This window comes from Palleronia caenipelagi, assembly GCF_007004065.1.
Lineage (GTDB): Bacteria > Pseudomonadota > Alphaproteobacteria > Rhodobacterales > Rhodobacteraceae > Palleronia > Palleronia caenipelagi.
On the sequence record NZ_VFSV01000011.1, the window covers coordinates 56,476 to 112,972 of the forward strand.

The window sequence follows — 56,497 nt, forward strand, 5'->3', positions numbered from 1 at the left end:
CGGTGTTCGACTCTGAGGCCATCGCCGCCATCATGCCGACGAGATAGGAGCCCTCATGCTCCGAGAAGACCACCGACTGCACGTTCGGCTGGTCCACCACCATGTCCACGATCACAAAGTTCGTCTCGGGGTAGTCCGGGGCGACTTTCTCCAGCGTCGAGGCGTTGGCAAAGCCCAGCACCACGACCGGGTTCGCGCCCCGCTCGGCCATGCGACGCATGGTCTGCTCGCGCTGCGCCTCGGAGGCCAGCTCGGTTTCCAGATACTTGCCGCCGGTCTCTTCGACCCAGCGCTGGGCACCATTATAGGCGCTCTCGTTGAAGGACTTGTCGAATTTGCCGCCCAGGTCGATGATCAGACCGGGTTCAGCCATCGCAGCGCCGGCCATCAGCCCAAGCGTGGCGGTGGCGGTCAGAAACGATTTCATGACGCTCATTCTACGGGGTCTCCCAATTGGTTGGGCCAGAATCGGCCAGCGCACGGATAAGCTCCGCGTTCCATCCGACGATAAGGCCGGAGCCCGGGCAGGGGGTCAAGGGGATCCGGCGGTTTTTCGAAGGGTCATGCAGGCAGAGGGCGTCTCAAAACCAGCGCATCAACGGGAGGTTGCACATCGGTATAGTAGCCCTTGCGTAAGCCGCATTGGATATACTCTGCGGCGTAGTACAATGCTCGGGCCGGGACGTTGGTTTCAGCAACTTCCAGGAACGACACGGTCGCCCCGTTGGCATGGGCGCGGCGATGATAGGCGTCGAGCAATTCCCGCCCGATGCCTTTTCCCTGATGATCCGGGTCCACAGCGATGGTCAGGAGTTCCGCCTCATCCAGTACGACACGACCCATTGCAAAGCTGCGGCCTGCGGTCAGGCAGAGGATCCCAGGCGCCGCGCGGAGGCTGGCAATCTCCGCCTCGGACCAAGGTTTCGGCACGCGCATCGCCCGCGCATGAATTGCGGCAAGCTCGGCGTTGCTGAGGGCCTCCGGCGTCATGCCACGGGGGGTGCTGGTTTCGCCGGTGCGGCGTCGGGTGCGCGGATGTAAAGGGGTCTCGGTCGGCTCACAGCCTCTCCGCGTCCATCGCGCGCGATCTGCGCAATGGCGACGGCGAGGGGCAGGGCGGGTTCGGCGACGGTACCGCCACACAACTCGGCGAGTCGTTCAGCCTCGTGGCCAATGCAAAGCGCTTCCCAAGGCAGGTCGGGCAGGGCGTCCAGAGCGCACAACTCAGGTCCGCTGGGCAGACCCAGATAGAGCTTGCCGCCGCGCGCGTCGATCGAGGGCAATACAGTCGCCTCATGCCCCTCGCGCAGAGCGTCGAGAGTGGAGACGCCAACGGACCGGATGCCCAGCCCAAGCGCCAGTCCGCGCGCCGTTGCCACGGAAATGCGGATGCCGGTGAAATTACCGGGGCCGACACCCGTCGTAATCAGCGCCAGATCAGACCAGTCGAGACCGGCCTCATCCAGAAGCTCAGCCAGCAGCGGCAACAGACGTTCGGCCTGCCCAAGGGCCATCTCTTCGTGGCGGTGTGCCAAGACTCGGTCGCCCTGAACGAGAGCGGCCGCGCAATGCGCGGCCGACGTGTCAAATGCGAGGACGGGGCCCTGCTCAGGCAACGGGGCGCACCTCGACCACCTCTGGAATATAGTGACGCAGCAGGTTCTCGATGCCCATCTTCAGCGTCAGCGTCGAAGAAGGGCAGCCGGAGCACGCGCCCTGCATTTGCAGATAGACGACACCCTTGTCGAAGCCGTAAAAAGTGATGTCACCGCCGTCCTGTGCCACTGCGGGTCGGACGCGGGTGTCAAGCAGTTCCTTGATTTGCGTAACAATTTCGCCGTCCGGGCCATCCTGATCCGCGTGACCGCCAGCCGCCTCGGCGCCCGCGCCCATGACCGGTTGGCCTGACTGGAAGTGCTCCATGATCGCGCCGAGCAGAGAGGGTTTGATATGGTCCCAATCCACAGCATCCGCCTTTGTAACCGTCACGAAGTCGCTGCCAAAAAATACGCCCGTCGTACCCTCGATCCCGAACAGACGCTGAGCCAGCGGCGAGGTTTGCGCAGCGTCGGCGTTTGGGAAGTCGGCTGTCCCGGTCTCCAGCACCGTTTGACCGGGCAGGAATTTCAGCGTGGCCGGGTTGGGTGTGGACTCGGTCTGGATGAACATGGGGACGCTCCTGTGGCTTCCGCTTGGATATGCGGATGGAGGCGGGCGCTGTCAAGGTTTGGAATGGTTCTAAACTAGCCCGAGCTGCCGCAGTCCAAGCAATACAACCAGCAGGATCGGCTGATGTGCGAGATAGATGAGGAGGGAGTGCCGACCGGCCCTGGCCAGCAGGTCCGTCGCCGGGGCGGTTCGCGGCATCTGTAAATACCGGGCGACTGCAATTCCGACGAGCATCGGGGCGAACCACGGAAAGATCGGCTCATAATCCATGGAGGGTGGCGTATTTGGCGACAGGCCCAGCGGGTAGAGCAACGGGTGGGCGAAGATCTCGCTGGTCAGGACGATTGGTGCGATGAGAACGGCCACCGCTGAAACGAGAGTGACAGCCGGATGCAGGCGCAGAAATGGCAGCGCCAGCACAGAGAAGAGCGCGATGGCGTGCAGGATTCCGAACCATATCGGGTAGGGCATGGTGAGGGATGTGGCGACGGTCACCCCCAGCGCCGCCGCTGCCAGGATCGCGAGGCGTCGCAGGTAGGACCGCCAGCGCAGACCGCCCCGGGCCGCGAGGCTGAGCGACACGCCAGCAAGCGCAATGAAGCTGCCCGCAATCGCGATGGCAAAACTCCGCCAGAATGTCCCGTGGGAGACATTCCAGTCAACGAGCCCAAGGAGTGCGAGGTCGAAGCTGAAGTGATACACGACCATCGCACCGAGGGCGATACCGCGCGCGTGGTCGATCCATGCGACCCGCGTGGCAGCTTCGGCAGTCATGTCAGGTGATGGCCTCCAGCCGGTCCTTCGAGAGATTGCCGGGCACGATCGTGAGCGGAACCGGCAAACCGCCAGCGGCTTTCGAAAGTTGTGTGACGAGCGGGCCGGGACCGGCCTTGTCTTCGCCCGCGCCAAGCACGAGCACGCCGATTTCCTTATCTTCTCGAATCTGGGCCAAAAGCTGCGGCACAGCTTCACCCTCGCGGATCACCAGCGTCGGATCGATATTCTGACGGTCGCGCATCCATTTCGCAAAGACCTCGAAATGGGCTTCGATCCGTTCCCGCGCTTCTTCCTTCATCAGCGATCCAACACCGAGCCAGTGATTGAAATCATCGGGAGGAATGATCGACAGAATCGTCACGCCCGAAGAGGTTTTCGCCGCACGCATCGCGGCATAACGCATGGCGTTCAGACATTCGCGGCTGTCATCGAGCACGACCAGAAACTTGCGCATCCCCTGTCCCTCCTCAAGAGGGTACGATGGGCGATCCCGATCCCCCTGTCTAGCGCAAAGGCGAGGTGCCCAGCGTCTCGACCCAATTCGGAACGGTCTCTGACGCAGGGCCGTAGACCCCGTCATCGAAGGCGCCGCCTGACGGTTCGAGATTGATCTCCAGCGTCGGAATGCCGAGCGTCCGCGCCATGTCCACATAGCCGGCTGCCGGGTAAACGGTGCCGCTGGTGCCGATGGCCACGAACAGAGATGCTGTGGCGAGCCAGGTCTCGATCTGATCCAACCCATAGGGGATCTCGCCAAACCAGACCACATCGGGCCGGACAGCAAGGGCACCGCAGGTGGGGCAGGCGTCGTCAGCAGAGGTCTCCAACGGCGCGTCCCATCGTACGTCGCAGTTCGCGCATTTTACCCGGTCGAGTTGCCCATGCATGTGCAGAACGCTGCTCGCGCCCGCCGCCTCCAGCAGAGAGTCCACATTCTGGGTGATCAGCCGTGCCACGCCCCGCTTTTCCAGATTGGCCAGTGCGTAATGCGCCGGGTTCGGAGTCGCCGCCGCTGCGTTCCGCCGTCTGACATTATAGAACTCGTGCACCCGTGCAGGATTGCGCGCATAGCCTTCGGGTGTGGCAACTTCGGTGAGGTCATATTTCGACCAGATGCCACCCGTGTCGCGAAAGGTGCCGAGACCGCTTTCTGCGGACAGTCCCGCGCCGGTGAGGATGAAGATCATCTGCCGCTCCGGTTTAAGTCCTGTGCAGACTGGAAGAGAGTGGCGTGCAGCGCTAGGCTGATTTCATGGCTTATCGCATTCTTGTCGTCTGTCTCGGAAATATCTGTCGCTCTCCCACTGCTGAGGTGGTTCTGCGGGACCGTGCGCGTGCGGCCGGTCTGGACGTTGAGGTCGATTCGGCCGGGACCAGCGGATGGCATCTGGGAGAGCCGCCGCACCGGCCGATGATCGCAACCGCCCGGCAGAGCGGATACGATCTGTCGCCGCTGCGGGCGCGGCAGGTCTCGGAACAAGATTTTTTCGCCTTCGACCTTATCCTCGTCGCCGACCGGAACAACCTCAGGGACGTCGAGCTCCGCAGGCCGGCGGGGAATAACACGCCGGTGCGTCTTTTGGCTGACGATGCGGATGTGCCGGATCCCTATTATACCGGTGACTACATCGGAGCTCTTCAGATAATCGAAGAGGCGGCAGACAAGCTGATCGCTCAGCTGCAATAGCTCTGCGCGGCGCTGCCGAATTTCTTGTATTTTTTCCAGAAAACCTCGTGGCGGCGGTTATCCGACTGCCGGACTTCCTGAGCCTTGTGAGGATCTTTGAAGAACGTCGCAGCGAGTTTCTGATCTTTGCGCGACAGCGTGGCGTCCGCCACTTGCTGAATACAGTCGCACAGCCGCGGCGATGCGCTGCCGCGCTCGGATTTCTCGCAGGCGCGTTCAATCGTCCCTGCATGTGCCGCGCCGGTCGTCAGCATCAGCACGGCTGCAATTCCAAACAGTTTTTTCATGGTGTTTTGCCTCGTTATGTACTGCTCGTGTCTTTGCGGCGCCGGATCCTTCCGGTTCTTCCGCAATTCCGCCGATCTGACATTATCACGTCTGTCCTGAGTCGCAAAACCCGTTACAACCGGGTCGGCTCGTCACCGCGCAGGCGCAACCAGATCAGCGCGCCGCCAGCGAGTGCGAGAAACGGGAGCATGGCCATATTAACGGCGCTCCAGCCTTCTTGCGGCGAGCCGCCCGCGCAGTTCATCAATGTGCCTGAGGCGAGCGAGGCGAGGGTGACGCAGCCGAAAACGGCAAAGTCGTTCATGCCCTGGACGCGACCGCGCTCTTCGGGCGTGTGGGCTGTCGAGAGCATCGTCGTTGCGCCAATAAAGGCAAAATTCCATCCGAGCCCCAGCAGGATCAGCGCTCCATAGAAATTGGTGATCTCAACGCCAGCGAGGCCGACCAGGCCGGCGATGGCGAGAAACACCAGCCCCAGCGAGGTGACCATGCGCACCCCGAACCGCGCGATCACGTGACCCGTAAAGAACGACGGCGCATACATGGCCAGAACGTGAGCTGAGACGATATCGGCAGCGTCATCGGGGGCAAAGCCGCACCCAACCACGGCCAGAGGGGTGGAGGTCATGACGAGGTTCATCAACGCATAGGTGACCATGGCGCAGATGATCGCCACGAGGATCACCGGGCTGGCCAAAAGCTGCGCCCGGCTGCGTCCCGCGTCGCTGCCCGCCGCTGGTGCGGGGGGGCGCGGAATGTCGAGGCCGAGAAACAGAGCAACGCCTGTCAGGTTCAGCACGACGACCGCGAGATACGTTCCGAGAAATGGGATGACAGTGAGATCCGACGTCAGCTTGACCAGCTGCGGGCCAATGATCGCGGAGGCCAGCCCCCCGGCCATCACGTAGGAAATCGCTTTGGGCCGGAATGTCTCGGACGCGGTGTCAGCCGCGGCAAACCGGTAGAACCCCAGAGAGGACATGTACCCTCCCGCCAGCAGGGATCCGGCGAGGAAGATCGCAAAGCTACCGCTATAGAGACCAAACGCCCCCAACAGCGCCCCGCCGCCTCCGCAGATGGCGCCCAGCACGAAGCCGGCCCGCCGCCCGCGACGCTGCATCAGCCCGGAAAGAGGCTGTGCTGCCAGCATGGAGCCAAACACGATCAGGGAAATCGGGAGGGTCGCGAAACACGGATTGGGCGACAGCATCTGCCCCGCCAGACCACCAACGATGAACAGCATGGACATCTGCGCACCCAAGTAGGCCTGTGCGGCAGCGAGGACAATAACGTTCCTCTTCTCACGGGAGATTTTGGCGGTCATCATGCTTCCATCTAAGATCTGGGTACCAAGGCGGCTATGCCGGTCTAGATGATGTCTAGGCGACGCCGGAAACGATGAACAGGTGAAAGCGTGACAACCAGAGTTCTCCTTCTCGCGGGCACCTCAGAGGCCCGCGATCTGGCCGCGTCGCTGGCGCTGATGAGCGGTGTCACCGCGACCGCTTCGCTGTCCCGCCCCTCTCGTGTGCCGCAACCGCTGGGGATTCCGTCGCGGATCGGCGGGTTTGGGGGCGATGAAGGCTTCCGCGCCTACCTGCGGGATGAACGGGTCGGCGCGGTTCTGGATGCCACCCATCCGTTTGCCACGCGGATCTCGTTCCGTTCGGCGCGAATATGCGCCGAGGAGGGGTTGCCCTATGGTCAGTTCCTGCGTCCGGCCTGGACTCCGCTGGACGGGGATCGGTGGCATTTTGCCGCAGATGAGGCCGAGGCGGCCGCGCTTGTGCCGCCAGGGGCACGAATTTTCCTCACAACCGGGCGGGCGGGCATCGATCGCTATGGCCGTCTCGAAGGCCGAGAGGTCGTTGTTCGCCAATTGGGCGAGGTGCCGTCGGAGCCGCCACCCTTTGAGACCGGGCGCTGGCTTTTTGGCAGGCCACCCTTCTCCGTCGATGAGGAGGTGGAGCTGTTTCGGAAACTGGGTATTGACTGGATGATCGTCCGCAATTCGGGCGGTACGTCCAGCCGGTCGAAACTCGATGCGGCCCGACGGCTGGGGATCAACGTGGCTATGATCCGCAGGCCGATGCAGCCCGATGCCATCCGCTTTGAGTCGCTTGCGTATGCGGTCAGCTGGCTGCGCCGCGTGGCGCTCCGGGACCGGGTGGAATGACCCTCCACAGCGAGAGGATTATCCGGGGCGCAGACTGTATCGAGGAGGGGACCCATTGGCTCATCATGCGGGACCCACGGCTGGCCATGGCGCGGGCGGAGACGGGGCCGTGGCCGCTGCGCCTGCGGCCGGGGGGATTTGGGGCGCTATTGCAGGCAATTGTCGGTCAGCAGGTCTCGGTGGCTTCGGCGCGAGCGATCGGCGGGCGGCTGGAGGCAGCGGGCTTCACCGATGCAGACGCGATCCGCAAGGCCGGGGACGACGCTCTGCGGGCCTGCGGGTTGTCGCGGCCCAAGCTGCGCTATCTGCGAGCGCTCTCCGAGGCTGACATCGACTTCGACGCGCTTGGAGATTTGCCGTCCGGAGAGGTCGTGGACTCTCTGGTGGCGTTGCCGGGGATCGGGCGCTGGACGGCAGAGATCTACGCATTGTTTGCGCTGGGTCGGGCGGATGTTTTTCCGGCAGGGGATCTCGCCTTGCAAGAAGCGGCAAGGATGCTTTGGTGCCGGACCGACCGCCCAACAGAGGCCGAGTTGCGCGCCGAGGCGCAGCGCTGGAGCCCGTGGCGTGGGGTGGCGGCGCGGGGGCTTTGGGCGTGGTATGCGGTGGCCAAGGGGCGCGAGGGCGTCGGCTAGGCCCGTTGCCTCTGCCGGACAGAGCGCGTAGGTCAGCGGGAAACGCAGGAGGTGCCCCATGGTCCGTGTTCTCGACAGCAAACGCCGCCCATCCCAATCCGGCAAGACCGGCTCGGTCGTGGTGTTCCTGCATGGCTATGGGGCCGATGGCGCGGATCTGCTGGGCCTCGCCGATCCGCTGGCCCCTCATCTGCCGGACACGGTGTTCCTCGCGCCTGATGCGCCTGAGCGCTCGGTCGTGAACCCCATGGGCTACCAGTGGTTTCCGATCCCGTGGATTGACGGTTCTGATCCGGCAGAGGCCGAGGCGGGCATGGACCGCGCGACCGAAGACCTCCGTGCCTATCTGGCCTCTGTGCTGGAGCAGGAGGGGATAACCGAAAAGCAATTGGTGCTCGTCGGCTTTAGCCAGGGCACGATGATGATGCTCCATGTGGCGCTGCGGGCGGAGAAGCCTTGTGCCGCACTCGTTGGGTTTTCCGGACGACTGCTGCGACCGGAAAGCCTCGAAGACGAGATCACGGCTCGCCCGCCGGTTCTGCTGATCCATGGCGATCAGGACGATGTTGTGCCCCCTCAATCCCTGCCCGCTGCCGCCGAAGCGTTGCAGGCCGCCGGGCTCGATGTGTACGCACATATTTCTAAAGGCACGGGGCATGGAATCGCGCCCGACGGGTTGTCCATCGCACTCGCATTTATCCGCGACCGTCTGGGCCTCGACCACGCGGAGTGACCGCACAGACCGAGCCTTTCTGCGCCGGATCGGGATTCTAGGCTTGTGAATTAGTCTGAATGGGTTAGAGCGGCAGCGAATGGCTGACTGCTAACGCTAACTATACGCACGAGAGAGACCCGAATATGCAAGAAGCGCCCGTGCATCTGCCGTCGGAAAACCTGTCCGACGCGATTTTGCAACAACTGAAATATGGTCTGGGCAAGGACGCGGCCCATGCGACCCGCACCGACTGGCGGCTTGCCCTGAGCCTCGCGATCCGTGACCGGATCGTGGATCCGTGGTTCGCCTCGACCCGCACGACCTACGCCAAACAGGGTAAGCGCGTCTATTATCTGTCGATGGAGTTTCTCATCGGGCGCCTGCTCGAAGATGCGGCGGTGAACCTTGGCCTAATGGACGAAGTCACGGCGTTTTTCGATGAGCGGGGCCTTGATGCGAAGGCCGTCATCGCGGACGAACCGGACGCGGCATTGGGGAATGGTGGCCTAGGGCGGCTTGCGGCCTGTTTTCTCGAATCCATGTCGAGCCTCGGCTGTCCCGCCCATGGTTACGGAATTCGCTACGAGCACGGTCTGTTCCGTCAGAGCTTTGATGATGGCCGTCAGGTCGAAGCACCAGAGGACTGGTTGAGCGAGCCCCACGCCTGGGAATTCGAGCGCGCCGAGGTGGAATATCGCATCGGCTTTGGCGGCCATGTGGCAGAGGAAAATGGCCAGACCCGCTGGTATCCGGGCGAAGCTGTTCTGGCCCGCGCCTATGACACGCCGGTGATCGGCTGGAAGGGCGCCTGGGCAAACACTCTGCGTCTGTGGTCGGCGCGGCCTGAACAGATCTTTGACCTGTCGCGGTTTAACGCGGGCGATTACTACGGTGCCGCCCATCAGGAAGCGCTGGCGCGGACTATCAGCCGGGTGCTGTATCCCGACGACACCACCGATGAGGGCAAGCGGCTGCGACTGAAGCAGGAATACTTCTTCACGGCCGCGTCGCTGCATGACATCCTGCGCCGCTTTGACAGCGAATATGACGACCTGTCGCTGCTGCCGGAGAAGGTGGCGATTCAGCTCAACGACACGCACCCGGCGATCGCCGGGCCGGAGCTGATCCGCATCCTCCATGACGAGCGCGGGCTATCCTTTGAGCAGGCGGTCGAGATCGCGCGGGGCTGTCTGGCCTACACGAACCACACGCTTCTACCTGAGGCGCTGGAGCGCTGGTCGGTGGGGCTCATGGCGCATCTCTTGCCGCGGCACATGCAGATCATCGAGCGGATGGATGCGCTCCACGCAGAGGCCCATCCCGACCGCCACGTGCGCCTCATCGACCATGGCGACGTGCATATGGGGCCGCTGGCCTTTACCACGGCGCATCGGGTCAATGGCGTCTCTGCGCTCCATTCGGAACTGATGAAAGACACCGTATTTGCCGAGCTGAACCGTCTGCATCCCGGGCGGATCGTGAACCAGACCAACGGCGTGACCCCGCGCCGCTGGATGTTGTCCGCGAACCCACGCCTTTCGGCGCTGATCACCGAGGCCATCGGCGACGGCTGGGTCGGCGATCTGGAGCAGCTGCAACAGCTTGAGCCACTCGCCGAGGATGCGGGGTTTGTGGAGGCCTTTGCCAAGGCCAAGCGTGCAAACAAGGCCGATCTGGCCGCCTATCTGGGCAAAGAAGGCACCGGCGTTGACCCCGACGCCATGTTCGATGTCCAGATCAAGCGGATCCACGAATATAAGCGCCAGCACCTGAACATCCTGCAGACCATCGCACTCTGGCAGGAGATGAAGGACGACCCCAAAGGCGACTGGGTCCCGACGCTGAAGATCTTTGGCGGCAAGGCCGCGCCGGGGTATTTCTTTGCCAAGGACATCATCCGCCTGATCAATAAGGTGGCTGAGGTCGTGAACCGCGACCCCGATACGCGTCACCTGCTGCGGGTGGCCTACCCGGCGAATTACAATGTCAGTCTGGCCGAGCGCCTGATCCCTGCCGCCGAGGTTTCTCAGCAGATCTCGACCGCCGGCAAGGAAGCCTCCGGCACCGGCAATATGAAATTCGCCCTGAACGGCGCGCTGACGATCGGCACGCTGGATGGCGCGAATGTGGAGATTCGCGAGCTGGTGGGGGCGGAGAACTTCTTCCTCTTCGGTATGACAGCCGAGGAAGTGGTCGCCCGTCGTCAGGTGGAAGGCCACGCCTGGCAGGCCATTTCTGCGGATCCGCGTCTGGCGCGGGCGCTGGAGGCGATCCGGCACGGGACCTTTGGCCACGGCTTCGGCGGGATCGTCGATAATGTGAGCGGGCCGGATTACTTCCTCGTGTCGTCCGATTTCACTGATTACTGGCGTGCCAGCCGGGAGCTGGATGCGGCCTATCGAGACCCCAAAGCCTGGACGCGCAAGGCGATCCTGAACGTGGCGCGCTCGGGCTGGTTCTCATCGGACCGCACGATCCGGGGCTACATGGCCGATATCTGGGATGCCAAAGCCCTGAGCGTCGACTGATCCAAACAGGGGGGAGGGGCACGAAACCCCTGCCTCTCTGTACCCAAACACAACCCGAAGTGGTTGCGAAATCTGATGAGCAGCCTAGCGTGACAGAATGACCAAACCAAAGCACATCCCCGCCAAGCCCATCGACCACGCTTCTGCCGAAGCGCTCCATCAGGGGCGGCACGGTGATCCCTTTGCGGTTCTCGGGCCGCATCTGGTCAACGGTGTCCGCACGGTCCGCGCCATCGATCCCGGCGCCGATCGCATGTGGGGGGTGACTGAAGACGGCACTGCTCATGAGCTGATCCGCGCGGGCGAGGGGCTGTCGGTCTTTGCCGGGGAGGTTCCGGGGGACGGCCATTACTGGTTGCGCGGCGAGCTCCACGGCACGACTTGGGAAGTTGAGGACCCCTATCGCTTCGGCCCCGTGATCGGCGAGATGGACGAATATCTGCTGGGCGAGGGCACGCATCAGAAAATCTGGCGGGTGCTGGGCGCTCATGTGATCGCGCATGAGAGCCAGAACGGCACCCATTTCGCCGTCTGGGCTCCGAATGCAGAAAGAGTCTCGGTGGTTGGCGGTTTCAACGCCTGGGACGGGCGTCGCCACCCCATGCGCCGACGCGGCTCCACCGGCGTCTGGGAAATTTTCATCCCCAATATCGGCGAGGGTGAGAGTTACAAATACGAGATCCTTGGCGCGGGGGGGCAGCGACAGCCACTGAAAGCCGACCCGGTTGGTTTCGGCTCTGAACACGCGCCGCAGAATGCCAGCGTGGTTCGTCATATTGACGGCTATGGCTGGAAAGACGGCAAATGGATGGAGACACGTGCCGCGCAGAATGATCGCACCGCGCCCATCTCCATCTACGAAGTCCACCTCGAATCGTGGAAGCGCGTGGTGGAGGAGGGCAATCGCTCGCTCTCTTATCGCGAGGCCGCCGAGGAGCTGGTGGATTATGCCGCTGACATGGGATTCACCCATATCGAGCTGTTGCCGATCAGCGAATATCCGTTTGACGGGTCCTGGGGTTACCAGCCGGTGGGGCTGTTCGCGCCGACCGTCCGCTTTGGTCCGCCGCATGAGTTCCGCGATCTGGTGGAGGCGGCCCATAACAAAGGGCTGGGCGTGCTTCTCGACTGGGTGCCGGGGCATTTCCCGACCGACGCCCACGGGCTGGGGCTGTTCGACGGCACGCATCTCTACGAGCATTCCGACCCCCGAGAGGGGTTCCATCAGGACTGGAACACCCTGATCTATAATTATGGCCGCACCGAGGTGCGCAATTTCCTCGTCTCCAACGCGCTCTACTGGCTCGACGAGTATCACGTGGACGGGCTGCGCGTGGATGCGGTGGCGTCGATGCTTTACCGCGACTATTCGCGCGACGACGGGCAGTGGGTGCCGAACAAGGATGGCGGGCGCGAGAATTACGAGGCCATCGACTTCCTGCGCGAGGTGAACAAGATCGCCTATGGCCAGCATCCGGGCATCATGACCGTGGCCGAAGAAAGCACGTCTTTCCCGCAGGTCTCGCGGCCCGTCGATGGTGGCGGCCTGGGCTTTGGGTTCAAGTGGAACATGGGGTGGATGAACGACACCCTGCGCTACATCGAAAAAGATCCGATCTATCGCAGCTACGATCACCATCTTATGACCTTTGGCCTGCATTACGCGTTCTCGGAGAATTTCATCCTGCCGATCAGCCATGACGAGGTCGTCCATGGCAAAGGCTCGATGCTGCAAAAGATGCCCGGCAATGATTGGGAGAAATTTGCCAATCTCCGGGCCTATTACGGGTTTATGTGGGGGCATCCGGGCAAGAAGCTCTTGTTTATGGGGCAGGAGATGGCCCAGCGCTCGGAATGGCGCCATGACGAGCAACTGCCCTGGGGCATTCTGGACGATCCGATGCATCGCGGCGTCCAGAGCTTTGTGCGGGATCTGAACACGCTCTACCGTGCCGAGCCTGCGCTCCATGCGCTTGATTGCGACCCCGAAGGGTTCCAGTGGATCGAGTCGAATGATGCCTCGGCCTCGACCTATGCGTGGATCCGACGCTCGGGCGGCGATGCGCCTGAGGCGGTGGTGATCTGCAACTTCACCCCGGTTGAGCGCCGCTACACGCTCGGGATGCCGCAGGTGGGCCGCTGGCGGGAGGCGATCAACAGCGACGCCGACATCTATGGCGGCGGGGGTCGGGGCAATCTGGGCGGCGTCGACGCCGTGGCCGAGCCCCTGAACGGCCAGCCGGCCCGGGCGGAGGTGACGCTGCCGCCGCTCTCGACGCTCATTTTCATCAAGGAGGCGGGCTGATGGGCCCGCAGGGAGGAGACCATATGCAACCGAACAACCGTCGTCTGTCGTCGCGGACCATGGCGTTCGTGCTGGCCGGGGGGCGCGGCAGCCGCCTGAAACAGCTCACCGATAACCGCGCCAAACCGGCTGTCTATTTTGGCGGCAAAACCCGCATCATCGACTTTGCCCTGTCCAACGCGCTGAACTCGGGCATCCGCAAGATGGCCATCGCCACCCAGTACAAGGCACACTCCCTGATCCGCCATTGCCAACGCGGCTGGTCGTTCTTCCGCGCCGAGCGGAACGAATATCTTGACATCCTGCCCGCCTCCCAGCGCGTGGCCGAGGATAAATGGTATGTGGGTACTGCCGATGCGGTAACCCAGAATATCGACATCATCGACAGCTACGGCATCGAATACATCCTGATCCTCGCCGGTGATCACATCTACAAGATGGATTACGAGCTCATGCTTCAAGAGCATGTGGAGACCAATGCCGATGTGACGGTGGGCTGTCTCACCGTGCCGCGCGATGAGGCCAAAGCGTTCGGTGTCATGCATGTGAACGAGACTGGTCGCATCACCTCCTTCCTTGAAAAGCCCGCCGACCCGCCCTCGATCCCTGGCGATCCCGAGCATTCGCTGGCTTCCATGGGGATTTATGTCTTCAAATGGAGCTACCTGCGGGATCTTCTGCTGAGCGATCAGGACCGCGAGAGCTCCAGCCATGATTTCGGCGGCGATATCGTGCCACGCATCGTGGAGACAGGCCACGCCCAATCCCATCGCTTTACCGAGAGCTGCGTGCGCCACAGCGCCGATGCTCCCGCTTATTGGAAGGACGTGGGCACCCTCGACGCCTATTGGCAGGCCAATATCGACCTGACCGATTTCGAGCCCGAGCTGGATCTGTGGGATGAGAATTGGCCGATCTGGACCTATTCCGAAAGCACGCCTCCGGCGAAATTCGTCCATGATGAGGGCAACCGCCGCGGTCATGCGATCTCGTCCATGGTGGCGGGCGGCTGCATCATTTCGGGCACCGAGATCCGCAACTCGCTATTATTCAGCCAGGTGCACACGAACAGCTACGCGTCTCTCGATCAGTCGGTGCTGATGCCCCGGGTCAACGTGGCGCGCCATGCGAAACTGAATCGCTGCGTCGTCGATCGCGGGGTGCAGATCCCCGAAGGTCTCGTGGTGGGCGAGGATCGCGCCACGGACGAGCAGTTCTTCGAAGTGTCGCCGGGCGGCGTCACCCTGATTACCAAGCCGATGGTGGATGCATGGCTCAAGGCACAGTAACCCGGGTTCTCTCGGTTGCTTCGGAATGCGCGCCGCTGGTGAAAACCGGCGGCCTCGCTGATGTGGTGGGTGCGCTGCCGGAAGCGCTCGCGGCTTCGGGGGTGGAGATGCGGGTGCTGCTGCCCGGCTATCCGGCGGTTGTCGCTGCCCTCGGCGCGTCGAAAACGGTTCTGACCTTCGCCGACCTCATGGGCGGCGAGGCACGGGTGGAGATGGGAGAGAGTGGCGGCGTGCCGCTCCTCGTCCTGGTCGCGCCCCATCTCTATGACCGGTCGGGCAGCATCTACATGGACGATCATGGTCGTGACTGGGACGACAACCCCGAGCGGTTTGCCGCCCTGTGCCTCGCGGCTGCCGAGATCGCGGCGGGGGGCACCGACTGGCAGCCGGATATTGTCCACGCCCATGACTGGCAGGGCGGGCTCGCGCCCTATTACATTCGCAAGCGCGGCCTGGACGTCGGTACCATCGTCACGATCCACAACATCGCTTTTGCCGGCGGATTTGATGCGGGGCGGATGGTGCGGCTGGAGATCGACCCGGCGGATTATCACGCCGACGGGATCGAGTTCTACGGTCGCGGCTCGGCGCTGAAGGCGGGTCTGGCCTACGCGGACCGGATCACCACTGTCTCGCCGCGCTATGCTTCCGAGCTGATGACGCCTGAATTCGGCATGGGCTTTGACGGGCTGATCCGGGCCCGTGCAGACGCGCTCTCGGGCATTCTGAACGGGATAGACATGACCGTCTGGAACCCTGCGGCGGAGCCCGCACCCTTCGCCTACCGGATGCCGCGCGGCAAGCCCAAGGCGACCGCTGCGCTGCGCGAGGAATTCGGCCTGCCTCAGAGCAGCGGGCCTCTGGCCGTCGTCATCTCGCGCCTGTCGCATCAGAAGGGGCTCGACCTCTTGCTGGAGGCGTTGCCGTCCTATCTGGAGGCGGGCGGGCAACTGGCGCTGTTGGGCTCCGGTGATCCGGGGCTGGAGCAGGGCTGGCGTGAGGCCGCTGATCGCCATGAGGGTGTCGCGGTCCATATCGGCTATGACGAGGCGCTGAGCCATCGGATGATGGCCGGCGGCGAAGCGGTGCTGGTGCCGTCGCGCTTTGAGCCTTGCGGGCTGACGCAGCTTTATGGTCTGCGCTACGGGGCTATCCCAGTGGTCGCGCGCACGGGAGGTCTGGCCGATACCGTGATTGACGCCAATGACGCGGCGCTTAAGGCGCAGGTGGCTACGGGGGTCATTCATGACGCAAACAGCCCCGATGCTTTGGCGGCTGCGCTTGTGCAGCTCTGCGATCTTCATGGGCGTCCTGCGATCTGGCGGCAGATAATGCGCAATGCCATGCGCCATCCGGTGGGATGGGATGCTTCGGCGGCGCAATATGCCCGGCTTTATGCCGATATCGTGGAGCACGCGTGATCGATCATTCCCCTATCTCTGCCGGGCGCGCCCAGCCTCTCGGGGCGACCTTTGACGGGGACGGCGTGAACTTTGCCGTCTTCTCGCAAAACGCCACCCGGATGGAGCTGTGCCTCTTCGACAGTGAGACGGGCCGTGAAAAGCGGATCGATCTGCCCGAGCGGACGGGGGATGTGTGGCACGGCTATCTCAGCGGTATCACCCCCGGCTGCCTCTATGGCTACCGGGCGCATGGTCCTTATGCGCCCCATGAGGGACACCGGTTCAACCCGCACAAGCTTCTGATGGACCCCTATGCCAAACGCCTGACCGCTCACCCGGTCTGGAATGACGCGCTGATGGGCTATCGGGTCGGCGATCCAAATGCGGATCTGAGTTTCGACACCCGCGACTCGGCACCTTATATGCCGCGCTCCGTTGTGGTCGATCCGAGCTTTAGCTGGGGGCGGGACACCCATCCAGACATCCCGCTGGAGCGCTCGGTAATCTACGAGGCCCATGTCAAAGGTCTCACGCGATTGCGCCCCGATGTACCAAAGCCCGGCAGTTTTCTGGCCATGTCGGCGGACCCGATGCTGGACTACCTGACCGATCTCGGGATCACCGCGGTCGAACTGCTGCCCGCACAGGCGTTCCTGACGGACCATTTCCTGCACGAAAAGAACAAGACGAATTACTGGGGCTACCAGACGCTGGGCTTTTTCGCGCCCGAGCCGCGCTATCTCGGAACGGGCCAGATCGCCGAGTTCCAGCAGATGGTCGCCCGGTTTCATTCGGCGGGGATCGAGGTGATCCTCGACGTGGTCTATAATCACACCTGCGAAGGCAATGAGCTGGGGCCGACCCTATCCTTCCGGGGCCTCGACAACGCCAGCTATTATCGCCTCGCCAATGATCGGCGTCTCTACATTAACGACACGGGCTGCGGAAACACGGTGAACGTGGATCATCCCATGGTGCTGCGGATGATCATGGATTCCCTGCGCTACTGGGTCGAGGTGATGCATGTGGACGGGTTCCGCTTTGACCTTTGCTCGACGCTGGGGCGCGTGGGCAATGGCGGCTTTGATCAGGGGGCGGCGTTTTTCGACGCCATCCGTCAGGACCCCGTCATGTCCCGGGTCAAGCTCATCGCCGAGCCCTGGGATGTGGGGCCGGGTGGCTACCAGCTGGGCGCTTTCCCGCCGCCCTTTGTCGAATGGAATGATAAATACCGCGACCGCGTGCGGCGCTACTGGCGCGGGGATGAGGGCTGCGTGCCGGGCCTGGCCGACCGGCTCACGGGCTCGGCGCGTCAGTTCGACCATTCCGGACGGCTGGCGACCTCCAGCGTGAATTTTCTGTCGAGCCATGACGGCTTCACGCTCGAAGACGTGGTCAGCTACGTGGCCAAGCACAATCACGCCAATGGCGAGGAGAACCGCGACGGCCATAACGAGAATTACTCGGATAATCTGGGGGTCGAGGGACCGACCGACAAAGCCGCGATCAATGCGGCCCGGACCCGGCGCAAGCGCAACATGCTGGCCACTCTGATGCTCTCGCAAGGGACGCCGATGCTGCTGGCGGGGGATGAACTGGGAAATTCCCAGGGCGGCAATAACAACGCCTATGCGCAGGACAATGAGACGAGCTGGATCGACTGGGAAGACGCCGATCTGGAACTGCGCGACTTCGTCAAGGGGCTGATCGCCTTTCGCGCCGCGCATCCGCTCCTGCGGCAAAAGCGGTTTCTCCACGCCCGCGAGCGCACCCATGACGGGCTCGAAGACCTGTTCTGGTGGCGTGCTGACGGGGCGAAGATGGAGCAGGAGGACTGGTCCAACCGCAACCTCAAGGCGCTCGGGATGGAGCTGCGGATGGCCTCGGGGACTCCGGCCTATGCCGAGACCGAGGATGCGCTCTTGGTGCTCTTCAACGCGGGTGGGGATCTCGACTGGGTGTTGCCCCGCTGCGCCGAAGGTCAGGTCTGGGTCCGCCATATCGACACGGCCCGCCCCGGTGCGGGGTCCGAGGCGATGCAGGGAGAGATTGCCTTGCGCGCGGAATCGGTGATGGTCTTTGCTCTGGAGGCGGAGGCCTGTGAGACGCCCGGACGGGCATGACAGACATTTCGCGGACCCCGCTTTGACCGCAGAGCGACCGGGGCCCGCACATTCGGGAGATGATGAGACACATGGAACGGCTGACCATAGCGACCCAACCGATCGAGGGGCAAAAGCCCGGCACCAGTGGCCTGCGCAAGAAGACGCGTGTCTTCATGGAGCACCATTATGTGGAGAATTTCGTCCAGAGCATCTGGAACGGGATTGGCGGCGTCGAGGGCAAGACCCTCGTGCTGGGCGGTGACGGGCGTTATTTTTCCCAGCCCGCCTCGCAGGTGATCCTGCGCATGGCAGCGGCGTCCGGCGCCGCGAAGGTCATCGTCGGGCAGAACGCCATTCTCTCGACCCCCGCCGCCTCCAACCTGATCCGCAAGCGTGGCACCGATGGCGGTATCATCCTCTCAGCCAGCCATAACCCGGGCGGCATCGACGAGGATTTCGGCATCAAGTTCAACACGCCCAATGGCGGTCCTGCGCCGGAGGAGATCACCGAGCGGATCTTTGCCGCGACGAAGACCCTGACCGAATACCATATCCTTGAGGCGCAGGACGTGGATCTGACGACCATTGGCACGACGACGCTGGGCGACATGGAGGTTGAGGTCGTCGATCCCGTCGCCGACTACGCCGAGCTGATGGAGAGCCTCTTTGACTTCGACGCCATCCGAAAGATGTTCAACGGCGGATTCCGCATGGTGTTTGACGCCATGCATGCGGTGACCGGCCCTTATGCAACGGAGATCCTCGAAAACCGCCTTGGCGCGGCAAAGGGCAGCGTGCTGAACGCCACCCCGCTGCCCGATTTCGGTGGCGGGCATCCCGATCCGAACCCGGTCTGGGCCAAAGATCTCATGCGCATCATGCACAGCCCCGACGCGCCCGAATTTGGTGCCGCTTCTGATGGGGACGGGGATCGCAACATGATCACCGGCCCGTCCATGTTCGTGGCGCCCTCCGATTCGGTGGCTATCCTCGCGGCCAACGCCACCGCTGCCCCGGCCTATGCGGACGGGCTGAAGGGTGTGGCCCGCTCCATGCCGACCTCCCGGGCGCTGGACGAAGTGGCGAAGGCGCGCGGTCTCGACTGCTACGAGACGCCGACCGGCTGGAAGTTCTTCGGCAACCTGCTCGACGAGGGCCGGATCACCATTTGCGGCGAGGAGAGCGCGGGCACCGGCTCTGACCATGTGCGCGAAAAGGACGGCCTCTGGGCGGTGCTCCTGTGGCTGAACATCCTCGCCCAGTCCGGCAAAGGTGTCGTCGCGCTGGTCAATGATCACTGGCGCGAGTTCGGGCGGAATTTCTATAGCCGCCACGATTTCGAGGCGATCGAGACGGAAAAGGCCGAAGCGCTGATGGCCGATCTGCGTGGCCGTCTCGGGGATCTGCCCGGAACCGAGGTGGCGGGCCGGACGGTCGAGACGGCAGACGAGTTCGACTATACCGATCCGGTCGATGGCTCTGTCTCCAAAGCGCAGGGGCTGCGCATCACCCTCTCTGGGGGCGGTCGGATCGTCCTGCGTCTCTCGGGCACCGGCACGGCGGGCGCGACGCTGCGGGTCTATCTGGAGGATCGCAGCGAGGATCCTGCGACTTTTGGTCAGGACCTGCAAAAAGCGCTTGCGGCGGTTCAGGAAGCGGCCCATGTGCTCGCGCGCATCGAACACCACACCGGACGGAAGGAACCTGACGTCCGGGCCTGACCCGACACGACCACAGAGGCTCCATGACCCTGAGCGAGAGCATTTCGGCCCGTCCTGAAACGGCGGCTTGGGGTCATATCGCAGTGATCTTGGGCACGGACCTCCCACCCGTTATCCCGCAACAAACCGCCTTCGTACCGAAGCCGCGGAACTTCTGCCGTGCATATCCGTGTCTGCATGATAATCTCGGACCAGAGGATCAGTTCGACGACCTGCAACCCGTTGCGGATCGGACGATCTCTACGAGCGATCGGAAGGGCCCGGGCAAGGACGTGTTCACCATAACTCACATGGAAGGCGGCGAGAGCGCGGAGTTCGATCCGCTGACCCTGCCCATCCCCGGTCTCACGGGCGGCGACTGGCGCTGCATTCGGCGGACACCGGGGATTGACGACGACACAGGCGGACGGGTGATCCTGAAAGACTCCCCCGGTCTCGCATTCAAGAGGACGACTGAATGAGGCACAAGCTTGCCGAGATTTCGCGCTACGCAGGCTTTGCTGCCGTAGCGCTCATTGCGCTGATCGCGCTGATCGGTGCGATTGGCTGGGGCGGCTGGTGGTGGGTCGTGGCGCTGATCTTTCTGGCCCTGACGGCTGTGGGCATCCGCGACATGATCCAGACGCGCCACGCGATCCTGCGCAATTACCCGCTGCTGGCGCATTTCCGATTCTTCTTCGAGACGATCCGCCCGGAAATCCGCCAGTACCTGATCGAGAGCGATCACGACGAAGAGCCCTTCAGCCGCGAAGACCGCTCCATCGTTTATCAGCGGGCCAAGAATGACGAGGGCGCGCGGCCTTTCGGCACGAAGAAAAAGGTCTATGAGGGCGGCTATTCTTGGATGACGCACTCTATCGTGCCGACCCATCTGGACCGCCACGATTTCCGCGTGCGCGTGGGCGGGCCGGACTGCAAAAAGCCCTATGACGCCTCGCTCTATAACATCTCCGCCATGTCTTTCGGGGCGCTCTCGGCCAATGCGGTCGAGGCGATGAACCGGGGCGCGGCGATCGGGGGCTTTGCCCATGACACGGGCGAGGGCGGGATCTCTAAATTCCACCGCTTTGGCGGCGATCTGATCTTTGAGGTTGGCTCCGGCTATTTCGGGTGCCGGACCGAGGACGGGCGCTTCGATCCTGAGAAATTCGCCAAAACGGCGAGTGACGATCAGGTCAAGATGATCGAGATCAAGCTGAGCCAGGGTGCCAAGCCAGGCCATGGCGGGATGCTGCCCGCCGCCAAGATTTCGCCGGAGATCGCCGAGGCTCGCGGTGTGCCCATGGGGCAGGATTGCATCTCTCCCGCCAGCCATTCCGAGTTCTCCACACCGAAAGAGCTTTGCGAGTTTATCGGCAAGCTACGGGATCTGTCGGGCGGCAAGCCCGTGGGCTTCAAGCTCTGCATCGGTCACCGGCGTGAATTCATGTGCATCGTCAAGGCGATGATCGAGACGGATATCTATCCCGACTTCATCGTGGTGGACGGCACCGAGGGTGGTACCGGCGCCGCCCCGATGGAATTCGCCAACCATGTGGGGATGCCGCTGACCGAGGGTCTGAGCTTCGTCCATAACGTGCTGAGGGGCGCCGATATCCGGCACCGCATCCGCATTGGCGCCAGTGGCAAGCTGATCCATGCCTACCACATCGCGCGTGCCTTCGCGCTGGGTGCCGATTGGTGCAACTCGGCGCGGGGCTTCATGTTCTCGGTGGGCTGCATTCAGGCGCAGGCCTGCCACACGAACCATTGCCCGACCGGCGTGACCACGCAGGATCCGTTGCGCCAAAAGGCATTGGTGGTGCCGGACAAGGCCCAGCGGGTGGCAAACTTCCACCGTAACACCCTGCGCGCGCTGGCTGAAATGACGGGGGCGGCGGGGCTCGACGATCCGCGCGACTTCCTGCCCTATCACTTCATGTCTCGCGAAGGCGACGGCGACATGATGGAGGCGTCGGACCTCTGGACCTATTTGCCAGTGGGCTTCCTCGTGCGCGATGTGGGCTATGACAACGAAGTGTACCGCCGCCGCTGGAACCGCGCCTCGGCTGATACGTTCAAACCGCCGGAACCCATCGGGCGGAAGCTGACGAACCGCGATGTGAAATCGCTGGAAGCCTCCTGACAAGAAAGGCCGCTGCAGTCCCGCAGCGGCCTTTCTTCTGTTCCGGTCAGAGCGTCTCGGCGATCCGTCGGGCACAGCCTGTAAGAGCAGCGTAGTCATCCTCGACGACGCGGACTGCGAACTGTTCCATGAACTCCGTAAACCGGCCCTTCGCCCGGAACGCATCAACGAAGCCGTGGCTCTGCAGATAGGGGCGGAAGGCATTGGACATGCCGCCCACCAGATAGACCCCGCCAAATGGCAGGTGGGTCAGCGCCAGATCCCCCGCGACCCGGCCCAGCGCCGTGCAAAAGGCGCGGGCGGTTTTATCTGCCACCGGGTCGTCACCCTGTGCGATGGCGGCCATGATCGCGCCGGAATCCAGAGCCGTGTCGGCGCCGCTGGCCCAGGCATAGACCCGTTCGAGACCGCGCCCCGAGAGCACGTCCTCAACACCGGGAAAGCCATGATGGCGGGCGACCCATTGCGACAGCGACAAGTCGTCTTCGCTCAGCGCAGGAAAGGAGGTGTGGCCGGTTTCACAAGGCGGCACATAGACGCCGGTTTCCGTGCGAAAGACCGGAACCGAGTTGAACCCCGTGCCCACGCCGATGACCAGCACGGCACTGTGCTCCTGCGGACGCGGGCCGATGATCACGTCGTGCAAACTGCTCTCCGGCAGACCAGCAACTGCGTGTCCCTGCGCCTGAAGGTCATTGAGCAATGCGGTGGTGTCGGCCCCGGTGCATGCGGCCAACTGGTCCCGGTCGAAGCTCCAGCCCCGGTTGGTCAGCGTTCCATGCCCGTCCATCACCGGTCCCGCGATGGCGATGCAAGCGCCTTCGCAGGTCACATCCCGCTGGCTGAGATAGGATCGGTAGATCTCGTCAAGCCCGCTATGCTCGGCATTGCGAAATCGGGCGATGCTCGACGTATCGACGACGCCGTCCGAGGCGAGCGCAACCCGCGTATTGGTGCCACCCACATCGGAGACAAGGCTGAGTGCAGTCATCGGATATGCTCTCCCGAAAACGAACTGTTACCGCTCCCTTTGGACCGAATGACGGTGAAGGAGCAAGAGGCCGCTCGTCCGACTGGTGCGCCCTAGCGGCTTTTTCGCATCTGAAGAGTCCATCCACCGCTGCGATCCCGCCGCGCGACATGCGATTGGGTTGATTCGCGAAATACTATTTGCAACCTTACGAAATCGGTTTCGGTGATTGATGATGATTTATCGTAAGGGGATCGTCGAAAAAATTCACGGCACGCGGTCGTATTAAAAGGTGTGAATGCAGCGCGAACAGTCCATAAAAAAAGCCTGCTAATAATTTTGTATGATGGGCCTGCACTGCCGCTCAATCCAATAGGTTTCTGTTGCGGGGGCATATTGTTCTCGCTACCACAAACACGTCGAAAACCGACACGCAGGGAGAAAAAATAATGCGATTTAAGACAGCACTCGTGGCAGGCGCGGCCGTTTCGGCTTTGGCCTCCGGGATGGTACAGGCCCAAGACCTGAAATATCCGGTCGGCGAGGGCGATTTTAACTGGGACAGCTACCAAGCCTATGCGGACGCCCACGACTACTCGGGCGAGACAATCAGCATCACCGGTCCGTGGACGGGTGCCGACAACGAGCTGTTTTCGTCCGTAATCGCTTATTTCGAGGCCGCCACGGGCGCTACCGTGAACTACTCGGGTTCCGAGAGCTTCGAGAATGACATCGTCGTGTCGACCCAGGCCAACTCGGCCCCGAATATCGCGGTCTTCCCGCAGCCCGGTTTGCTGGCCGATCTGGCCGCCCGGGGCAAGGTGACGCCACTCAGTGATGAGACCGCCGCCTGGATCACAGAGAACTACGCTGCCGGCCAGAGCTGGGCCGATCTGGCGAGCTTTGCCGGTGAGGACGGTGAGACGAAACTCTATGCCTTCCCGTACAAGATCGACGTGAAGTCGCTGGTATGGTATTCGCCCGAGCAGTTCGAGGAAGCCGGATATGATGTGCCCGAGACCTATGAGGATCTGAAGGCCCTGACCGAGCAGATCGAAGCGGATGGCGGAACGCCTTGGTGCATCGGTCTGGGATCGGGGGCTGCGACCGGCTGGCCGGCGACCGACTGGATCGAAGACATCATGCTGCGCACGGTCGAGCCCGCCGTCTACGACGAGTGGACGACCCACGGCATCCCGTTCAACGACGAGCGTGTGGTGAATGCGATTAACGAATTTGGCTATTTCCTGCAGGACGGTCGCGTGAATGCGGGTCGCGAAGCGGCTGCGAATACCGATTTCCGCGACTCGCCCGCGGGTCTCTTCTCGTTCCCGCCGGAATGCTATCTGCACAAGCAGGCGACTTTCATCCCGACCTTTTTCCCCGAAGGCACCGTAGTGGGTGAAGATGCGGATTTCTTCTACTTCCCCGCTCCGGCCGAAGGGGATCTGGGCAAGCCGGTCCTCGGCGGTGGCACCATGTTCGCGGTGACCGCGGACAGCGAAGCAACTCAGGGCTTTCTCCAGTTCCTGCAGACGCCTCTGGCCCACGAGATCTGGATGTCCCAGTCCGGGTTCCTCTCGCCTCTGAAGAGCGCCAATGCCGACGTGTTCCCCTCTGACAGCCAGCGGAACATGAACAACATTCTGACCAATGCGACGACCTTCCGGTTTGACGGCTCCGACCTGATGCCGGGCGAGATCGGCGCGGGAGCGTTCTGGAGCGAGATGGTGGCCTTCACCACCGGCTCGCAGGATGCGCAGACCACGGCTGACAATGTCGAGGCCCGTTGGGCCGAGATGGGCAAGTGACGTGATTGAGAGGGGCGGGTCTGCCGCCCCTCTTTATCCAGTGAATTTTCCGACAGATCGAGCAGAAGCGCCTGCCACCTGGCTTCCCGGGAGGCTTGGCTCCGTGCATTCTGTGGGACACGGGGGCGGCACCGTAAGGAGCGCCCGGTGGAACGTGGCGGTTGAGTGATCGAATTGATCTGCCATGATTGACGTACAGGTTGTGGCGCGACGCGCGGACTCAGCCGAGAAAACTGCGAGGGAGGGCAGGTCATGCCAGTGATCCTACAGGGCCTCCTCACCATCCTGATCGGGGTGGGAGGCTGCATAGGGTACTTTTTCTTGTCGAACATGGTGTTGGACAAGGTCATTTTTCCCGCTAGAGGCGAGAATGCCGGGCGCAACATCAACCGCGCCAATGCCGTTCGCCCATGGCTGTTCCTGTTTCCGGCGTTGTTCTTGCTGAGCCTGTATCTGGTCTATCCGGTGATCGGGTCCTTCCTGCGCTCCCTTTACGGGCGCAACCCGGACGAGTTTGTGGGTCTTGGCAATTATATCAGCCTGTTCGGCTCCGACGACTTCCAGCAAGCGTTCTTTAACAACATCCTCTGGGCGATTTTCGTCCCTGCTGCCTCGACCTTCATGGGGCTGTTGGTGGCGCAACTCACGGACAAGCTCAGCTGGGGTAATTTCGCCAAGTCGATGATCTTCATGCCCATGGCGATCAGCTTTGTGGGCGCGTCGCTGATCTGGAAATTTGTCTATGCCAATGACGCGGATATCGGCCTGATCAACGCGGTTCGGGCGGCCATGGGCTTTGGTGACCCGGTGGATGTGGTGCAGATCCCGTTCTGGAACAATTTCTTCCTGATGGTGATCCTGATCTGGATCCAGACGGGCTTTGCGATGGTGATCCTGTCCGCCGCCCTGCGCGGCATTCCCGAGGAAACCATCGAGGCCGCCATTCTGGACGGCGCGAACCCGTGGCAGCTGTTCTTCAAGATCAAGGTGCCGCAGATCATGCCGACCATTATCGTGGTCTGGACCACGATCACCATCACTGTGCTCAAGGTGTTCGACATCGTCTACACCATGACCGGGGGCAATTTTGGGACGGAGATCCTGCCCTCTTACATGATGGATTTCATGTTCCGCGACGATGGCCGGGCAACGGCGATTGCGCTGGTGATTATGATCGTCGTGTTCCCCGTGATGTACTCGAACATCCGCCAGGCGCGGAAGGAGATGCGGTAAGATGGATAACATTGCCGGACAAAAATCCTCGCTGACATGGGCGACCCATATCTCGGTGTTCATCCTGGTGATGCTGTGGCTCATCCCGACGGTCGGCCTGCTGGTCTCATCCTTCCGGGACCGCGACCAGATCTCGGCCTCGGGCTGGTGGGAAGCGCCGTTTGCCGTGGAACTCACCGCCCGTGGTCGGGCCGCGACCGAAGCCACGCCGGACGGTGATCTCTACGTGGTTACGGGCAACATCTTCGACGACGAAGAAGCGCAGAGCTATTTTCCGAAGGGCTCCGATGATGTCGTCGCCTTCGGGACATCGGGCCGGAACCCGACCGAGCACCCCGCGGGGCAGACCGCTGATCTGGGCGACGGTCAATCGCTGGTCGTGAATGCTGATGGGTCTTATGAGTTCCGTACGCCCGAAAAGCCGGGCAGCCGGGGGCAACGGATATATTTCGCTGCTGAATCGCCGCCGAAATTTACGCTCGCCAACTACAATCAGGTGCTGAATTCGGACGGGATGGGCCGCGCCTTCCTCAACACTTTTACGGTGACGATTCCCTCGACCATCATCCCGATCCTCATTGCGGCCTTTGCCGCCTACGCGCTGGCCTGGATGGATTTCCCCGGACGCGGCCTGTTGATCGCGCTGGTGGTGGGGCTGCTGGTAGTGCCGCTGCAGCTCGCGCTGGTGCCCATGCTGGGTCTGCATAACCGGATTGGGATCGGTCAGAGTTTCATGGGGATCTGGATGGCGCATACGGCCTTCGGGATGCCCCTCGCGGTATATCTGCTGCGAAACTACATGGCCGGTCTGCCGCGCGACATCATCGAGAGCGCCAAGGTCGACGGGGCTACGGATTTCGAGCTGTTCCTGAAGATCATCCTGCCGCTGTCACTCCCTGCGCTGGCGGCCTTCTCGATCTTTCAATTCCTCTGGACGTGGAACGATCTCCTCGTGGCCAAGGTGTTCCTGCCCTCCGACGACGCCTCGAAGGTCATGACGGTGAAGATCGCCGATGACCTGCTTGGGTCGCGCGGCGGGGATTGGGGTATCCTTGCCACGGCGGCCTTTGTCTCCATCGCAGTGCCGCTCGTCGTCTTCTTCTCCATGCAGCGCTTCCTTGTGCGCGGACTTCTTGCAGGATCTGTTAAATAATGAGCTATCTTTCTGAAATGGCCGGGACCGGCATTCACAATGACATCGTGCCCGACCCCGATTGGTGGCGGGGTGCGGTGATCTACCAGATCTACCCGCGCTCCTATCAGGACGGGAATGGGGACGGCATTGGTGATCTGCCGGGCATCATCTCGCGGCTGGATCACGTGGCGCGGCTGGGGGCGGATGCGATCTGGATTTCGCCGTTCTTCCGCTCCCCCATGCTCGATTTTGGCTACGATGTGAGCAACTACCGCGATGTGGATCCCATGTTCGGCACATTGGCGGATTTCGATGCGCTGATCGAGCGGGCCCACGGTCTGGGTTTGCGGGTGCTGATCGATCTGGTGCTCAGTCACACCTCCTCCGAACACCCGTGGTTTCAGGAAAGCCGGTCGAGCCGCGATAACAAGCGCGCCGACTGGTATGTCTGGGCCGATCCCAAGCCCGATGGTACGCCGCCCAACAACTGGCTGTCGATCTTTGGCGGCTCGGCCTGGCAATGGGACGGGACGCGGATGCAGTATTATCTGCACAACTTCCTCGCTGAGCAGCCCGATCTGAACTTCCACAACCCCGACGTGCAGCAGGAGCTGCTGGATGTGGCGCGGTTCTGGCTGGACCGGGGTGTGGACGGCTTCCGCCTCGATACAGTGAACTTCTACGTTCATGACGCGCAGCTTAGGGATAACCCGCCGCTACCCACCGAAGAGCGCAACGCCAATACGGCGCCTGCGGTCAACCCGTACAATTTTCAGGACCATCTCTACGACAAGACCCAGCCCGAAAATCTGGACTTTCTGCGGCGGCTGCGGGCGGTGATGGACGAGTATCCGGCCATCACGTCTGTGGGCGAGATTGGCGAAGGCCAGCGGGGCATGGAAACCCAGCGCGACTACACAGCGGGCGATGACCTGCTGCATATGGCCTATGATTTCGAGTTCCTCGCGGTCTCGGAGCTGAAGGGAACCCATGTGGCGGACGTGCTGGAGCGGTTTGACCGCATCGTCACCGAAGGCTGGGCCTGCTGGGCGTTCTCCAATCACGACGTTGCCCGCCACGTGACGCGGATGGGCCTCAGCGCAGATGCGGCCAAGCTTTGTGCCGCCTTCCTGATGAGCATGAAGGGCACCGTCTGCCTTTATCAGGGCGAGGAGCTTGGCTTCGAGGAGGCCTATGTGCCCTATGAGGACCTTCAGGACCCCTATGGCAAAGCGTTCTGGCCCAAATACAAGGGCCGCGATGGGTGCCGCACGCCCATGGCCTGGAGCAGTGACGCCCATGGCGGCTTCACCGACGGCAAACCGTGGCTGCCGGTCTCAGTGAACCACATGGAACATTCGGTCCACGCGCAGGATCAGGATCCTGAGTCGGTGCTCAATTTCTACCGCACCTTTATCGCCTTCCGCAAAACCCGACCGGAGCTGGCCAAGGGCGATCTGGAAGTTGTTGAGGCTGGCGAAACCCACATCGCCTTCCTGCGCAAGACGGCGGATGGGCAGGTTTTCTGCGCCTTCAATCTCAGCGACACGCCCTGCACGATCCCGTTGCCCGGACCCGGGTGGCAGATCTGCGAAGAGTCCCCCTTTCCGGTCGAGGCGGCCGGGCAGGAGATCACCCTGTTGCCCTGGCAGGCCGCCTTTGCGGTCGCCAATGATTAATCTGGAGGCCCGTCATGGCTAGTTTAAAACTCACCGACGTCGAAAAAGCCTATGGTCCCGTCAAAGTTCTCGAAGACATCAATCTGGACATCGAAACTGGCGAGCTGATTGTCTTCGTGGGTCCGTCTGGCTGCGGCAAGTCCACGCTTTTGCGGATGATCGCGGGGCTGGAAAAGATCACCGGCGGGACGCTGGAGATTGATGGCGCCAAGGTCAATGACGTGCCGCCCTCCCAGCGCGGCATCGCCATGGTGTTCCAGTCCTATGCGCTCTATCCGCATATGACAGTGGCCGAGAATATGGCCTTCGCGCTGAAGATCGCCAAGAAGTCCAAGGACGAGATCGAAGCTGCGGTGAAAAACGCCGCGCGCATCCTCCAGCTTGAACCTTATCTCGACCGTCTGCCCAAGGCGCTGTCGGGCGGTCAGCGCCAACGGGTTGCCATTGGTCGGGCGATCGTGCGCGATCCGAAGGTCTATCTCTTCGACGAGCCGCTTTCGAACCTCGACGCCGCGCTGCGCGTTGCCACCCGGATCGAGATCGCCCAGCTCAAGGAAGCCATGCCAGACTCGACGATGATCTATGTGACGCACGATCAGGTCGAGGCGATGACGCTCGCCAGCCGCATCGTGGTGCTCGCCGGCGGTGGTATCAGCCAGGTTGGCTCGCCGCTGGAACTCTATGAGCGCCCCGAGAACGAGTTTGTCGCCCAGTTCATAGGCTCGCCCTCGATGAACCTGATGGAGGGAACCGTCACCGAGACCGGGGAGCGCACGGTAGTGGATCTGGACGGGCAGGGGATTGCGGTGTCTCACTACCCCAGCCTGCCCGAGGACATGGGCGCTCGGGTCCGCGTCGGCGTTCGGCCCGAGGATTTTGTCGAGGCCGGGGGTGAGGATTTCATCTTCTCGGGCAAGGTGAACATCACCGAGGCGTTGGGAGAGGTGACGCTGCTGTATTTCGAGACCGATGCCGGTGCAGTAGATGAAACCGTGATCGCCAAGCTCCCCGGCACCCATCGCGACCGTCGCGGCCAGACCGTGACCCTCGGGGCGGACCCGTCGAAGGTTCATGTCTTCAAAGACGGCAAATCGCTCCTTTATCGCTGAAGATATGCAAACCGCAGATGAGGCAGCGCAATGAAAAGGCGCTGCCCCATTTGCCTGGAGCGAGACCTCTTTCCAATACCAAGAAAACGCGGACCGCACATTGTCTATCGCCCGAAAGAATGGGGTCGGCGTGATCGTGGCGCAAGACATGAAGGACTGGGATCCTTGGTATGAACTGATCCCGGCCAAGCAAAATAATCCTTACCCCGGGCACGCGAATGGGTCATCGCAATTTGTTTCCCAGACGAAGCCTAAAACGAAATCATCAAATGGCAAAAGTGATCGTCCGTTTCAGGAGTTAAGTTGATTTTGGCAACTCTTTGCTTTCGACCTTGTGATTTCGCCACAGGCGGGTCGCGAAGGCCAGCAGGAACACACCCGTCAGCACCAGGATGATCGTCGGGGCCGGGGCGCTGTCGAGGTGGAAGCTGAGCCACGTCCCCAATGTCATCGCTCCCGCACAGACCAGAACCGCCACGATCAGCATGGCGCTGAACCGGCGGGTCAATAGGAAGGCGATTGCCCCCGGTGCAATCAGCAGGCCGACGGCAAGGATCAGTCCCGTGGCCGAGAGCGTCGCAATGACCGTCAGGGAAAGCACGGTCAGCAGCCCGTAATGCAACAGCCCGACCCTAAGGCCGCTCGCGCGCGCCTGGGCAGGGTCAAAGGCGTGGAGCAGCAGATCCCGCCAACTGACCAGCAACGCCAGCGTCACTCCGCCGCCGATCAGACCGGCCGTCCAGAGGTCCGGGCGGCCGACGCCGAGCATATTTCCGAACAGGATGTGATCCAGATGCTGGCTGGGATCTGCGAACCGGTAGAGCAGCAGTCCCAGCGCGAACAAGCCGGAGAAGACAACGCCGGTCAGGGTATCGCGCTTGATCCGACTATTCTCGTCGAGCCAGCCGATGGCCGTCGCGCAGGCCATCCCGGCGACGAAGGCCCCAGCGATCAGCGGCAGGCCCAAGAGAGAGGCCAGAACGATCCCCGGTAGGACCGCATGGCTCACGGCGTCGCCCATGAGTGCCCAGCCTTTCAGGACCAGGAAGCAGGACAGGAGCGCGGTAGGCACAGCCACCAGCAACCCGATCAGGAACGCGTTCTGCATGAACGGGAACTGGAACGGCACAAGCAGCGTCTCGAGGCTCATCGTAGCGATGTCTCGTGCCGGGCGCGGGCCGCTTGTCGGCGCGCCGCGCGGATGCCGTGCTTCGGGGCAAAGATGAAGGCGGCTCCGAAGACCAGCGTCTGCAGAACGACGATCAACGCGCCGGTCGCGCCGTCGAGGAAGTAACTCAGATACGCCCCGGCAAAGCTCGTCCCCGCACCGATCGCCACGGAGGTCGCAATGAGCCGGGGGAACCGGTCGCAAAGCAGATAGGCCGTGGCCCCCGGCGTGACCAGCAGCGCGACGACCAGCAGCGCACCCACGGTTTGCATGGCCGCGACTACGGAGGCGGACAACAGGGTAAAGAACACCGCCTTCAGTCGTCGCGGGCGCAGGCCCATGGAGCGGGAATGGGTCTCGTCGAAAAACACCGCCATGAGGTCCTTCCAGAGGACCGCCAGCAGCGCGAGTGACACGCCCCCGATCAGCGCCAGTTGCAGCGTGTCGGAAGGCGAAATGGCGAGGATATTGCCCATGGTGATGGTCTCAAGGCTCACCGCCACCGGGTTCCGCGAGACCATGAACAGGCCAAGCCCGAAAAATGACGTGAAAATGATACCGATCACCACATCAGTTTTCAGCCCAGAGCGCTCGCTCAGGAACAGCATGGACGCCGCCGCGAGACCTCCGGCAAAGAATGCGCCAAGCGCAAAGGGCAGGCCCAGCATGTAGGCCCCGGCCACGCCCGGGACGACGGAATGCGAAAGCGCGTCGCCGATCAGACTCCATCCCTTTAGGATCAGATAAGCAGAGAGGAACGCACAGAGCCCGCCCACCATGGCCGAGACCCACATGGCGTTGAGCATGTAGCTGTAGGCGAAGGGAGCGAACAGCTCGCTCATTCCTCATCCCCGATCACGGTCCTGGTCTCCTCGCCATAGCTGACAAAAGGCCGCTCATCGTCCGTCAGAATAGAAATCCCGCGCGCATCGGCATCTTCGTGGAGATCCTTCCCGCTGAGGGTGAAATGGCGCAGCACACCGCCAAAGGCGCGATCCAGATTGTAGGGGGTGAACACCTCTGCCGTGGGGCCATGGGCGAGCACCGTGCCCTTGACCAAGATCGTACGGTCGCAGAACTCAGGAACAGAGCCAAGATTGTGGGTCGAGACCAGCATCACCCGCCCCTCATCCCGCAGCTCGCGCAACAGGGCGATGATCTGCTCTTCGGTCTTCACGTCAACACCTGTAAAAGGCTCATCGAGCAGGATCAGCTGCCCTTCCTGCGCAAGTGCCCGGGCGAGAAAGACCCGTTTACGCTGCCCGCCCGAGAGCTCACCGATCTGACGGTTCCGCAGATGGCCCATGCCAACCCGCTGCAACGCTGCTTCGACGGCCTGATGGTCGGCAGGACGGGCGCGGCGGAGCCACCCCATATGCCCGTAGCGCCCCATCATCACCACATCCTCGACCAGCACCGGGAAGCTCCAGTCCACCTCCTCTGACTGGGGCACATAGGCGACGAGGTTCTGGCGCAGAGCCGCGCGGACGGGCTGACCGAGCAGCCGGATTTCGCCGGAGCCGGAGGGGACGAAGCCCATGATCGCTTTGAACAGCGTCGATTTCCCGGCCCCGTTCACGCCCACCAGCGCGGTGATCGTCCCTCGGGGAACCTCGAACGTCACATCGCGCAGTGCGGTGTGGCCGTTGCGATAAGTGACCGTCAGGTCCCGCGCCTCGATGCCGGGAGTGCTGTTCACTCCGTCGCCCCCGTCAGCCCGTCCACCACCGTGGTTGCCGTGACGCGCAGCAGGTCGAGATAAGTCGGCACCGGGCCGTCGGGCTCGGACAGAGAGTCCACGTAGAGGAGCCCGCCGAACGCCGACCCGGTTTCCCGGGCCACCTGTTCGGCGGGGCGGGCGCTGACCGTGCTTTCGCAAAAGACCGCCGGGATCTCATGCGCCCGCACCCCATCGATCACTTTGCGCACCTGTTTCGGCGTGCCGGTGCCGTCGGCATTGATCGGCCAGAGATAGAGCTCCTTCAGCCCAAAATCCTCCGCCAGATAGGAGAATGCCCCTTCGCAGGTTACCAGCCAGCGCTGGGCCTCGGGGATGTCCGCGACGCGTGCCTTCAGCGGGGCCAGTGCTGCCCTGATCTCGGTTTTGTAGTTCTCGGCATTCGCGACATATGTCGCGGCGTTCCCGGGATCATGCTCCGACAGGGCAGCGGCGATGTTGTCCACATAGACCATCGCATTCTCCACACCCATCCACGCATGAGGGTTCGCCGCGCCCTCATAACTGCCCTCCGCGATGGGGATCGGAGTGATACCATCGGTCAGGACCGCAGAGGGCACGTCGCGCAGATTGCGCAAGAACTGCTCAAACCAGATTTCGAGGTTCAGGCCATTCCACAGGATCAGATCGGCATCCTGCGCCCCGACAATATCGCGCGGCGTCGGGGAATACCCGTGGATCTCGGCACCGGGGCGGGTGATCGAGATGACCTCCGCCGCATCCCCCGCCACGTTCTGCGCCATATCCTGAAGCACGGTAAAAGTGGTCACGACCTTCATGGGCTCGGCACCGGCAGTACCGGCAGTGAGGGCGAGGGCAGGCAACAAGGCAGCGTGGCGCATTCGGCCTCCGGTTCGGGGTGGGTGCCCCAGATGAGAATGAGTTGCATTTGGAACATGGGAGTTTCCTATCCCTGTGCAAGGGGAATTTTGCCCAAATTGATGCGCGGTTCTGTGAGGCGTTGCGCCGGGGCGGGCGGGCGGTCTACTTCTGGGCCAAAGCAAACAGGAGCCCCGCCCGTGTCGATCCGCCGCCTTTGCCTCGCTGCCCTCCTCTGTCTCGCGCCGACCATGGGGTGGTCCCAGTCCCGCGCCCAGCTCGAACAGCAGTTCAGCGGCTGGCTGCAAGGCACGGTCTGGCCCGCCGCAAGGCAACAGGGCGTCGCGCAGGGAACGTTCAACGCGGCCCTCGGTGGGGTGACGCCGCAATGGGACCTGCCGGGTCTCCGGGGCGGCTCGGGCGGCAGTCAGGCTGAGTTCGGCTCGCCGGGCAAGTATTTCAGCCGTGGCAAGGTGGATGGTGCCACCTCCACCGGACGTCAGATGGCACAGAAATACGGTCGCACTCTGGCCGCTGTCGAGCGCGCGACCGGCGTTCCGGGGCGCACCATTCTGGCGATCTGGGGCATCGAGAGCTCCTATGGGCGCGCCAAGATCCCCCATGACGTGTTCCGCATCCTTGCCACGCGGGGCTTTCTCAGCGACCGCCGCGCCTATTTCACCAATGAGCTGATCGCTGCGCTGAAGATCGCGCAGACCAGCCGTATCGCCCCCGCCTCCATGCGCTCCAGTTGGGCGGGGGCCATGGGGCAGCCTCAGTTTATGCCGTCGAACTATTTGAAATACGCCGCTGACGGAGATGGCGACGGGCGTGCGGATATCTGGCGCTCGGATGCGGACACCATGGCCTCCATCGGCAATTTCCTCGCCCGCCACGGCTGGCAAAGGGGCCGTGACTGGGGGTTTGAAGTGGTCGTGCCCCCGTCGGTATCCTGCACGCTCGAAGGTCCCGATCAGGGGCGCCGCATTTCCGACTGGGCAAAGATGGGCGTGCGGCGCGTGAACGGAAAACCTTTTCCGAACAACGAGCTGCGCGGGGAAGGTTATCTGATGATGCCTGCCGGTCGCAACGGCCCGGCCTTTATCGTCACCCCCAATTTTTATGTGCTGAAGGATTACAACATGAGCGATCTCTATGCGCTCTTTGTCGGTCACGTGGGCGATCGGATCCAGTACGGCGTCGGTGATTTCGCAGGCCGTTGGGGCAAGGTCGGGGGGCTAAGCCGCCGGGATGTGGCCGCCATGCAGCGGGGGCTGGAGCGGCAGGGCCATGATGTGGGCGGCGCGGACGGTCTCGCCGGTTTCAAAACGCGCCGGTCCATCGGGCGCTGGCAGGAGGCCACAGGTCAGGCCGCTACCTGCTTCCCCGAGGCGTCGATGAAACGGGCTCTGGCGCGGTGAGAGCCGCGCTTTTCGCCGTTTGTCTGGCGGGTGCGGCAGGCGCCGGAGAGGTGCCGCAGTCTTTGAGTGACGCCGATTTTAGCAGTCATGACCCGGAGGAGGTGCGCCTGGGGCAGCTCCTCTTTTACGATCCGATCCTGTCGGGCAATCGCGAGGTCTCCTGCGCCACCTGCCACCATCCCCGGTTCGCGACCGGCGACGGCCTTTCGCTGGGTATTGGCGACGGCGGCAAAGGGCTGGGGCCGGAGCGCATCGCCGATCCCGACAACCCGCCTGAACAGCGCATCCCGCGCAACGCGCCGCCGTTGTTTAATCTCGGCCATGGAGATGTGACGGTGCTATTTGCCGATGGCCGGATCGAACGCGACGCCACCCGGCCCAGTGGTTTCCGGACCCCGTTGGAGGAGGAGATGGTCAACGGTTTTGCCGGCCTTCTCTCGGCCCAAACCATGTTCCCGGTGCTCTCGCCCGACGAGATGGCGGGGCATTATCAGGAAAACGAGATCTCCAAAGCGGTGCGTCAGGGACGTCTGACCGGGGAGGGCGGCGCCTGGGATCTGATCGCTGCCCTCATCCGCGCGATTCCGGCGTATCAGGAGAGGTTCGAGTCCGTTTATCCCGAGATCGAGGACGGTCGTCCGCTTGATTTCACCGATATTTCCAACGCCATCGCGGCGTTCATGGCCGAGGAATGGCGATCGGAAGACAGCGCCTTTGATCGTCATTTGCGCGGTGAGGCAACGCTGACGGGGCCGGCAGCTGAGGGGATGGAGCTATTTTACGGTGAGGCAGGCTGTGTCGCGTGTCATTCCGGCCCGCTCCTGTCGGATTTCGGGTTCCACGTCATGGGCGCGCCGCAGCTTGGTCCGGGGAAAGCTGAGCGCTTCGAGACTCATCAGCGTGATTTGGGCCGGTTCCGGGTCACGGGTCGCGAGGCTGACCGCTATGCCTTTCGCACGCCGATGCTGCGCAACGTGACGCGAACCGGGCCGTGGGGCCATGCGGGCGGACATGCGGATTTGAGGGCGTTCCTGCGGGATCATATGGCCCCACGGGCTGGACTTGACGCGGATATGCGCGACGTGGTGCTGCCGCCGCTCGACGGCATTGCGCCGGATTGGGCAGTGATGGACAGCGGATCAGACCGTGAGGACATTCGCGCGGCGATTCCAATTCCGGACAGGGTGGCGTCTGAGGCCGAGCTCACCGCGCTCCTCGCTTTTCTCACCGCGCTCGAAGATCCCGTCGCCCTGTCCGGGCGCCTCGGTATTCCCGATGCCGTCCCGTCGGGCCTGCCCGTGGATCGCTAGGGCGCGCGGCGGAGCGTCAGGCGCTGATCCGCGCTCACGCTTTGCCAGTCTGTGACCTCACCATCCGGCCAGATCACCCGTAGCTCGGCCTCGCTGGCCTCCCCAAGGCCGAAATGAACAGGACCAGACTGCCCGCCGGCATGACCGCCACCGACCGTGACCTCCCGCGCCTGCATCCGATCGCCGATCCGCAATTCGATCCACGCCCCCACCGCGCGGGTGTTGCCGTTCTCCTGTCGCAGCTCCACCCCCAACCAGTGGCCGGTTTCGGGCGTCACGTTGTGCCAGATCTTCAAGGGCGCGCGGCGGGCGGACACCACGAGGTCGAGCCGCCCGTCCCCATCCAGATCCACCAGCGCCCCGCCCCGTGAGCGCACAGGGTCTCCGATCCCTGCGACACCGCCGGCCTCCGTGAATCGGCCGTCCTCGCCCTGCATCAACAGGTTGTTAGGGTCGGCCATGGCGTTGGAGGGCATCTGGTCCACGTTGCCCTTCGCGATGAACAGATCGAGCCGCCCGTCATTATCCACATCGCCGAACTCCGCGTGCCAGCCGGTCGAAGGACGTCCGTCATCACCCGTGTAGGGGCGCTGAGCCGCCGCGCCCATCTCGAAGGGCGCGTTCCGCATCGTGTCGCCCGCGTTCATTTGCAGGAGCTGGTCGCCCATGGAGGTCAGCATGACTTCGGGCTTGCCGTCGCCGGTAAGATCTGCGGAGGCGATGCCCATCCCCCAAATAGACACATGGGGCCAGTCGGTGCGGGGAGTGAGGGGGCTGAGATGCCACATCTCCTCATACCCGCCGCGCAGGTAATAATGGCGGTCGTTGGAGATCCGTAGCTCCGGTGTGCCGCTGCGTTGCCAGTCAGAGATCAACATCGAGAGCGTGCAATAGCCGGGTGATATCGGCTCGGCCTTGCCCCAGCCATTCCCCTCTGGCCGGTAGAGCTGATGATCATCGCAGGCGCCGAACGGCCCGTCGGGATCGTCGCGATCTACGTAATTGCCGAACACCAGCGTCGGGCGCGTCGCCCCGCTTTCCCATGTGGCGGTAAAGGCCGTGGTCCAGGCTGTGTCCGCAGCGCCCCCCCAAGCCTCGGTCATGTTCTTAAACCCGCACTGCCCGTCGCCCTTAAGCAATCGGTTCGCCCCGACGCGCAGCACCGCCAGATCCAGCGTACCGTCCCCGTCGAGGTCGAGCGGATAAACGCCCGTTGTGCCAAGCATCTCGGGCAGGGGGGCGGTGTCAAAGCGGATGGTATCCCCCTCGGTGCGGTTTACAAAGAGGCGCAACGGTTTTGTCCCCCCGGCAGCGGCAAGATCCGGGAGGTTGTCTCCATTGCAGTTGAACGCGGCGACGCCGCCGCCGACGAAATGCTCCCAGCCGCCGGAATAGACGTGATCCAACGGCAGCGCGTCGGACAGCAGTTCGAACCGGGGGTCGGCCGCGGCGGGCAGGGCCACGAGCAGTCCGAGCAAAGCCCTCATGCCGCATCCTCCCGCGGCAGGCCGAGCTCGGCCTCGGTCACCGCCGAAAGCGCCAGTGCCGCGCCGCCATGAGCCCAGAGCAAATCATCCCAGCGGTGCACTTCGATCCGGGGCAGAGAGCGGCCTGCGCCCAGCACCAGTTGCCGCATTTCGCTGAGGGACTCCTCGGCCTCAAAGTAATTCTGCCCAAGCCGGTCGCCGGACAGAATGATAAAGGACGGATCGAGCAGGCTGACCATGTTGGCCAGACCGAGCGCCAGATAGCGGCCCGCCCGGGTAAAAATTGACCGGGCCACGGGGTTACCGGCCTTGGCTTCGTCCCCGAGCCGGATCAGGAGTTCGGTGGTCCGCGCCACAGGTTCGTCCAACAGCCCCAGCGCCGCACGGGCTTCGCGGACCAGCGCATAGTCTGAGACATAGGCTTCGAGGCATCCCCTCTGACCGCAGCGGCAGAGCGCTCCGTCGAGTTGCACCTTGGTGTGGGCCAGCTCCAGACCATAGCCATGGGCACCCCGGAACAGCCGGTGGTCGAGCACGGCACCGGTGCCCACGCCTTTTTCCACGGTCACCACGAGGAAATCGCTCTTGTCCCGACCGACGCCGAACCACAGTTCTGCCAGCGCGACCAGATTGGCGTCATTGTCGATGCTGACCGGCACGCCCAGATGTGCGTGCAGAAGATCGGCGAAGTTAGTGCCCCGGGTGTCGAGCAGCGGCGACCACGCAACAATGCCACTGAAATTGTCCACGTATCCGGGCACTGCGACACCGAGATGGGCGATTTGCGGGGGCGTGAGGTTGCCCTCGTTCAGCAATTCCCGGAACAACGTCGCGCAGTTTTCGGCCCAGACCCGTGGGCTGTCCATGCCGGTGTCCACTTCAATCCGGGCCGACGCGATTTGCTGGCCGCCAAAATTCACCACGATGCCGGTCATTTCGTGAGTGCCGAGCTTGATCCCCGCCACCAGATGCCGTCCGGCCTCAATGGCGAGAGCGACCGGAGGGCGACCCCTCGGGCTGTCCGTCGGCGTCAGGGTGGCTCGGGTCTCGCAGAGGAACCCGTCATCTATCAACTCGGCTGTGAGCGTTGAGGCGGTGGCCGGCGAGATGCGCAATTCCTTCGCAATCTGACTGCGCGATGCGCTGCCTGCGGCCCGGATCCGCTCAAAGATCTGGAGTTTCACAGGGCGTTGTGCATCACTCAGGCTAGGGCAAAGAGGCCCGCATCCCAGCGGTGTCTCGTGATCTGAAGGGCTGTGCATTTATTTTCCCTGTCGAACTAAAGCCCCACTAATTTATGGATGATCCACCGAATTGGGGCGTAATTTTTGAAATTTCTGGCACGGCAGGGGCGCCGTGACAACTTTTTTCTTTGACAGGTGAAAATAATCTTGTCAGAAGCGACTGCGAGACCCAGAAGGGTCCACAACTTTAGGGAGGCTATCCATGAAACGCCGTATTTTTCTTGCCGCCGCGCTGACGGCCACCTGCCTGACCCCTGCCGCCGTTCTGGCCGAGGGCGTCACAGTAGGTGTGAGCTGGTCCAACTTCCAGGAGGAGCGCTGGAAGACCGACGAGGCCGCGATCAAGGCCGCGCTGGAAGAGGCCGGGGCGACCTATATCTCGTCGGACGCCCAGTCGTCGTCATCCAAGCAGCTGTCGGATGTTGAATCGCTCATCAGCCAGGGCGCTGACGCGCTGATTATTCTGGCGCAGGATACCCAGGCCGTGATCCCTGCGGTGCAGCTTGCTGCCGATAACGGCATTCCGGTGATCGCCTATGACCGTCTGATCGAAGACGCCCGCGCTTTTTACCTGACCTTCGACAATGTCGAGGTTGGCCGGATGCAGGCCCGTGCCGTGCTCGAAGCCGCGCCCGAGGGCAACTACGTGATGATCAAGGGCTCGCCCACCGATCCGAACGCCGACTTCCTGCGCGGAGGTCAGCAGGAAGTGCTGCAGGAGGCCATCGACGCGGGCAAGATCACCATCGTCGGCGAAGCCTATACCGACCAGTGGTTGCCCGCCAACGCCCAGCGCAACATGGAGCAGATTCTGACCGCCGCTGACAACAAGGTCGATGCGGTCGTGGCCTCCAATGACGGCACCGCCGGTGGCGCCGTGGCCGCGCTTCAGGCACAGGGCATGGCCGGGATCCCGGTCTCGGGCCAAGACGCCGACAAGGCGGCGCTGAACCGCGTGGCCATGGGCACCCAGACCGTCTCCGTGTGGAAAGACAGCCGTGATCTCGGTCGCCGCGCCGGTGAAGTGGCTGTGGCTCTGGCCGGTGGTGATATGCTGAAGGATGTCGAGGGCGCCTCCGAGTGGACCTCGCCTGCCGGCACGACCCTGACCGCTCAATTCCTGAACCCCGTTCCGGTGACTCAGGACAATCTCGATGTGGTCGTCGAGGCGGGCTGGATCACCAAAGACGAGCTGTGCCAGGGCGTCGAGAACGGCCCGGCCGCCTGCAACTGATCTTCTGATCGGATGCCGGGTGCCGCCCGCCTGACGCGCGGCGGCACCCATTCCTTTTCATATTTCAGACCGGAGCATAGCGATGGCCGATGCCAGCGCCTCGGAGGCGCCTACCCAACGCAAAAACATCTTTCAGACGCTGGAGATCGACACCCGACTGCTGGGGATGGTCGGTGCGTTCATCGTTGTCTGCCTGGTGTTCAACCTTTTGACCGACGGGCGATTCCTGACGCCCCGGAACGTCTTTAACCTGACCATCCAGACCGTCTCCGTGGCCATCATGGCGACCGGAATGGTGTTTGTGATCGTTACCCGCCACATTGATCTGAGCGTGGGTTCGCTGCTGGCGACCTGCTCGGCGATGATGGCGATCACCCAGACCAATATCCTCCCCTCCATCGGGCTGGACCTCGGCAACCCGCTCATCGCGCCCATCGCGATCATCGTGGGTCTGGCCGTGGGTGCGCTGATCGGGGCCTTCAACGGCTGGCTTGTGGGCTATCTGGCCATCCCGGCATTTATCGTGACCCTCGGCGGTTTGCTGGTCTGGCGAAACGTGGGCTGGTACATGACCAAGGGTCAGACCATCGGCCCGCTCGACCAGAACTATCAGATGCTGGGCGGCATCGGCGGCACGCTTGGTGAAACGGCGAGCTGGATCCTCGGCGTCCTCGCGGTGCTGGCGGCCTGCTTTGCCATCTGGAGCGCGCGCAAATCCCGCATCTCCCATGACTTCCCGGTCAAGCCGGTCTGGGCCGAGTTTGTCCTCATGGGTATCTCAGCGGTGCTGATCCTCGGTTTCATCGCCACGCTGAATGCCTACGAGGTGCCGACGCGGGTGCTGGAGCGTCAGTTCGAGGCCCGGGGCGAGGTGCTGCCGGAGGGCTATTCCGAAGGCTATGGTCTGCCCTTCTCGGTCCTCTTGCTGGTGATCGTCGCGGTGACCATGACTATCGTGGCGCGCAAGACGCGGCTGGGGCGCTACATTTTCGCCACCGGGGGCAACCCGGACGCGGCGGAGCTGTCGGGCATCAACACGCGTTTTCTGACGGTGAAGATCTTCGCCATCATGGGGATCCTCTGCGGCCTCGCGGCGGTCGTCGCCTCTGCCCGTCTGTCCTTCCACTCCAATGACATCGGCACGCTGGACGAACTCCGCGTCATCGCGGCGGCTGTCATCGGCGGAACGGCTCTGGCGGGCGGGGTCGGCACGATCTACGGCGCCATTCTGGGCGCGCTGATTATGCAGTCGCTGCAATCGGGCATGGCCATGGTTGGTGTGGATGCGCCGTTCCAGAACATCGTCGTGGGCGCTGTGCTTGTCATCGCTGTCCTCGTGGACATCATCTACCGCAAGCGGACAGGAGCGAAGTGATGGTTGATCGTACCGGAACCCCCCTCGTCGACATGCGCGACATCTCGATCTCCTTCGGTGGGATCAAGGCCGTGGATCACGTCTCGGTCGATCTCTTCCCCGGTGAAGTTGTGGGCCTTCTGGGGCATAACGGCGCGGGTAAGTCGACGCTGATCAAGTGCCTCTCGGGCGCCTATCAGGCCAATGCGGGCGAAATCTACGTGAACGGCCAGAAGGCCGAGATCGCCAACCCCCGCGATGCGCGCGACTATAACATCGAGACGATTTACCAGACGCTGGCGCTGGCCGATAACCTTGACGCCGCCTCAAACCTGTTTCTGGGGCGCGAGCTGACCACCTCCATGGGCTTCGTCAATGAGGCGGCCATGGAGGCGGAGACGCGTAAGATCATGGGCCGCCTGAATCCGAACTTCCAGAAGTTCGCTGCGCCGGTTTCTGCCCTGTCGGGCGGCCAGCGCCAGTCGGTCGCCATCGCGCGGGCGGTCTATTTCCAGGCCAAGATCCTGATTATGGACGAGCCCACGGCTGCGCTTGGTCCGCAGGAGACCGAGATGGTCGCCCAGCTCATTGAAGAGCTGAAGCGTCAGGGCCTCGGGATCTTCCTCATTGACCATGACGTCCATCAGGTGAAGCGCCTCTGTGACCGGGCTGCGGTGATGAAGAACGGCAAGCTCGTGGGCGTGGTGAAGGTGGACGAGGTGACCACCGACGATTTGCTTGCGATGATCATTGCCGGGAAAAAGCCTGAGCATCTGGCGGCCTGAGCCTGTCTCTTTGTTGAAACTGAACCGCCCGGTCCTGATGGACCGGGCGTCGTCGTTTTGGAGGTTCCCCTTGCCTGTCACGCCGGATCGGCTAAGCGGGGAGGATGACCGAGCCACATTCCGACCTCCTTGCGAGCCTCAATCCATCCCCCGCCCGCCGCTACTTGGCCGCCGGGGTGTTTCTTGGGCTTGGCCTCATTCTGATGACCGTGGCCATGAAGCCCGCCGAGGGCGAAGCGGTGGGGCGGATCGCACTGGTGGTGATGGGGCTCGCCTCGCTCGGGGCGGGCTGGGCGGTCTGGCGCGCGTCCTCCCGCGCTCTGTATCTGACCTCTGAGGCGCTGATTCAAAGCGACGGACAGGTGGTCGCGCCGCTGTCGCAGATCGCGGGCGTCGAGCGGGGGGTCTTCGCTATGAAGCCCTCGAACGGTTTCGTTCTGCGCCTCCGCGAGCCCCTTCCACGGCACTGGTCACCGGGGATGTGGTGGAGATTCGGCAAGCGGGTCGGGGTCGGCGGCATCACCGCGCCAGCCGAAGGGAAGGCCATGGCCGACATTCTTGCCCTCCGCCTGGCGGAACAAAACGATTGAGACGAAAAAGGGCTGCCCGAAGACAGCCCTGCACTCGTTACTAACTGGCGGCGATTACATATCGTCGCCGGGGAAAAGAACGCTGTCGATCACGTGGATCACACCGTTGGAGGCACCCACATCTGCGGAAACTACGGTGGCGCCGTCAATCATGACTTTGCCGTCCATGATCTGCACGGGCAATTCTTTGCCGTTCAGGGTGGGCAGCATCTGGCCGTCGGCGAGATCGCCCGCCATCACCTTGCCGGCTACCACGTGGTAGGTGAGCACGGCGTTCAGGTCGTCCTTGTTGTTCAGCAGCGCCTCAAGAGCGCCCGGCTCCAGCCCGGCAAAGGCGGGATCGTAGGGGGCAAACACCGTGAAGGGACCGTCCCCCGCCAGTGCGCCTTCGAGACCAGCGGTCTCGATGCCGGTGACCAGGCTGGTGAAATCGCCGGCATTCTTGGCGGTGTCCACGATGTTGGCTTCATGACCGCCGGCAAAGGCTGCACCGGCGGCAAGGGAAAGGGCGAGGGTCGTTCCGAAAAGGGTCTTGCGAAGCATCCGTCTCTCCATGTTATCAGGCCGGTCTGGCCTGTATGGAGTGCGATTTGGGGCGACAACTGCAGGCGGCAAGATCGGATCCGCGATATATTTCAGCGGGAGCCATTTTGTCGCATGGTTGCGTCCCGGAGCGCTTTCCCGCAGGTTGCGCGCCAGATCATTCGAGAGGACTTCCATGTTTCGTAAAGCGTCTTGCACCCTGTTGCTTCTGACCCTCGCGGCTTGCGGTGGCGGAGGCAAAGAGGTGACCGTCGATCCCGTGGGCGCACAGATCGCCTCCGAAACGCCGCCCGATCTCGTCGCGGTGGCCCAGGCGCTGGACGCACGTCGCGGCCAGAAGATTTCAGACCACCTGACGGTGCTGAGCGCCTCGGCGCGCGGGCAGACTCTGGCGATGAATTACGCCCATGACCGGCCCGACGCCGATTTCAGTCAGGCGGAGCGCGAAAGCTACGCGATCTCGACCGAGCGCACCATTGCGCAGCAGATGTGCGCCCAGCCCGCCACGCGCAAATTCGTCGAGACCTATGGGGGAATCGCGGTGAATATCGTCACCTCCGACCGCCAGCCTCTGGCGAATTTCAACATCACCACCTGCTGAACCTTGCAAATGCGATGCGACCCGCTCTGGACAGCGCGGGTCGTCGTGCTGATATAGCATCCATGAGCTTGCCCCCAGGATTTCTCGACGAATTGCGCAGCCGCGTGAGCCTGGCTCAGGTGGTCGGGCGCAAGGTCATCTGGGATCAGCGAAAATCTCAGCAGGGGCGGGGTGACATGTGGGCGCCGTGCCCTTTCCATCAGGAAAAGACGGCCAGCTTTCACGTCGAGGACCGCAAGGGGTTTTACTATTGCTTCGGCTGTCACGCGAAAGGCGATGCGATCACCTTCGTAAAGGAGACAGAGAATGTCTCCTTTATCGAGGCGGTTCGGATCCTCGCGGAAGAGGCCGGGATGCAGATGCCCGAGCGCGATCCGCGCGCGGCCGAGAAAGCTGACCGCCGCACAAGGCTAAGTGAGGTCATGGAAGAGGCGGTGCGGTTCTACCGCCTGCAACTGAAGACCGCTGCAGGCCAGTCCGCGCGATCCTATCTGGAGGGCAGGGGCCTTGGGCCGGAGGCGCAGGAGCGGTGGGAGCTGGGCTTTGCTCCGGCGGATTGGCGGATGCTCTCGGAGTACCTGACGGGCAAGGGGATCGCCCCTGATCTGATCGCCGCCGCCGGTCTGACCAAGGTCAGCGACCGGGGCGGCGCGCCCTATGACGTGTTCCGCAACCGTATCATGTTTCCCATCCGCGATGCGCAGGGCCGGGCCATTGCCTTCGGTGGGCGGGCCATGGATCCCGACGATACGGCAAAGTATCTGAACTCGCCCGAAACCGAGCTCTTCGACAAGGGGCGACAGCTCTACAACTTAGGTCCGGCGCGCAAGGCGGCTGGGCGGGGTGATCCGCTGATTGTGGCCGAGGGCTATATGGACGTGATCGCGCTCAGCGAGGCGGGCTTTGCTTGCTGCGTGGCGCCGCTTGGGACGGCCGTCACAGAGGACCAGCTGCGCCTGTTGTGGCGCGTGGACCCCGAGCCGGTGATCGCGTTGGACGGTGACGTGGCAGGCCAGCGGGCCGCGCTCAGGGTCATGGATCTTGCCTTGCCCATGATCGAGGCGGGGCAATCCCTCAGGTTCTGCCTGATGCCCGAGGGGCAGGACCCCGATGACCTCCTGCGCGCCAAGGGTCCGCAAGCAATGCGTGACCTTCTGGACCGTGCGCAGCCGATGGTGACGCTCCTGTGGCAACGCGAGGTCGAGGGCCGGAGTTTTGACAGCCCCGAACGTCGGGCGGCGCTGGACCGAGCGCTGGGACAGACGCTTTCGCGGATCGGCGACCAGAGTATCCGGCGCCATTACGAACAGGCGCTGCGCGACCTTAAATGGCAATTCTTCAATCCCCGCCGGGGCGCCGGTAATCAGCGCAAAGGCTTCGCGCAAGGCCCTGCGCTCACCGGCGTCGCCGACGGCGTGGAGGGGGACCGGCTTCACGAAGCGCTCGTCCTGTCCCTGCTAATCCGGCATCCGGAGCTGAGGGCGGATCTGGAGGAACGGGTGCTGGAGCTGGAGTTCCACGAGCAGGCCTATGCACGGCTTGCTATCTGCGTCTTTCGTGCCAGGGCAGAGACCGAAGAAGATCTGCGTGCAGACCTCTCGGCAGGACCTGCAGCGGCTGCCCTTGAAATGCTCGACCGCACACGCCATTTGCGCGTTGTGCCCGCGCTGCGTTCAGGGGATCGCGCGACGGTGGAAAACTGTCTTAACGAAGCGCTTGCAAAGCTCACGGCACGTCGCGGTGCGGAGGCAGAGCTGACCGAGGCGATGCAGGAAATCGCAGACGTGACGAATGATGATGTGCTGACCTGGCGTTTGGCCGAAGCATCCAAGGCCCGGGCTGCGGCAGAACGGAGCCGGAGGGAAACAGGCAAAGGCTACGATCGCGCTGCCAATGGCGTGTTGCTGGATCGGCAAGAGAAAGACGCGCTTGATGCGCTATTGCGGAAAATTGCCCCCGGTGGGGCATCGGGAGAGGAATAAGGTCAACAGTTTGTGCTCTCCGTAAAACTGTTGATAGGAAAAATTAAGGTAACCAGCTTTACGAATCAGTGATTCGCATTACGATTCGGAACTAAGGGGCTCCGTTGTGGGGCGAGAAGGCCCCACGGGAAAGGGAAGCGGCATGGCAGCCAAAGATACGAGCGACGCTCAGAAGGACGATCAGGACGGCGAGGTGATGCTCGATATGAGCCAGGCCGCTGTGAAAAAGATGATCGCCGCTGCCAAAGAGCGTGGCTATATCACCTATGATCAGCTGAACGAGGTCTTGCCGCCCGATCAGGTGGGCTCTGAGCAGATTGAGGACGTGATGTCTCTCCTGTCGGAGATGGGCATCAACGTGATCGAGGACGAAGAGGCCGAGGAGGAGGAGAAGAAATCCACCGAGGTCGCGACCCGCTCCGAAAATCGTGATGTGGCGGTAGCGTCCAATACCTCGGAAAAGCTCGACCGCACTGACGATCCGGTGCGCATGTATCTGCGCGAGATGGGGTCTGTGGAACTCCTGAGCCGCGAGGGTGAAATCGCCATCGCCAAGCGGATCGAGGCAGGCCGGAATACGATGATCGCGGGTCTTTGCGAAAGCCCGCTGACCTTTCAGGCCATCACCATCTGGCGCGACGAACTTCTGAGCGAAGACATTCTTCTGCGCGACGTGATCGACCTTGAGACCACCTTTGGCCGATCCGGCGAAGACGGCGAGGAGCCTGAGGTGTCTGATCTTGGATCGACCCCGCAGGGCGTGGATATACCGAAGCCCAAAAAGAAGCTCGATGAACCGGAAGTTGACGCGGACGGCGAGCCGATCCGCAAAGCTGATGATGAAGATGAGGACGACGATCAGGCCAACCTGTCGCTTGCCGCAATGGAAGCGCAGCTGAAGCCTCAGGTTCTTGAAATGCTGGACGCTATTGCCCGTGACTACACGGATCTGGCGGAGATGCAGGACCGGCGGATCAACGCGACCCTCGACGAAGCCGAGATGTTCAGCGAGGCCGATGAGGCGCGCTATCAGGCGCTACGTGCCGAGATCGTGGTGCTGGTCAAGGAACTGCACCTTCAGAACAACCGGATCGAAGCGCTGATCGACCAGCTCTACGGCATCAACCGCAAGATCATGTCGATCGATTCCTCGATGGTGAAGCTCGCCGACCAGGCTCGCATCAACCGGCGCGAGTTTGTAGAAGCGTATCGCGGGGCCGAGCTTGATCCAACCTGGCTGGACCGGATTGCTGAAAAGCCGGGGCGTGGCTGGCAGGCGTTGCTGGAGCGCTCTCGGGATAAGATCGAAGATCTGCGCGCAGAGATGGCTCAGGTCGGCCAGTATGTAGGCGTGGACATTTCCGAGTTCCGCCGCGTTGTGCAGCAGGTGCAAAAAGGCGAGAAGGAGGCCCGGCAGGCGAAGAAGGAGATGGTCGAGGCGAACCTTCGGCTGGTGATTTCGATTGCCAAGAAATACACGAACCGTGGCCTGCAATTCCTTGATCTCATTCAGGAAGGCAATATCGGTCTGATGAAGGCCGTGGACAAGTTCGAGTATCGCAGGGGCTACAAGTTCTCGACCTACGCCACCTGGTGGATTCGTCAGGCGATCACCCGCTCCATTGCCGATCAGGCGCGCACGATTCGTATTCCTGTGCACATGATCGAAACGATCAATAAACTCGTGCGGACGGGGCGGCAGATGCTCCATGAGATCGGTCGCGAGCCGACGCCCGAGGAACTGGCCGCGAAACTCCAGATGCCTTTGGAGAAGGTGCGAAAGGTGATGAAGATCGCCAAAGAGCCGATCAGCCTTGAGACGCCGATCGGCGATGAGGAAGACAGCCAGCTCGGTGATTTCATCGAGGATAAGAATGCCGTTCTTCCCCTCGACAGCGCCATTCAGGAAAACCTGAAAGAGACGACCACACGGGTTCTGGCCTCGCTTACGCCGCGTGAGGAACGGGTCCTGCGGATGCGTTTCGGCATCGGGATGAACACCGACCACACGCTGGAAGAGGTCGGCCAGCAGTTCAGCGTGACCCGCGAACGGATCCGTCAGATCGAAGCCAAGGCGCTGCGGAAGCTGAAGCACCCGTCGAGGTCGCGCAAGCTGCGGTCCTTCCTCGATCAGTGATCTGACGATCACATCAGTGCTTGGTTGAGCTGAAACATGCCGGTCCCTTGGGGCCGGCGTTTTTCTGGGAACGATTTGTGGTTGGGTCCTGTTCGGGTTCAGAGACCAACAAGGAGCAACGCAATGATCCGATCACTGGCCGCTGGCGCTTTGGCGGGACTTGTTCTGGTAACACCGGCCTTTGCATTCAGGGCGCAGAACGGCAAATTCGTGGAGGCGCTCGGCCCCGATACCTTCGTGGTGAAATGGTCGGGCAAATCGAGCCCGAAGGACTTTTGGTGCGCTGCCGGAGATTTTGCGAACCGGCGGATGCACGTCTCTCCCGCGACCCGCCTCTATCGCTATGAAAGCGGTCGGCGTAATCCGGGAGAGGGCATTGTCTTCGGTCTCACGCCGCGATCTGACACGGGCACGGGGACGTTGCGACTGGCGGGTGGTCCGGGGATGAAGGTAGCCCACGCCCGCATCCTGTGCGAAGACCTGCGTGAGCGCGGCCGTTGATCGACGGCGCACTCGAGTTCTCCACGCGCGGGAACGGTCTCTATGACATTACGGCGCGGGTGGCGGCGGTGTTGCCCGAAGACACCGGTGTGCTGACGCTGTTCGTCCAGCACACCTCGTGCTCTCTCCTGATCCAGGAAAATGCCGACCCGGATGCGCAACGCGATCTGATGGCGTGGATCGAGCGACTGGTTCCGCGAGCGGATCATCCGGACATGGCTTATTTGCGACACAGATCGGAGGGGCCGGACGACATGCCTGCCCATATCAAGGCCGCGCATTTGCCGGTCAGTCTCTCGATCCCGGTGCAGCACGGGCGGATGCGGCTGGGGACCTGGCAAGGGATCTACCTCTGGGAGCACCGCGACGACCCGCATTTTCGCCGTATCGCGTGGTCGTTGCGCTAGTATTCTCCTGTCCCCGCCAGTGGCAGCTCCCCCATATGACGTAAGGTGTCCCGTATATTGGGGGTTGGCGTTTGGGGCTACCCAACGCGATGAACGCGGGTTAGGTTGGGACACCCCCGGCCTTGCGCGCGAAAGAGGTGCCCATGCGTTGCCCGTTCTGCGGAAATATCGACACACAGGTCAAAGATTCCCGTCCTGCAGAGGATCATGTGGCGATCCGACGGCGAAGGCTTTGCCCGGCCTGCGGAGGACGGTTCACAACTTATGAGCGGGTCCAGCTCCGCGATCTTGTCGTGGTCAAGACAAATGGACGGCGCGAGGAGTTTGACAGGGACAAACTCGAGCGCTCGATCCGCATCGCCCTTCAGAAGCGGCCCGTGGAGCCGGAACGTATGGATCAGATGATCAGTGGGATCGTCCGGAGGCTTGAGAGCCTCGGCGATACCGATATTCCGTCCAAGGTCATTGGCGAGATCGTCATGGAGAGCCTCGCCCGGATCGACACCGTGGCCTATGTGCGATTTGCAAGCGTCTACAAGAACTTCCAGGCTGCGGACGATTTCGACAAGTTTGTCAGTGAGCTGAGGCCACAGACCAGTCCCGAGGGTGAGTGACGCCGATCACATGGCCCATGCCCTGTCGCTTGGTCGGCGGGGGTTGGGGCGCGTCTGGCCGAATCCAGCGGTGGGATGCGTGCTGGTCCGGGATGGCCGGGTGGTCGGACGCGGTGTCACTCAGCCCGGAGGGCGACCACACGCGGAGCGGGTGGCGTTGGATCAGGCCGGCGAGGCTGCTCAGGGTGCGACGGCCTATGTGACACTGGAACCTTGCGCGCATCACGGGCAGACGCCGCCTTGTGCTGCGGCGCTGGTGCAGGCGGGCGTGTCGCGGGTGGTAACGGCGCTCGAGGATCCAGACACCAGGGTATCCGGGCGCGGTCATGCAAGGCTGAGGGAGGCGGGCCTCAATGTGACGACAGGCGTTTTGGCCGACGTGGCGCGCTGGGATCAGGCCGGGTTTCTGAGCCGGGTCGTGCGGCGGCGCCCTATGGTCACGCTGAAGCTGGCCACCTCTCTGGATGGGCGCATTGCGACGGCCAGCGGAGAGAGCCGCTGGATCACTGGCCCCGAGGCGCGGCGCGCGGTTCATGCCATGCGGCTCAATCACGACGCGGTGCTGGTGGGCGGTGGGACAGCGCGGGCCGATGATCCCCGGCTCACGGTGCGTGAGATGGGGCCGGTGCGGCAACCTGTTCGTATCATTGTCTCGCAGCGGCTGATCTTGCCTGAGGAGGGCGAACTGGCGCGCTCTGTTGATGAAGGGCCGCTTTGGTTGATCCACGGGGATGGCGCCGCCGAGGAGCGGCGGGCGTTTTGGGCCGGGCGTGGGGCCCGGTTGATCGAGGCGCCCGTCTCGCGCGGGCAGGTCTGCCCGACTGAGATGCTGAATGCGCTTGCGACCGAAGGTGTCACGCGGGTGTTCTGCGAAGGCGGGGGCTCTCTGGCCGCATCTCTCCTCGAAGCGGGCCTGGTTGATCGGATCGCGCTGTTTTCCGCCGGATTGTTTCTGGGCGCAGAGGGCCATCCGGGTCTCGGTGCGCTGGGCATCGACCGCCTGGCGGATGCGCCGCGCTACCGGCTCAAACAGCATCGCCGGATTGGGGCTGATGTGCTGAGCCTCTGGTCGCTCTGAGCCTCCCCTAACGCCGCCAAAGATGGGCTTGCGACGCGAACACACCCTGCAGTTTCGCCAGTAGCCGGTTCGCCGCGCCCGGATGGGGGACAGTGCCGCTTTGGAGGCGGGACAAGACCACCTCTGGCGGGCAGGGCAGATCTGTCACCGGATCATGGTAGCGGGGATAAGCTATGAGCGCCGCGTGGACCAGCGCAATGAGGTCCGGGCGGGCGGTCCGGCGATCGGGAACGGGTCCGAGATCCTGCGTCAGCCCCCAGCCCGCGTAGAAGGGGGCGCCGAAACAGGTCACGGGCACATCGCGGAGGAGCGCCTCAAACCCGAGGGTCGAGGTCATCGTCCAGACCTCCTGCACCTCTTCCAGCAGTGCGACCGGATCGATCCGGGGCAGGACCATGTCGGCCTCCGCAGCCTCAATCGCGCCGGGGCGCAGGCCCGCCTCCACATCTGGGTGGGGCTTATAAAGGATCACCGCCTGCGGGTTTTGCCGCCGTGTCTCGGCGAGCAGATCGGCATTGCGCCGGATCTGCGTCGTGCCGAGGCGGATGGAGGCATCGTCCTCCACCTGCCCGGGCACAAGAATACGATGGCCCTTGGGCAGCTCCGGCAGGGTGGCGCTGCCAACGTTGTATTTCGACAGACCTGCGGCGAGAAGTTGGTCCAGCAACCGTTCGGCCCGCCGCCGATCATTCCGGGACAGCGGCACGTCCATGAGCCGTTCGAGGCGGGACGGACGGGAGGGATCATAATAGATCCCAAGGTCATCGAGGGCGAAAGACAGTGGCGGGATGAGCTCGGCCCCCAGTCCCTTTGACCGCAAGAACCCATCCTCCATGCGGATCAGCTCCGGCGCGGCGCGATGAGCCGCGGTTTCTTTTCCCGCCCAGACAAGCAGCGGTCGTTGCTGGCGCTTGGCCGCGTCGGCGGCCTTCTCCGGGGCATCTTCAAAGGTGATGGGCTGAACTGCGCCGAGGATCTTTTGCAGAGGACGCCGCTTCCACAATCGTATGCCGTTGGCCACATAGCCCCGCCGATCTTCCCGCCAGGCTCTGGCACGGGCTTCCAGCATGTCGATGACGTCTTCGACCTCACACAGACGATCGTGATAGGGATCGTACCAGACCGGGATATCGATCAAAGCGGCGGCAGCCAGTGTTTCGCGCGTGAGGGTGCGGCCCCTGCGCGGTGGCTGTGTGACATCCTCGCTGAGACCCCAGCCTGCGTAAAACGGCTGGCCGAATACCACGGGTCTCTGACCGGCGAGAATCGCCTCGAATCCCATCTGTGAGGTGACAGTATAGATCGCGCTCGCCCGGTCAAAGAGCGCCCAGGGTGAATACGGTCCGCTGAGCAAGCTGGTCCGTGCGTCGAGATCGGCCTGCCCAAAATGGCCAGCCCGGTGACCGTTAGTCGTTTCCGGGTGGGTCTTGATCACGATAGGGCGGTCAGGATGATCGTCCCGCGCGCGCGCCAGCATGCGCCCGAAGCTGTCAGCGTTTGCGCCCCCATATGTGATCGACGCATCGCCGCGCGTCTGGTCAATCACCAGCACATAGCCGGACTCGGGGAGGGGAAGGCCAGGATCTGTGGCGGCGTATTTAGTTAAATGGGCGTCGCGGATCCGGGTGATAACGTCTGCGGCGCGGCGACGCTCGGCCTCGGACCAGTCGCCCGTGGCCAGCCGGTGTTCCAGATCTGAAGGGGCTGAGGGATCAAAGTAGAGCCCGCGCCGGTCGATCATGAGACCCAGTGTCTGATCGCCGGAGCGCCCGGGATGCAGGGACCGCAAAAACGCGTCTTCGATCCGGACCAGTGCAGCACTGGTGCGGCGCGATACGGCCTCTCCCCGATAGGCCCGCCCGGCCCGACCCCAGACGCCTACATGATCTCCAACGGCGGGCCAGCCCGTCGTCACGCGCCAGCCTGCAAGGGTCAGGATGCGTCGGATGCGCTTGTTCAGAAAACCGCCGGAATAGACCCGCAGGCGTTCCCCCGGGGGCATGGGATCAGAAATTGTCGATCTGGTTCGATAGCCCCGTGACCGAGCCTGCGGAGCTGGTGATCGTGGAGATGATCTTGGCGAACTGCGCGTAAGGTGCTTCGGTCACAAAGATCGTATCGTCATCCTTAATCGAGAAGTCACGTGCCTCGAAGAGCCCGTTCGGCTTGGTCAGGTCCAGCACGTAGATCATCCGCTGAGGTCCGACCAGATCGTCCCGGCCCAGGACGGTACGGGCAATATTCTGCGGTTCGTCGCGCAGGACGAAGACGCCGGTCGGATCGGCAGAGGTCGGATTTAGGCCCCCCATCTGGCCAATAGCTTGAAGCGCCGAGATCCGCCGCTCTTCGAACTGAAGAACAGAACCACCCTGAGCCGTACCGAGAACCGTGTAGGTGCGCGGGTCGGCCTCGACCAGGATCCGGTCGCCGTCCCGGAGCGCAATGTCGAGCCCGGGATTCTCGTAGATATCCTGCAGCCACACCTTTTCTTCGCGGCCACCCCGGCTGACAGTCACCAAAGCGACTTCGGGATCGACGGAGATGCCGCCCGAGGCCGCCAGCATGGCGGTCAGGGTGCGAGTGAAACTTTCAATCGGCTGCACACCTTGCAGGCCAACATTGCCCACAATGGACACAGTCGCGCCGGTGCCCGCCGCGCGCGCGACGGAGACCTGTGGATCGGGGGTCTGGGCACCAAGGCGAGCGGAAATGATCTGTCTAATAGCCTCGGGCGAATTGCCGGCCGCCCTGATACGGCCCGCATAGGGGACGTAGATATATCCGTCGGCATTCACCTGAATCTGCGCGATCGTGCTGGCCGACGCGCCCACAGGGGAGAGCAGACCGTCATCCACGTTTTCGTAAATCGTCAGGCTCAGAGTATCCCCGGCCCGAATTGTATCGGCGCCAATTTTTCCAACGCTGGTGAAGGCTGGTGAGAAGGTCAGTCTCTCTTCAGCGGCTGTCGCTGTGGTGACCCAGCGCGTGACCGGAACAACAAAGGCGTCGCCTTCGCGCTCGACAGATCCTGCATAGATTTCCGGCTTTGTCGGCCCGGAGCGGGGCAGCCCGCAACCGGCGAGGAGTGCGATGGCGGAAAGCGCCGCGATCGGAAGATAGAGCCGCGATGTCATCAATGGTACCTCGGAAGCCTGCGCACGATTGTTGATTACTTGGAAGTCGTATGACAGAAACCGCGTTGGTCGTTAAGAGACGGTGCCTATTGAGATGACACTTGTTGTCTCGGTGCCGCAGTTCCCGCCAAAAGCGAGTCGTAGGGGTCATGAGGGGCCAGCACCATATCCGCGACCTGACGCAATAACTGGCGGCGTCCCTTGGCGGAATAGAAACTGCCCGGGATCTGGCTGGTTTCCAGCAAATACCGCCGGTAGTCCCGATAGGCCTTTGTTTGCGGGCGTACCGGCTCGGCGAAGAAGTCGGGCAGGTCTTGGGTCGAGACGAATTCTGGCTTCGTATAGACAGCTGCGCCAAAGGTCTTGACCGGTAATCCGCGCCACAGAACCTGCTGGGCGGCGGTGGAATTTACGGTCACTGCCGACCTCGCGTTGTCCAGCAGCTTTGCAAGTTTCCCGCCACGCACGTAGTGGACGCGATCAAGTATCCCCATCTCCGCGGCAATACGGCGAATCGCACGCCGCTGGTCGAATCGCCCGTCCTCGAGCGGGTGGGCTTTGAAGACAAGGTGATGGTGACGCGGCGCGCCCGCGGCAAAACCGTCGATCACGGTCCGGACAAATTCCTCGCCATTTTCGAACGATGAATGGGCGATGAAGTTGCTGTCATGCTCCAGTTGCAGCAGCACCAGATGATAAGGGTTGTCGCTGTTGGCAATGCGCCGCGTGGCCTGTCTGCGGTCAATCAAAATTGCGGGGCTGAGCAGCAGACGTCGCAGATAGACCCGGAATTCCTGCGCCACGGTGATTTCTCTGTGGGGTCGAAATCCTGCATAATGCCGGTTCGCGAGCATCACATAGGCGTGGTACAGCGCGCCATAAAACACGTGCTCACGGAGGTCGCCCCAATGGGACGGCGCGACCGGAAGGTCGGTTTCAGCGACCCGGATCGCGGCCTGCATGTCGGCGACCGACATGTCCATCAGCCGCGAATTGCCGTTTGAGCCACCCCGTTCATAGGTGACCCAATACGGGCGCAGATAGCCTTCCTCGAAAACGTGGACCGTCAGACCGCGCGACCGTGCCAGCTCAACTGCTTCGGCATGGATCCGGCGGGTATCACCGTAGAGCACGATATCGGTGATCTGATGGCGGTCGAGGAGATCCATACAAAAGTCGCGCCAGTGCTCGGGTGTGTCTGTGTAGGGGATGTAATGATCGGCATCAGACCAGAAGGCCTCATCCCCGCGATTGAACCCGACCCGCCAGCACACCATGCCAGCCGCTCTGAGCAACGCTGCGAGACGGTCGAAAAATGGCCCGTGCGGACCTTGTAAGAACAGAAAACGCTTGGACTGATTCATTATTGACTACCCCATAGCAGCGCTAGCGCATTCGGGGTGGACGTGCAAACTCCCTCATGGGACTTGCCCGGAGATGGATTTCAGGCCAACCAAGAGCCCAACGCGCGGTCTTCGGAGGAAAACACCATGTTCACAGGTTTGATCAGCGATGTGGGGGAGATCCTGTCCGTCGAGACAAACGGTGACCTCCGCGCTCGAATCGGGTGTGACTACGATGTGTCGGGGATCGAACTTGGGGCGTCCATCGCCTGCGACGGCGTGTGCTTGACGGCAATTGCGACGGGGGCTGATCCGCGTCCGTGGTTCGATGTGGAGATCAGTGCCGAGACGGGCGCGCGCACGACCATGGCACAGAGGCCCTGGGCCGTAGGGCAGCGGGTGAACCTTGAGCGGTCTCTGCGGGTGGGCGACGAGATGGGTGGGCACATGGTGTCAGGCCATGTGGATGGAGTCGCGCAGATCGTTGCCATGGCGCAAGAAGGCGATTCGACCCGCTACAGCCTTGAGGCTCCGGCGGAGCTGGCGCGCTTCATCGCGCCGAAAGGGTCCGTGGCGCTGAACGGGACATCGCTGACGGTCAACGAGGTCGAGGGCGCGCGGTTCGGTGTGAACCTGATCCCGCATACCAAAGAGGTGACCACGTGGGGCCGTGCACAGGTGGGGGATGCGGTTAACATCGAGATCGACACCATCGCCCGCTATGTGGCGCGCTATGCGGAGCGGCTCCAGTCCTTTGACGACGCAGCGTCTTCCTGACGCGCGAGGAAATCCCGGGGCGCTCGCGTCTGGCCTTTCAGCCCTCCGCGGTCTATCTGCCAAAAGACAGCCACAGGAGCGCCCCGATGAGCGATACCAGCGCCTCGACCTATCATGACGCGATTTCTTCGGTCGAAGAGATTATCGAAGATGCCCGCAACGGCCGGATGTTTATCCTCGTTGATCACGAAGATCGCGAGAACGAGGGCGATCTGGTGATCCCGGCGCAGATGGCGACTCCGGATGCGATCAATTTTATGGCCACCCACGGGCGCGGACTGATCTGCCTGTCCATGACGGCCGCCCGTTGCGATGCGCTGGGCCTGCCGATGATGGCGCAGCAGAATTCGTCGCGTCACGAGACAGCCTT

The 56,497-nt window shown here is 62.8% G+C and carries 53 protein-coding genes (2 of these 53 running past the window's edge); 33 read left to right on the top strand and 20 right to left on the bottom strand.

What is annotated here, in order from left to right; all coding sequences use genetic code 11:
* The 7 genes from FEV53_RS08655 to FEV53_RS08685 form a co-directional block, all read right to left on the bottom strand.
* A protein-coding gene (locus FEV53_RS08655) for a BMP family lipoprotein (protein ID WP_142834421.1) crosses the window boundary here: on the bottom strand, nucleotides 1-436 show its 5' end (the start). The gene continues 566 nt to the left of window position 1, outside the view; 436 of the gene's 1,002 nt are visible here — the first part of the coding sequence; it begins with the start codon at nucleotides 434-436; its stop codon lies off the left edge, out of view.
* Nucleotides 437-561: 125 nt separating this feature from the next.
* Nucleotides 562-990: a GNAT family N-acetyltransferase gene (locus FEV53_RS08660; RefSeq protein WP_142834422.1), complete on the bottom strand. Its 429-nt coding sequence runs from the start codon at nucleotides 988-990 to the stop codon at nucleotides 562-564.
* A complete protein-coding gene (gene tsaB, locus FEV53_RS08665; RefSeq protein WP_142834423.1) occupies nucleotides 987-1,616 on the bottom strand; it encodes a tRNA (adenosine(37)-N6)-threonylcarbamoyltransferase complex dimerization subunit type 1 TsaB in 630 nt (209 codons plus the stop codon). Before tsaB ends, FEV53_RS08660 begins: the two co-directional genes overlap by 4 nt.
* Nucleotides 1,609-2,169, bottom strand: coding sequence for a NifU family protein (locus FEV53_RS08670; RefSeq protein WP_142834424.1), 561 nt, complete (start codon nucleotides 2,167-2,169; stop codon nucleotides 1,609-1,611). Before FEV53_RS08670 ends, tsaB begins: the two co-directional genes overlap by 8 nt.
* A gap of 69 nt (nucleotides 2,170-2,238) precedes the next feature.
* Nucleotides 2,239-2,943: a heparan-alpha-glucosaminide N-acetyltransferase gene (locus FEV53_RS08675; protein WP_142834425.1), complete on the bottom strand. Its 705-nt coding sequence runs from the start codon at nucleotides 2,941-2,943 to the stop codon at nucleotides 2,239-2,241.
* 1 nt (nucleotide 2,944) lies between these two features.
* Nucleotides 2,945-3,400 (bottom strand): universal stress protein, encoded by a 456-nt coding sequence (locus FEV53_RS08680; RefSeq protein WP_142834426.1) that lies wholly within the window; start codon nucleotides 3,398-3,400, stop codon nucleotides 2,945-2,947.
* Between the two features lie 49 nt (nucleotides 3,401-3,449).
* The gene (locus tag FEV53_RS08685; protein WP_142834427.1) at nucleotides 3,450-4,133 is read right to left on the bottom strand and encodes an NAD-dependent deacylase; all 684 of its coding nucleotides are present in this window, start codon (nucleotides 4,131-4,133) and stop codon (nucleotides 3,450-3,452) included.
* 65 nt (nucleotides 4,134-4,198) lie between these two features.
* On the opposite strand from FEV53_RS08685, the gene FEV53_RS08690 reads away from it, so the two are divergent.
* Nucleotides 4,199-4,633 (top strand): low molecular weight protein-tyrosine-phosphatase, encoded by a 435-nt coding sequence (locus tag FEV53_RS08690; protein WP_142834428.1) that lies wholly within the window; start codon nucleotides 4,199-4,201, stop codon nucleotides 4,631-4,633.
* Here FEV53_RS08690 and FEV53_RS08695 read toward each other — a convergent pair.
* Nucleotides 4,621-4,920 carry a hypothetical protein gene (locus FEV53_RS08695; protein WP_142834429.1) on the bottom strand — a complete coding sequence of 100 codons (300 nt, stop codon included), beginning with the start codon at nucleotides 4,918-4,920 and terminating at the stop codon, nucleotides 4,621-4,623. The genes FEV53_RS08690 and FEV53_RS08695 overlap by 13 nt on opposite strands.
* Before the next feature lie 113 nt (nucleotides 4,921-5,033).
* A complete protein-coding gene (locus FEV53_RS08700) occupies nucleotides 5,034-6,248 on the bottom strand; it encodes an MFS transporter (protein ID WP_246100762.1) in 1,215 nt (404 codons plus the stop codon).
* Between the two features lie 87 nt (nucleotides 6,249-6,335).
* Between FEV53_RS08700 and FEV53_RS08705 the strand changes: the two genes are divergently transcribed.
* The 11 genes from FEV53_RS08705 to FEV53_RS08755 all read left to right on the top strand — a co-directional run bounded on the left by FEV53_RS08705 (nucleotide 6,336) and on the right by FEV53_RS08755 (nucleotide 21,923).
* On the top strand, nucleotides 6,336-7,097 hold the full coding sequence (locus FEV53_RS08705; RefSeq protein ID WP_142834430.1) for a precorrin-6A/cobalt-precorrin-6A reductase: 762 nt from the start codon (nucleotides 6,336-6,338) through the stop codon (nucleotides 7,095-7,097).
* A complete protein-coding gene (locus tag FEV53_RS08710; protein ID WP_142834431.1) occupies nucleotides 7,094-7,732 on the top strand; it encodes a DNA-3-methyladenine glycosylase family protein in 639 nt (212 codons plus the stop codon). The genes FEV53_RS08705 and FEV53_RS08710 overlap by 4 nt, the downstream gene beginning before the upstream one ends.
* Before the next feature lie 58 nt (nucleotides 7,733-7,790).
* Nucleotides 7,791-8,465 (top strand): alpha/beta hydrolase, encoded by a 675-nt coding sequence (locus FEV53_RS08715; RefSeq protein ID WP_142834432.1) that lies wholly within the window; start codon nucleotides 7,791-7,793, stop codon nucleotides 8,463-8,465.
* A gap of 125 nt (nucleotides 8,466-8,590) precedes the next feature.
* Nucleotides 8,591-10,975 (top strand): glycogen/starch/alpha-glucan phosphorylase, encoded by a 2,385-nt coding sequence (locus FEV53_RS08720; protein WP_142834433.1) that lies wholly within the window; start codon nucleotides 8,591-8,593, stop codon nucleotides 10,973-10,975.
* Between the two features lie 97 nt (nucleotides 10,976-11,072).
* Nucleotides 11,073-13,280: a 1,4-alpha-glucan branching protein GlgB gene (gene glgB / locus FEV53_RS08725; protein ID WP_142834434.1), complete on the top strand. Its 2,208-nt coding sequence runs from the start codon at nucleotides 11,073-11,075 to the stop codon at nucleotides 13,278-13,280.
* Between the two features lie 23 nt (nucleotides 13,281-13,303).
* A complete protein-coding gene (glgC, locus tag FEV53_RS08730) occupies nucleotides 13,304-14,569 on the top strand; it encodes a glucose-1-phosphate adenylyltransferase (RefSeq protein ID WP_142834435.1) in 1,266 nt (421 codons plus the stop codon).
* Nucleotides 14,551-15,990, top strand: a complete 1,440-nt coding sequence (glgA, locus tag FEV53_RS08735; protein WP_142834436.1) for a glycogen synthase GlgA — start codon at nucleotides 14,551-14,553, stop codon at nucleotides 15,988-15,990. Before glgC ends, glgA begins: the two co-directional genes overlap by 19 nt.
* Nucleotides 15,990-18,095: a glycogen debranching protein GlgX gene (gene glgX, locus FEV53_RS08740; RefSeq protein ID WP_246100766.1), complete on the top strand. Its 2,106-nt coding sequence runs from the start codon at nucleotides 15,990-15,992 to the stop codon at nucleotides 18,093-18,095. The genes glgA and glgX overlap by 1 nt, the downstream gene beginning before the upstream one ends.
* A gap of 71 nt (nucleotides 18,096-18,166) precedes the next feature.
* Nucleotides 18,167-19,798 (top strand): alpha-D-glucose phosphate-specific phosphoglucomutase, encoded by a 1,632-nt coding sequence (locus tag FEV53_RS08745; RefSeq protein ID WP_142834438.1) that lies wholly within the window; start codon nucleotides 18,167-18,169, stop codon nucleotides 19,796-19,798.
* A 23-nt stretch (nucleotides 19,799-19,821) separates the two neighbouring features.
* Entirely contained in the window at nucleotides 19,822-20,259 is a 438-nt protein-coding gene (locus FEV53_RS08750; protein WP_142834439.1) for a hypothetical protein, read from the top strand.
* Entirely contained in the window at nucleotides 20,256-21,923 is a 1,668-nt protein-coding gene (locus FEV53_RS08755) for an FMN-binding glutamate synthase family protein (protein ID WP_142834440.1), read from the top strand. The genes FEV53_RS08750 and FEV53_RS08755 overlap by 4 nt, the downstream gene beginning before the upstream one ends.
* 46 nt (nucleotides 21,924-21,969) lie before the next feature.
* Here FEV53_RS08755 and FEV53_RS08760 read toward each other — a convergent pair whose 3' ends face one another.
* Nucleotides 21,970-22,914 (bottom strand): glucokinase, encoded by a 945-nt coding sequence (locus FEV53_RS08760; protein ID WP_142834441.1) that lies wholly within the window; start codon nucleotides 22,912-22,914, stop codon nucleotides 21,970-21,972.
* A gap of 428 nt (nucleotides 22,915-23,342) precedes the next feature.
* Here FEV53_RS08760 and FEV53_RS08765 point away from each other — a divergent pair, with 428 nt between their 5' ends.
* From FEV53_RS08765 to FEV53_RS21215, 6 genes are all read left to right on the top strand, one after another.
* Nucleotides 23,343-24,704, top strand: coding sequence for an ABC transporter substrate-binding protein (locus tag FEV53_RS08765; RefSeq protein WP_142834442.1), 1,362 nt, complete (start codon nucleotides 23,343-23,345; stop codon nucleotides 24,702-24,704).
* Nucleotides 24,705-24,956: 252 nt separating this feature from the next.
* Nucleotides 24,957-25,937: a carbohydrate ABC transporter permease gene (locus FEV53_RS08770; protein ID WP_142834443.1), complete on the top strand. Its 981-nt coding sequence runs from the start codon at nucleotides 24,957-24,959 to the stop codon at nucleotides 25,935-25,937.
* Between the two features lies 1 nt (nucleotide 25,938).
* Complete coding sequence (locus FEV53_RS08775) at nucleotides 25,939-27,090, top strand: carbohydrate ABC transporter permease (RefSeq protein WP_142834444.1); 1,152 nt, start codon at nucleotides 25,939-25,941, stop codon at nucleotides 27,088-27,090.
* On the top strand, nucleotides 27,090-28,751 hold the full coding sequence (locus FEV53_RS08780; protein ID WP_246100763.1) for an alpha-glucosidase family protein: 1,662 nt from the start codon (nucleotides 27,090-27,092) through the stop codon (nucleotides 28,749-28,751). Before FEV53_RS08775 ends, FEV53_RS08780 begins: the two co-directional genes overlap by 1 nt.
* 14 nt (nucleotides 28,752-28,765) lie before the next feature.
* Nucleotides 28,766-29,860: an ABC transporter ATP-binding protein gene (locus FEV53_RS08785; RefSeq protein ID WP_142834445.1), complete on the top strand. Its 1,095-nt coding sequence runs from the start codon at nucleotides 28,766-28,768 to the stop codon at nucleotides 29,858-29,860.
* A gap of 100 nt (nucleotides 29,861-29,960) precedes the next feature.
* Entirely contained in the window at nucleotides 29,961-30,167 is a 207-nt protein-coding gene (locus FEV53_RS21215; protein ID WP_142834446.1) for a hypothetical protein, read from the top strand.
* Here the strand turns inward: FEV53_RS21215 and FEV53_RS08795 are convergent.
* From FEV53_RS08795 to FEV53_RS08810, 4 genes are read right to left on the bottom strand one after another with little or no spacing between them, the layout of a single operon-like run.
* The gene (locus FEV53_RS08795) at nucleotides 30,159-31,010 is read right to left on the bottom strand and encodes a metal ABC transporter permease (RefSeq protein WP_142834447.1); all 852 of its coding nucleotides are present in this window, start codon (nucleotides 31,008-31,010) and stop codon (nucleotides 30,159-30,161) included. The two genes, FEV53_RS21215 and FEV53_RS08795, sit on opposite strands and share 9 nt — an antisense overlap.
* Nucleotides 31,007-31,870 (bottom strand): metal ABC transporter permease, encoded by an 864-nt coding sequence (locus FEV53_RS08800; RefSeq protein WP_142834448.1) that lies wholly within the window; start codon nucleotides 31,868-31,870, stop codon nucleotides 31,007-31,009. The genes FEV53_RS08795 and FEV53_RS08800 overlap by 4 nt, the downstream gene beginning before the upstream one ends.
* On the bottom strand, nucleotides 31,867-32,727 hold the full coding sequence (locus FEV53_RS08805) for a manganese/iron ABC transporter ATP-binding protein (RefSeq protein WP_142834449.1): 861 nt from the start codon (nucleotides 32,725-32,727) through the stop codon (nucleotides 31,867-31,869). The genes FEV53_RS08800 and FEV53_RS08805 overlap by 4 nt, the downstream gene beginning before the upstream one ends.
* Nucleotides 32,724-33,608, bottom strand: a complete 885-nt coding sequence (locus FEV53_RS08810; RefSeq protein WP_142834450.1) for a metal ABC transporter substrate-binding protein — start codon at nucleotides 33,606-33,608, stop codon at nucleotides 32,724-32,726. The genes FEV53_RS08805 and FEV53_RS08810 overlap by 4 nt, the downstream gene beginning before the upstream one ends.
* Nucleotides 33,609-33,836: 228 nt before the next feature.
* On the opposite strand from FEV53_RS08810, the gene FEV53_RS08815 reads away from it, so the two are divergent.
* Nucleotides 33,837-35,006: a lytic murein transglycosylase gene (locus FEV53_RS08815; RefSeq protein WP_142834479.1), complete on the top strand. Its 1,170-nt coding sequence runs from the start codon at nucleotides 33,837-33,839 to the stop codon at nucleotides 35,004-35,006.
* On the top strand, nucleotides 35,003-36,316 hold the full coding sequence (locus tag FEV53_RS08820; RefSeq protein ID WP_425465476.1) for a cytochrome-c peroxidase: 1,314 nt from the start codon (nucleotides 35,003-35,005) through the stop codon (nucleotides 36,314-36,316). Before FEV53_RS08815 ends, FEV53_RS08820 begins: the two co-directional genes overlap by 4 nt.
* On the opposite strand, the gene FEV53_RS08825 is transcribed toward FEV53_RS08820, so the two are convergent.
* Both FEV53_RS08825 and FEV53_RS08830 read right to left on the bottom strand, forming a co-directional pair.
* Nucleotides 36,313-37,803: a CRTAC1 family protein gene (locus tag FEV53_RS08825; protein ID WP_142834451.1), complete on the bottom strand. Its 1,491-nt coding sequence runs from the start codon at nucleotides 37,801-37,803 to the stop codon at nucleotides 36,313-36,315. The two genes, FEV53_RS08820 and FEV53_RS08825, sit on opposite strands and share 4 nt — an antisense overlap.
* Nucleotides 37,800-38,987, bottom strand: coding sequence for an ROK family transcriptional regulator (locus FEV53_RS08830; RefSeq protein WP_246100764.1), 1,188 nt, complete (start codon nucleotides 38,985-38,987; stop codon nucleotides 37,800-37,802). The genes FEV53_RS08825 and FEV53_RS08830 overlap by 4 nt, the downstream gene beginning before the upstream one ends.
* 262 nt (nucleotides 38,988-39,249) lie before the next feature.
* Here FEV53_RS08830 and xylF point away from each other — a divergent pair, with 262 nt between their 5' ends.
* From xylF to FEV53_RS08850, 4 genes are all read left to right on the top strand, one after another.
* Nucleotides 39,250-40,281 (top strand): D-xylose ABC transporter substrate-binding protein, encoded by a 1,032-nt coding sequence (gene xylF / locus FEV53_RS08835; protein ID WP_142834453.1) that lies wholly within the window; start codon nucleotides 39,250-39,252, stop codon nucleotides 40,279-40,281.
* An 82-nt stretch (nucleotides 40,282-40,363) separates the two neighbouring features.
* Nucleotides 40,364-41,656, top strand: coding sequence for a sugar ABC transporter permease (locus FEV53_RS08840; RefSeq protein ID WP_142834454.1), 1,293 nt, complete (start codon nucleotides 40,364-40,366; stop codon nucleotides 41,654-41,656).
* Nucleotides 41,656-42,420, top strand: coding sequence for an ATP-binding cassette domain-containing protein (locus FEV53_RS08845; RefSeq protein WP_142834455.1), 765 nt, complete (start codon nucleotides 41,656-41,658; stop codon nucleotides 42,418-42,420). Before FEV53_RS08840 ends, FEV53_RS08845 begins: the two co-directional genes overlap by 1 nt.
* Nucleotides 42,421-42,524: 104 nt before the next feature.
* Nucleotides 42,525-43,010 carry a hypothetical protein gene (locus tag FEV53_RS08850; protein ID WP_142834456.1) on the top strand — a complete coding sequence of 162 codons (486 nt, stop codon included), beginning with the start codon at nucleotides 42,525-42,527 and terminating at the stop codon, nucleotides 43,008-43,010.
* A 54-nt stretch (nucleotides 43,011-43,064) separates the two neighbouring features.
* On the opposite strand, the gene FEV53_RS08855 is transcribed toward FEV53_RS08850, so the two are convergent.
* Complete coding sequence (locus tag FEV53_RS08855) at nucleotides 43,065-43,553, bottom strand: fasciclin domain-containing protein (RefSeq protein WP_142834457.1); 489 nt, start codon at nucleotides 43,551-43,553, stop codon at nucleotides 43,065-43,067.
* 175 nt (nucleotides 43,554-43,728) lie between these two features.
* Between FEV53_RS08855 and FEV53_RS08860 the strand changes: the two genes are divergently transcribed.
* The 7 genes from FEV53_RS08860 to ribD all read left to right on the top strand — a co-directional run bounded on the left by FEV53_RS08860 (nucleotide 43,729) and on the right by ribD (nucleotide 50,873).
* Nucleotides 43,729-44,154 (top strand): hypothetical protein, encoded by a 426-nt coding sequence (locus tag FEV53_RS08860; protein ID WP_142834458.1) that lies wholly within the window; start codon nucleotides 43,729-43,731, stop codon nucleotides 44,152-44,154.
* Between the two features lie 62 nt (nucleotides 44,155-44,216).
* Nucleotides 44,217-46,136 carry a DNA primase gene (gene dnaG, locus FEV53_RS08865; RefSeq protein WP_142834459.1) on the top strand — a complete coding sequence of 640 codons (1,920 nt, stop codon included), beginning with the start codon at nucleotides 44,217-44,219 and terminating at the stop codon, nucleotides 46,134-46,136.
* A 142-nt stretch (nucleotides 46,137-46,278) separates the two neighbouring features.
* Nucleotides 46,279-48,273, top strand: coding sequence for an RNA polymerase sigma factor RpoD (gene rpoD, locus FEV53_RS08870; RefSeq protein ID WP_142834460.1), 1,995 nt, complete (start codon nucleotides 46,279-46,281; stop codon nucleotides 48,271-48,273).
* A 123-nt stretch (nucleotides 48,274-48,396) separates the two neighbouring features.
* Nucleotides 48,397-48,774: a hypothetical protein gene (locus FEV53_RS08875; protein ID WP_142834461.1), complete on the top strand. Its 378-nt coding sequence runs from the start codon at nucleotides 48,397-48,399 to the stop codon at nucleotides 48,772-48,774.
* Complete coding sequence (locus FEV53_RS08880) at nucleotides 48,774-49,181, top strand: secondary thiamine-phosphate synthase enzyme YjbQ (RefSeq protein ID WP_142834481.1); 408 nt, start codon at nucleotides 48,774-48,776, stop codon at nucleotides 49,179-49,181. The genes FEV53_RS08875 and FEV53_RS08880 overlap by 1 nt, the downstream gene beginning before the upstream one ends.
* 143 nt (nucleotides 49,182-49,324) lie before the next feature.
* Entirely contained in the window at nucleotides 49,325-49,795 is a 471-nt protein-coding gene (gene nrdR / locus FEV53_RS08885; protein WP_142834462.1) for a transcriptional regulator NrdR, read from the top strand.
* Nucleotides 49,788-50,873, top strand: a complete 1,086-nt coding sequence (ribD, locus tag FEV53_RS08890) for a bifunctional diaminohydroxyphosphoribosylaminopyrimidine deaminase/5-amino-6-(5-phosphoribosylamino)uracil reductase RibD (RefSeq protein ID WP_142834463.1) — start codon at nucleotides 49,788-49,790, stop codon at nucleotides 50,871-50,873. Before nrdR ends, ribD begins: the two co-directional genes overlap by 8 nt.
* Nucleotides 50,874-50,880: 7 nt before the next feature.
* On the opposite strand, the gene FEV53_RS08895 is transcribed toward ribD, so the two are convergent.
* The 3 genes from FEV53_RS08895 to FEV53_RS08905 form a co-directional block, all read right to left on the bottom strand.
* Nucleotides 50,881-52,875, bottom strand: coding sequence for a capsular polysaccharide biosynthesis protein (locus FEV53_RS08895; protein WP_142834464.1), 1,995 nt, complete (start codon nucleotides 52,873-52,875; stop codon nucleotides 50,881-50,883).
* A 4-nt stretch (nucleotides 52,876-52,879) separates the two neighbouring features.
* Nucleotides 52,880-54,007 carry a polysaccharide biosynthesis/export family protein gene (locus tag FEV53_RS08900; RefSeq protein WP_185962147.1) on the bottom strand — a complete coding sequence of 376 codons (1,128 nt, stop codon included), beginning with the start codon at nucleotides 54,005-54,007 and terminating at the stop codon, nucleotides 52,880-52,882.
* An 86-nt stretch (nucleotides 54,008-54,093) separates the two neighbouring features.
* A complete protein-coding gene (locus FEV53_RS08905) occupies nucleotides 54,094-55,371 on the bottom strand; it encodes a capsule biosynthesis protein (RefSeq protein WP_142834465.1) in 1,278 nt (425 codons plus the stop codon).
* 126 nt (nucleotides 55,372-55,497) lie between these two features.
* Between FEV53_RS08905 and FEV53_RS08910 the strand changes: the two genes are divergently transcribed.
* Nucleotides 55,498-56,127 carry a riboflavin synthase gene (locus FEV53_RS08910; protein ID WP_142834466.1) on the top strand — a complete coding sequence of 210 codons (630 nt, stop codon included), beginning with the start codon at nucleotides 55,498-55,500 and terminating at the stop codon, nucleotides 56,125-56,127.
* Nucleotides 56,128-56,213: 86 nt separating this feature from the next.
* A protein-coding gene (ribB, locus tag FEV53_RS08915; RefSeq protein WP_142834467.1) for a 3,4-dihydroxy-2-butanone-4-phosphate synthase crosses the window boundary here: on the top strand, nucleotides 56,214-56,497 show its beginning. 829 nt of this gene lie beyond the right edge of the window; only the first 284 of its 1,113 coding nucleotides appear in the window; it begins with the start codon at nucleotides 56,214-56,216; its stop codon lies beyond the right edge, outside the window.

Excerpts from the sequence above, each read along its gene's own strand:
- FEV53_RS08660 (WP_142834422.1), bottom strand. The coding sequence starts at position 990 with ATGACGCCGGAGGCCCTCAGCAACGCCGAGCTTGCCGCAATTCATGCG.
- FEV53_RS08670 (WP_142834424.1), bottom strand. The coding sequence starts at position 2,169 with ATGTTCATCCAGACCGAGTCCACACCCAACCCGGCCACGCTGAAATTC.
- FEV53_RS08675 (WP_142834425.1), bottom strand. The coding sequence starts at position 2,943 with ATGACTGCCGAAGCTGCCACGCGGGTCGCATGGATCGACCACGCGCGC.
- FEV53_RS08680 (WP_142834426.1), bottom strand. The coding sequence starts at position 3,400 with ATGCGCAAGTTTCTGGTCGTGCTCGATGACAGCCGCGAATGTCTGAAC.
- FEV53_RS08685 (WP_142834427.1), bottom strand. The coding sequence starts at position 4,133 with ATGATCTTCATCCTCACCGGCGCGGGACTGTCCGCAGAAAGCGGTCTC.
- FEV53_RS08690 (WP_142834428.1), top strand. The coding sequence starts at position 4,199 with ATGGCTTATCGCATTCTTGTCGTCTGTCTCGGAAATATCTGTCGCTCT.
- FEV53_RS08695 (WP_142834429.1), bottom strand. The coding sequence starts at position 4,920 with ATGAAAAAACTGTTTGGAATTGCAGCCGTGCTGATGCTGACGACCGGC.
- FEV53_RS08700 (WP_246100762.1), bottom strand. The coding sequence starts at position 6,248 with ATGATGACCGCCAAAATCTCCCGTGAGAAGAGGAACGTTATTGTCCTC.
- FEV53_RS08710 (WP_142834431.1), top strand. The coding sequence starts at position 7,094 with ATGACCCTCCACAGCGAGAGGATTATCCGGGGCGCAGACTGTATCGAG.
- FEV53_RS08715 (WP_142834432.1), top strand. The coding sequence starts at position 7,791 with ATGGTCCGTGTTCTCGACAGCAAACGCCGCCCATCCCAATCCGGCAAG.
- FEV53_RS08720 (WP_142834433.1), top strand. The coding sequence starts at position 8,591 with ATGCAAGAAGCGCCCGTGCATCTGCCGTCGGAAAACCTGTCCGACGCG.
- glgB (WP_142834434.1), top strand. The coding sequence starts at position 11,073 with ATGACCAAACCAAAGCACATCCCCGCCAAGCCCATCGACCACGCTTCT.
- glgC (WP_142834435.1), top strand. The coding sequence starts at position 13,304 with ATGCAACCGAACAACCGTCGTCTGTCGTCGCGGACCATGGCGTTCGTG.
- glgA (WP_142834436.1), top strand. The coding sequence starts at position 14,551 with ATGGCTCAAGGCACAGTAACCCGGGTTCTCTCGGTTGCTTCGGAATGC.
- FEV53_RS08745 (WP_142834438.1), top strand. The coding sequence starts at position 18,167 with ATGGAACGGCTGACCATAGCGACCCAACCGATCGAGGGGCAAAAGCCC.
- FEV53_RS08750 (WP_142834439.1), top strand. The coding sequence starts at position 19,822 with ATGACCCTGAGCGAGAGCATTTCGGCCCGTCCTGAAACGGCGGCTTGG.
- FEV53_RS08755 (WP_142834440.1), top strand. The coding sequence starts at position 20,256 with ATGAGGCACAAGCTTGCCGAGATTTCGCGCTACGCAGGCTTTGCTGCC.
- FEV53_RS08760 (WP_142834441.1), bottom strand. The coding sequence starts at position 22,914 with ATGACTGCACTCAGCCTTGTCTCCGATGTGGGTGGCACCAATACGCGG.
- FEV53_RS08765 (WP_142834442.1), top strand. The coding sequence starts at position 23,343 with ATGCGATTTAAGACAGCACTCGTGGCAGGCGCGGCCGTTTCGGCTTTG.
- FEV53_RS08770 (WP_142834443.1), top strand. The coding sequence starts at position 24,957 with ATGCCAGTGATCCTACAGGGCCTCCTCACCATCCTGATCGGGGTGGGA.
- FEV53_RS08775 (WP_142834444.1), top strand. The coding sequence starts at position 25,939 with ATGGATAACATTGCCGGACAAAAATCCTCGCTGACATGGGCGACCCAT.
- FEV53_RS08780 (WP_246100763.1), top strand. The coding sequence starts at position 27,090 with ATGAGCTATCTTTCTGAAATGGCCGGGACCGGCATTCACAATGACATC.
- FEV53_RS08785 (WP_142834445.1), top strand. The coding sequence starts at position 28,766 with ATGGCTAGTTTAAAACTCACCGACGTCGAAAAAGCCTATGGTCCCGTC.
- FEV53_RS08795 (WP_142834447.1), bottom strand. The coding sequence starts at position 31,010 with ATGAGCCTCGAGACGCTGCTTGTGCCGTTCCAGTTCCCGTTCATGCAG.
- FEV53_RS08800 (WP_142834448.1), bottom strand. The coding sequence starts at position 31,870 with ATGAGCGAGCTGTTCGCTCCCTTCGCCTACAGCTACATGCTCAACGCC.
- FEV53_RS08810 (WP_142834450.1), bottom strand. The coding sequence starts at position 33,608 with ATGCGCCACGCTGCCTTGTTGCCTGCCCTCGCCCTCACTGCCGGTACT.
- FEV53_RS08815 (WP_142834479.1), top strand. The coding sequence starts at position 33,837 with ATGGGGTGGTCCCAGTCCCGCGCCCAGCTCGAACAGCAGTTCAGCGGC.
- FEV53_RS08825 (WP_142834451.1), bottom strand. The coding sequence starts at position 37,803 with ATGAGGGCTTTGCTCGGACTGCTCGTGGCCCTGCCCGCCGCGGCCGAC.
- xylF (WP_142834453.1), top strand. The coding sequence starts at position 39,250 with ATGAAACGCCGTATTTTTCTTGCCGCCGCGCTGACGGCCACCTGCCTG.
- FEV53_RS08840 (WP_142834454.1), top strand. The coding sequence starts at position 40,364 with ATGGCCGATGCCAGCGCCTCGGAGGCGCCTACCCAACGCAAAAACATC.
- FEV53_RS08845 (WP_142834455.1), top strand. The coding sequence starts at position 41,656 with ATGGTTGATCGTACCGGAACCCCCCTCGTCGACATGCGCGACATCTCG.
- FEV53_RS08850 (WP_142834456.1), top strand. The coding sequence starts at position 42,525 with ATGACCGAGCCACATTCCGACCTCCTTGCGAGCCTCAATCCATCCCCC.
- FEV53_RS08855 (WP_142834457.1), bottom strand. The coding sequence starts at position 43,553 with ATGCTTCGCAAGACCCTTTTCGGAACGACCCTCGCCCTTTCCCTTGCC.
- FEV53_RS08860 (WP_142834458.1), top strand. The coding sequence starts at position 43,729 with ATGTTTCGTAAAGCGTCTTGCACCCTGTTGCTTCTGACCCTCGCGGCT.
- dnaG (WP_142834459.1), top strand. The coding sequence starts at position 44,217 with ATGAGCTTGCCCCCAGGATTTCTCGACGAATTGCGCAGCCGCGTGAGC.
- rpoD (WP_142834460.1), top strand. The coding sequence starts at position 46,279 with ATGGCAGCCAAAGATACGAGCGACGCTCAGAAGGACGATCAGGACGGC.
- FEV53_RS08875 (WP_142834461.1), top strand. The coding sequence starts at position 48,397 with ATGATCCGATCACTGGCCGCTGGCGCTTTGGCGGGACTTGTTCTGGTA.
- nrdR (WP_142834462.1), top strand. The coding sequence starts at position 49,325 with ATGCGTTGCCCGTTCTGCGGAAATATCGACACACAGGTCAAAGATTCC.
- FEV53_RS08895 (WP_142834464.1), bottom strand. The coding sequence starts at position 52,875 with ATGCCCCCGGGGGAACGCCTGCGGGTCTATTCCGGCGGTTTTCTGAAC.
- FEV53_RS08900 (WP_185962147.1), bottom strand. The coding sequence starts at position 54,007 with ATGACATCGCGGCTCTATCTTCCGATCGCGGCGCTTTCCGCCATCGCA.
- FEV53_RS08905 (WP_142834465.1), bottom strand. The coding sequence starts at position 55,371 with ATGAATCAGTCCAAGCGTTTTCTGTTCTTACAAGGTCCGCACGGGCCA.
- FEV53_RS08910 (WP_142834466.1), top strand. The coding sequence starts at position 55,498 with ATGTTCACAGGTTTGATCAGCGATGTGGGGGAGATCCTGTCCGTCGAG.